This is a genomic window from Pseudomonas atacamensis (genome assembly GCF_017167965.1).
GTDB lineage: Bacteria > Pseudomonadota > Gammaproteobacteria > Pseudomonadales > Pseudomonadaceae > Aquipseudomonas > Aquipseudomonas atacamensis.
The window spans coordinates 2,644,500-2,702,170 of sequence record NZ_CP070503.1 but is presented as its reverse complement, the minus strand read 5'-3'; the positions used below and the strand labels follow the sequence as shown (position 1 = coordinate 2,702,170).

The following is a 57,671-nucleotide window of genomic DNA, read 5'->3' as shown; positions in this document are numbered from 1 at the left end:
TTTCGATTGCCCATCCGATCAAGTCAGTCGCGACAAGCTCGATGCGCTGTACGCCAATGAACAACTACAATCGCCAGCGCCAGCGGTCGCGCCTTTGATTGTGCAGATTCCGCGATGCTGAAGGCCGATTCACGGGACCCCGCGGCGTGGCCGCGACTGTTGCTGACGCTGCTGGCGCTGGCTTTGCTGTGGCCGGGCATTCAGCTCAGTGAGCTGGACCTGGGCGTGCTGTTTCAGGCCGATAGCCAGAACGAAATGGGCCGTTTCGTTTCGGCGTTCTGGCCACCGGCGCATGATCAAGCGTTCCTGCATCTGCTGCTCAAAGCCACCCTGCAAACCCTGGCGATTGCCACAGCGGGCATGGCCCTGGCCTTGCTGCTGGCGGTGCCGGCAAGCCTGATCGCCAGTCGCGCGCTGTCGCTCTCGGCGGCGTCACGGGGCGGCGTGCCGAGCCTGCCCGGGCGTTTGCTGCGCTGGCCGATTCGCGGCTTGCTGATTTTTCTGCGCAGCGTGCCGGAGATCGTCTGGGCGCTGTTGTTCGTGCGCGCGGTCGGCCTCGGCCCGGCGGCGGGCGTGCTAGCCATCGCCATCACCTACAGCGGCATGCTCGGCAAGGTCTACGCAGAAATTTTCGAATCCACCGACCAACGCCCTGCGCACGCATTGTTGCAGGCCGGCAGCGGTCGACTGGCGGCGTTTGCCTACGGCACGCTGCCGAATGTCGCCGCCGAATTGCTCTCCTACACCGTCTACCGCTGGGAGTGCGCGATCCGTGCCTCGGTGGTGATGGGCTTTGTTGGTGCCGGTGGGCTGGGGCAACAGATCGACCTGTCGATCCGCATGTTTGCCGGCGGTGAAGTCGCCAGCATGTTGCTGACGTTCCTGCTGCTGGTGCTGTGCGCCGATCAACTCAGCCGCTTGCTGCGCTGGAGGCTGACATGAGGCGCTTGATCAACCTGCTGCTGCTCGCCGCCATTGCGGTCGCGGTGGTCGCCTCTTTTGCCTATCTGGAACTGGATCTCGCCGAACTCGGCAGCGCCAATAGCCTCAAGCAGATGGGCAGTTATGTGCAGCGTTTTCTCAGTCCCGATTTGAGCGCCGGGTATCTGAAAGCCATCGCTCACGGCTCACTAGAAACACTGGCCATGTCGGCCCTCGGCACTCTGCTCGCGGCGCTGTTCGGCATCGTCCTCGCGCTGCCCGCTGCCGGGCGTTTCGGCTGGCCGCTGCAAAGTGCGGCGCGTCTGCTGCTCAACGGCTTGCGGGCGATTCCGGAGCTGGTCTGGGCCGCGCTGATGGTGCTTGCCGCCGGTCTCGGACCGAACGCCGGCACCCTCGCCCTCGCTCTGCACACCACCGGCGTACTCGGTCGGCTGTTCGCCGAAGCGCTGGAAAACACCCCGGCGCAACCCGCCGAAGCGATTCGCTTGCAGGGCGGCAATCCGCTTCTCGCGTTCTGCTACGGCACCCTGCCGAACCTCGCCCCGCAACTGCTCGCCTACTGCCTGTATCGCTGGGAAAACAACATCCGCATGGCCAGCGTGCTCGGTTTCGTCGGCGCCGGCGGCCTGGGCCAGATGCTGTATGTCAGCCTCAGCCTGTTCCAGGAAGCCCAGGCCAGTACCGTGATTCTGGCGATGCTGTTGCTGGTATTTCTGGTTGACTGGCTGAGCGCCTGGAGCCGGCAGCGTTGGGTCAAAGCGTAGGCCGAGTGGATATCTGGCAAAAGCTGATTATGCTTCAGGAAACCTTGCAGCCCTGCGAGGCGGTCAGACTGTGCAAGCTTCACGCGAGAGCAACGGCGGCAGATGCCAACGGGCCAGAGTGCGACAGGCAGTAACGGGGGACTCCGGCCTACAACAATAAGCACGACGGAGAACACCCATGGCCACAATCGACACAGCATCCACCGGCACGCCACCGCGCAGCGGCGGCATCACCAAGGAGGAGCGCAAGGTCATCTTCGCCTCCTCACTGGGCACGGTTTTCGAGTGGTACGACTTTTACCTCTACGGCTCACTGGCGGCGATCATCGCCAAGCACTTCTTCGCCGGCGTCAACGAAACCACCGCATTCATCTTTGCCCTGCTGGCCTTCGCCGCCGGGTTTGCGGTGCGGCCGTTCGGCGCCATCGTCTTCGGACGCCTGGGTGACATGATCGGGCGCAAGCACACGTTTCTGATCACCATCGTGATCATGGGCGTGTCGACGGCAATCGTCGGTTTGCTGCCGGGCTACGCGACCATCGGCGTCGCTGCCCCGGTGATTCTGATCACCCTGCGTCTGCTCCAAGGTCTGGCGCTGGGTGGTGAATACGGCGGCGCGGCAACCTACGTAGCGGAGCACGCACCACGCAACCGGCGTGGCTTTTTCACTTCGTGGATTCAAACCACCGCCACCCTCGGTCTGTTCATGTCGTTGCTGGTGATTCTCGCCTGTCGCACGGCGCTGGGTAACGAGGCGTTCGAAGCGTGGGGCTGGCGGATTCCGTTTCTGCTGTCGATCATTCTGCTGGCCGTGTCGGTGTACATTCGCCTGCAACTGAGCGAGTCGCCGGTATTTCAGAAAATGAAGGACGAAGGCAAGGCCTCGAAAGCGCCGCTGACTGAATCCTTTGCGCGCTGGGACAATCTCAAAGTGGTGATCATGTCGCTGCTCGGCGGCACCGCCGGGCAAGCAGTGGTCTGGTACACCGGGCAGTTCTATGCGCTGTTCTTCCTCTTGCAAACGTTGAAGATCGACGCGCAGACCGCCAACCTGCTGATCGCCGGATCGCTACTGATCGGCACACCGTTCTTCGTGATTTTCGGCAGCCTGTCCGATCGCATCGGGCGCAAGCCGATCATCATGGCCGGCTGCATCCTCGCCGCGCTGACCTACTTCCCGATCTTTACTGCGCTGACCCAGTACGGCAACCCGGACGTGTTCGTCGCTCAGGAGAAAAACCCAGTCAAGGTGATCGCCAGCCCCGAGCAGTGCTCGTTCCAGTTCGATCCGGTGGGCAAGGCCAGATTCACCAGCTCCTGTGACCTGGCGAAAACGTTGCTGGCGAAACGCGCGATCCCGTACGAGAACGTCGCCGCCGAACCGAACACGGTGGCGCAGGTGCGCATCGGTGATCGCGTCATCGAGAGTTTCGAAGGCAGCGCCCTCCCCGCCGCCGACTTCAAGGCCCGCAACGACGCCTTCACCGCCAACCTCGGCGCAGCGTTGAAAGAGGCCGGTTACCCGGAAAAAGCCGATCCGGCGAAAATCAATTACCCAATGATGCTGCTCCTGCTAACCGTGCTGGTGATCTACGTGACCATGGTTTATGGCCCGATCGCCGCGTGGCTGGTCGAACTGTTCCCGACGCGCATCCGCTACACCTCGATGTCGCTGCCCTACCACATCGGTAACGGTTGGTTCGGCGGCTTCCTGCCGACCGTGGCGTTCGCCATGGTCGCCGCCACCGGCGATATCTACTACGGGCTGTGGTACCCGATCGTCATTGCAGTGGCGACGGCGATACTCGGCACGTTCTTCCTGCCGGAAACCAAGGATCGCGACATTCTCAAGGACTGAAACAACCGCTGTGCCCTCTCCTGCGGGAGAGGGCCTCGCCGCTGAAAAATTTCGAACGTCTGCCGCCGCGCTGTCTCCAATGTGTACACCCACAGGAGGCCAGCGCCATGAACCCCAACGACGACAAAACTCCCAACGCCCCACCCACCGATGCCAGCGGCAAACCGGTGAACGTGGTCGAGCGCGACCTGCAAGACCGCGACAACACCACCGAGGGCGTAGACAAAGTCATCACGCCGTCTTCCACTCGGGTCAAAGAGCAGGAAGCTGAAGAGCTGCAGCGCAAAGTCGATGAGATCGAGCGCAAGGTTGCAGACGGTAACTGAGTGCAGCGTGGCTGTGGCCGCGGCTTTGAGCGGCGGCTGTCAGCCCGATGACCAAAAGCTGATTTCCTACAGAATCGAACTTCAGAGCTGATCGACTTCACGTGTATCACAAGCGAAGCGTCTGACAGATTTGCATCGTCTGTTTGCGGATGATGTCTCCCTCGTCCCGCCAGTGACGACAACGAGCCACATCCCCCTTAGACTGCTTCACATTGATCATGGAGGTCATGATGAGCGCTGAACTTTCACTTATCGTTTCAGACTTCGAAACCGAAGAAGAGGCTGCGGATTACGACCTTTGGTATCGCGCCAAGGTACAAGCCGCACTTGATGATCCACGCCCGCCTATCCCCCATGATGAGGCAATGGTGCTGCTAGGTCAGATGCTGGAAGAGAGACGCAAGAATCGACGCGCTGCCGGTTAGCTGGAGTAAACCGGCTCTTGGAGATCTGGCTGACATCATCGAATACGTAGAACAACGCAACACTGTCGCTTCAGTTGCACTGCACCAAAAGCTCAGCGCCGCAGCGCGAAGGCTTTCCTGGATACCGCATGGTTTCCGCTCCGGCCGAATACCGGGCACTCGCGAAATGGTCATCAACTCGAATTATTTACTGGTCTATCGGGTGACAGACCACATCAAAATTCTGACCTTGTTGCACGCCCGTAAAAAATATCCATAACCACTCATAAAAAAAGGCGGCCAACCGGCCGCCCAAACGTACTGCACGAGAGTCTTTTACAACGTCAGCTGCCCACGCTCCTCCTCGGTCAGCTGCTGCTTCGCCTGTTCATCCAATTCCCCGGCGCCGAGCACCTGCACCGGGCTGTCCGGGTTATAACCCGTCGCCGGCGTGCGACTGGCACCATCGCGCGTTGGTGCCAGTTGCTCGTTGCCGAAGCTAAGTACCTGCACGGTGAACACCGAGGCCTGGTTCTGCCGCGCCGCTGCCTGTTGCTGCCGGGCGACGTCTTCCGCCGCTTGTGTAGCGGAGGATGCCGCCGAACTGGCCGAGGTGATTGCGCCGGTATTCACCGCCGACACCACCGGCACGCCGGTCGCTTTGCCCTGCACCGAAATGTTCGCGGCGTTGACCACCGTCAGCGCGGCGATGTTGACGTTGCCTGACACGCGAATCCCCGCCTCGCCGGCATCGATGGTGCCCAGTGGCGCAATCAGGTCGATGTTGCCCGGTGCCACTTCGGCGATCGGATTGAGCGTGGCGATACCGGCCCCGGTACTCGGCACCGACGGCGACAGCGTGACGTTGCCCCAAATGTCGTAGACACGTTTTGGCGGGGTGTAGACCACGGTGGTTTTCGAGCCGCGACCGGCGTTGATATCGCCCTCGGCGGACCAGCCGAGAATCGAGCCGCCGAAGGTGGTCATGATCCGGCTCTGGCCAAGCAGAATGCTGCCTTGCGAGTACAGCTGGATGTCGCCCGAACCCTGGGTGATGATCCCCGCCGTGGACGGCGGCGCCGCGCCTTCGATGCCGAACACCTGGCCACCGCCCGGTGTGAGCATCTGGATATCGCCGCCAAACAGCGTCTTGACCCCGGCGCCGCCGTACATAGTGATATCGCCGTCGTAGCGAATCGTATTGCCGGCGACATCAGTGGTCGGGAACAGTGCCGCAATGGCGTTGCGACCGCGCAGGTAACTGCCAGTGCGCGGGCCGTCGGCATCGGTGTATTCCAGGCCGCCGGCACGCAGTTCGGCGAAGTACACCTGGCGGGCGAAGATCGCCTGTTCGGTACTCGGCAGTGCGGCGAAGAACGCTTGCGCCTGTTCGTCGCCACCCTTGAAGCCATAACCCAGGCTCAGCCAGCTCTGCAGTTCTTCGACGTAGGTCTTGACCACTTTGCCCGGCTGCGCGCTGAGGGCCACCGCTGAATCCGCGACGTTTTGCGGGTTCAGATAACGCGCAATGAACCGTGAGTAATCCGGCCCCTGCGCGCCCGCACCCGCTTGCATCACGATGCTCGCACCGGGGCGCTGATCGCCTGCCACGACAGGGCCGAGGCTGGTGATGCTGGCGCGATCTTCCATCAGGATATTGCGCCCGGCATTGACGTCCAGAACACCCGGGCCGGCAATGTCGAAGCTGCTGTAGAGAATGTCTCGCCCGGCCGAAACCCGCGAAATGTCGCGCGCATCGTTATGCACCAACAGATTGCCGGTAGACGCGATCTGTTCGTTATTGCGACTCATGCCCCCAACGGGCGCAAACGTGGGTTGCCCCAAATTGGTACCGGACGCCACGATGTCACGCCCCGCCACCATCCACACCGGGCCTGCCGATTCATACCAGGTGCGCTTCGTGGTCGCGAACGCCAGCGTTTCGCCCGTGCGAATTCCTACCAGGTCACCGGTCAGTGCATAGAAGCGCGCCGGCCCCTGAACACTGCTCAACCCCGAGTAGCTATCGGGACCAAAGGCAAACAGTGGATAGCGCGAATTGGTTTGCGCCAGCACACCATCGCTGCCGGCGTTGGTCGTGATCGGCCGAGCGGACTGGTTGTTGCCGTAGCCATTGAACGCGGGTGCAAACGGTGTGGCGAGCGCCGCTGGGCTGGCCCCTGACTGGTTGATGGCGTAGCCGCCGGCATAGATCGAATCCCCAGCGATCAGTTCAAGCTGCCCCGCGCTGGAAGGTGCCAACAGCAATGACCAGGCCAGAGCCGGCGCCGGGTTGCCTATGCCGTAGGCCGCTGATGGTCCCGCATAAATCGAGCCCTGGCCGGCCACGGCACGCAATATCGAAGGAAAGACGAAGCGGTCATCGGTCGGTGACCCGTTAAGCCCGGCGACGGGGTCCTGCCCGGTGGTTTCCATCAACTGGGTGCTGGGCGTCAGGTTGCCGCCGGCCGAGAACAAATCGATGGCCGTGTGATCGGTCCACAGCGAGAAACCACTCAAACCGCCACCGGCATGGTAAATGCCATCGGCCGTGGTAAACGGTGTGGAGTTCTGCAACCTCACGCGGCCCGGATCGGCGGCGCCACCCAACACCAGATCGCCGCGGGTGTTGAGGCGCATGCCGGAGTCACCGGGAATCAGCACCAGCCCACCACTGGCATTACTGGCTGTCGAGTTGAACGGGTCGAAGGCGCGCGTTTCCCGTGGGTCATGAAACAGCGCCGAGGCGCCGTACTGCAGATTGATACCGCCCAACGCGGCGCCCGTCAGTTGCGCCGCACCGCGCAGGTTGATGAGCGCGCCCTGCAAGTCGTGCGTCGGCGTGCCGGTACCCGCCAGGCCGGCACGTGCCTGCAGAGACGGATTAAGGACACCGCCCAGACGAATATCCAGGTCTCCGCCACCGGTCAGTTGCAGGTTCCCGTCACTGTCCACGCGGCCCGTACTGCCGACAGCCACGATCAACCCCTGACTGCGAGGGTACGACGCATACCTGTCGTCGCCCATGGCCTTGAGCATGCCAGCATCCCCGCCGGCGCTCAGACTGATGTTGCCGCCGCCCAGCGTACCGAACCCGGTAAAGCCCACCAGATAAGGTCTGGTTTCCTCGCCCAGCGCTGGCAATGGCTGCGCAGCGTAGCTGCCGAAATTGATCCACCAGGCAGTCGGTACATCGTTGTTGCCGGTACCCTGGCGCCAGAGCCAATTGCCCACCGCCACACTCGGCACCTGCTCCCGCGTACCGTCGCCCGTGGCGACCGAGCGACGGCCAAGCACGTCACCCGACACAGACCCGCCGGCATTGATCGTCAGGTTACCGCCCATCTGCGGATACCAGGCCTGATAGAGGTTGGCACTGCCGCCATCGACCCATTTTTCGTAATCGCTGCCAGCACTGCCCAATACCGAGCCATCAGCCGACAGCCTTCCGCGGGGCTGGTTATAACGCGCGTCGACGTCTGCCGATTGGGTGCCGGCGGTGTAGACGCCGAAAGGTGAGGCCATGCTGAGGTTACCGGCCGCCATCAAATCCAGGTCGCCGGTGCCAGTACGCAAAACGCTGAACATCTGCGTGTGGGCCTGGGCGCTCTTGCTCGGATTGTTTTCAATGCACAGTGCCGGGTCGATGGAGCACCAGAACAATTCGTCATCGTTCATCGGTGTGTAATCCGGCATGCCCATCCAGTTGCCAGGCGCCCACACACTGCGCGCCATGGGCGCGCAAGAACCGGGAGCGATATCACAGAGCACAAGGTATTCCTCGGGAACCGGTTCGTACGGTGTAAAGCCATACTCGTTATCCACCGCCCAGACCAGTTTGCCGGCCACCTCGATCATGCTCACACCATAGTGAGTGTCGGCCATCTGCAAGTTGCCGACGCTGGCCTGAGGTTTCACGCTACGGCTGTCGGCCGCGGTCAGATCGGCCCCTGCCACCATGCGCATCGACCACGACGCACTGCCCGCCGGCAGCATGCTGGCGATCGCCCAGTTTCGACCTTGCTGGTTTCCATTGGCAGGACGCAGATCGAGGAATACCGTGCCATCGGCGAGCTTCACGTTGGTCATGGAGGGGATCAGCGACCCCCGCAACAGCGCCAACGTTCCGTTCAACACCACACCCACCGTCTTATTGTCGGCATCAACCGCACCCGGCAGCGGCACGCCTTTGGGCCAGAGCACGGCCTGCAGTGCGGTGGCGTTGTTCAAGCGAATACCTGCACCCAAACGACTGCCGGTCGGCAGGGTCACAGCGTTGTCGAGCAACGTGCCGGCGGCATACATCAGGTTACCCGCCGCGTCATGCACATCGCCGGCCAGCACCGTTCCACCCTGTAACACGTAAGGTGCGGCCAAAGTGCTCTGAACCGGCAACACCGTGCCCGCAGCCAGTGTGGCGGCTTGAATCGGCAGGTCGTAATTCAAGGTGGCGCCAACCGGAAAGAGCGTCCCTTCGGCAAGGCTGACACCACTGCCCGGTACGATCAGGTCACCGCCGAAAGGCTGTATCCCCGGCAACAGTTTCCAGCCAGCGTCGTCCACGGTTTCCGGCGGCGGTGCGAAACCGTCGTTGATGCTGCCGTAGATATCGAGGTTGCCACCGGCACGGATCAACAGGCTGCCCGCTTCCCCGCTGCCATACACCGAGGTCCGGCGAGTGTGCGGGTTGAGGCTGGCGTAACGGTAGCCGGACAAGTCGAGATCGCCCTGCACCACCAGATCGCCGTCAGCGGTTTTGCTGACGATTTCCACCCCCGGGCGCAGATGAAACGCATCGGCATAGGTCGCATTGTTGAGGCCGGCCAGTTTGCGTTGTAGCAGATCACTGTTACCCAGCGCCGCATCGATAAAGCCGCTGCTGTCTGAGTGAATGCGATCCAGGTAGGCTTGATCGATCACTTGATACGGGCGACCGCTGGCCGCCGGATCGGTGCCATCGGCAGCATCACTGTAACTTCGCACGGCATTCAGCCCGATGGAGCGCGCACCTTGAATACTCAACGTACCGCTGGCATCCACCGCAATGTCACCGCCGCCCAGGCGCGGTGCATTCAGCTCCAGCGTCCCACGCAACACGTCATCGCGTTGTCCCGCCTGGTTTCCAGGCACTGCATCGGTGCCGTGGCGCAGATCAATCCGTGCACCAGCGGCCAGCGTCAGCACGCCGTCACCTGAATTGAGTTCAACCATGGCGCGGTTCGGTGCGTCGATGATTTTGCCGTAGCTGTCGACGCGCAGTACGCGGCCATGGGCATCGAGCAGCGCGTTGCCTGTCAGGTTCAAACCGTTTTTGCCGGCAAGGCGAATGCTGCCGACCCGTTCACCACTGGCATCGATCACCCCGTCCACGGTCAGGTTGCCGTTGTCCACCGAGACATTGACTTCGCCCGCTTTGAGTTCGTTACCGATACGCAGATTGCCCTGCTTGAACTGGAAGCTTCGACTGCCCACTACCCCGCCGGCATTCAAGCGCAGGTTAAGGCTGGCAAAGGCCTGGCTCAAATCACCCGCCAGGCGCTGGGCGCGAATGTCCACGCCACCGGCCTTGTACGGCACCCACGTACCGCCCGCGTCGTAATAGCCCTTGCTGCTGCCGACAATCTGCCCTTGCAGATCAACCTGTCCAGCGTCAGTGGCCAGGGCCACAACGTTCAATTGGCCGGCCTGATTGTTGACGGCGGACAGATCGATTCGCGAGCCCGCCAACTGACGAATATTGCCGTTGTTGCTCTGCAACGACACGTCGCCGCCCCAGCTGTATTTCTGCACATCATTGAACGGCAGAACCCGGCCCGCCATGTCCACCTGCGCGCCGCTGCCAAGCAGCAGATCATCCTCGGCATTGACCAGCAGCTTGCCGCTGGCGAGGACGATGCGACTGTCGAGCACAACACTGCGTGCCGTCAGGCTCAGTTGCGCACCGAGGGCATCCGCGGCAGCCGTTGTGGCGCTACCACTCAGAGTCAGGTTGTTGCCCGCCTTGAGTTCACTGACCGAGGCGGCCTCGCCGGTCAGCAATGGCGTGCGCAGATTGAGATTGCCGCCGCTGTAGCTGAACCCCTTGACCGCGTCATAAGCTCCTTGGGATTCGTACACCGCCAGACTGCCCTTGTGGTTGGCGGTGATGCGCTCGCTGGCGTTGAAGTTGACGTTGGCAAATCCCAGGGCCAGTCGGTTATTGCGATCCAGGCCATTGGGCTGCGGGTTCGGGCCATAACCCAATTCGATCCGCTGCGCCTGAATATCCAGCGTGCCGTGCCCGTTGCCGGCGCCGTCGTTGACCACCGTACCCGGGGCCTGAGTCGCCCCGTTCCAGATCAGATTGCGGGTGCGGATCGTCGCGACATCGGTGGCAGCGCCCGAGCCGTAGATGGCCGGGCTACCCAACACCAGATTCTGCAAACGGCTCTGGCCGGTCTGCGGATCAATGGTGTCGAGGGTCACGCTGCCGAAAAAGTTGAACGCATCGCGGGCCACCAGACTCAGGGTTTCCAGGGCGGGGGCGCTAGATTGCGTGTCGCCCTGCAACAGGCGATCCAGCACGTTCTGGTTAAGCGTCAGGCCCGCGGGTGTGCGGCCGCTGGCTGCGGCCAGTGCTTGCGGACTGCCGGCATTGACCACACCGACCGAAAGCCCGAGTTGGCGAGTGCCAAAGCGCACGCTTTCGCCCAGTTCGAAGTCTTTGTCAGTGGCGGCGATGATGCTGCCGTTGGAGTACAGCAACGCCGCAGCGGTGCAATCGGCCGTCGGACAGTTGCCGATACGAATGCTCCCGCCCCCGCCATCGGTGGGCGCAAGCACCGGCGTCCAGCCGTTGGACACCACCAGCAGGCTGGAGCGCCCCGGTTCGTAGACGAAACCGGCTGCGGCATCATACGGAACGTTACCTCGCCCCAAGGTATTGACGCCCGCTCCCGCATCGATGGTGATGCCGCCATTGGTGCTGTTACTGCTCAGCACAACCTCTGGCGCCGAGAGGATCGCGCCCTCGCGCAGACGAATCGCCGAGGTATTGCCGATCACCTTGATCGAGCCGCCCTCCGAACCGTAATACACGGTTGGGGTGCCACCGATGGTCAAACGTCCGGCATTCAAGCGGTTGAGGGTGTCGGCGTACAGCGATACACCGTCGAACCCTGGCGTTCGCGTATGCCCGGCACCGAGAATTTCAAACTCTGCGCCGGTATAACCGCCCTGAACGACCGCCGTACCAATAACCCCGCCGCTGGCAGGTTTGAACAGCACCTGCCCGTTGAAATCCAGGGCTGAGTCGTGCTCGCCGCCACTGACCATGCGCAGGTGCAGCGTGTTGCCGTCCAGCGGTGTGCGGGCGCGCGGCAGACCGCGGCGGGCAGCATCATTGAGCACAAATTGGCTGAACCCGGTTTCGTTGTACTGTGAATAGCGCCGCAGCACATCGGCAGACGTCACGATGACCTGGCTGGGCAAACTGTCGCGGATACCGGTGTTGGCAATCGACAGCTGTCCGGCCGTGGTCCACGAGCCATTGCGCAACTTCAACGCACTGTCCATCGGCCCCGCAATCGCTTGACCATTGATTTCGACCCGCAAGGCGCCCGGTAACAAGGCAAAGGTCGATGGCAACAAGGTGTAGGTGCCGGGTGCCAGTCCGGCAACGCCGGTCCCGAGGGTGATCTGCTGGCCGATACGCGGGTCGACCGCGCCGGCCTCGGCCAGCATCGGCGCATAGCGGCTCTGGTCACCGGCCACGATTGCATACACGGGGTTGTTGGCCAGCCCCGGCAAACTGAAGGTGCCATCGGTGGCATTGCGTACCAGCGGATTGAAACGCGCATCGGTGGAGCCACCTCGTCCGGAGACAAAACCGGCACCGCGCAAATCGCCGCCGCCCGAAAGGTCGATCACCGCCCCGGCCTGCACATTGGTGTATTGCGCATCAAGGATGACCCCGGAGGTCGCTCCGGCAATGCCATTCAACATCACCGACTTACCGTTGTACCGATAGTCGATACCGTCGGTGGTTCCTCCATAGGGCATGACCAGTCCGGCGGCGCTGACTGAAGTCACGCTGCCCGGCAGAAGGTGAAGTTCACGGGTTTTGACAATGACGTCATCACCCAGGGATATCAGCCCCAAAGGCGCACGAATGACGCCGCCCTGCTCGATCTGTCCCGCACTGAGTGTCAGGCTGCCGAACACCGAGTAAGGCAAAGCGGTCGGCGCCGCCCCGTGATTGCCGATACGCAACGTATGCTCCGGCACCGATCCGGCCATACTTTGATAGCCCACTCGCACCTCAGCCGAGACGCCACTGGCCGGGTAGATCTGCGCAGCCCGCATGTGCATGTCACCCGCAGTCCACAGACGGCTGCGCTGCTGTTCATCGGTTGGCGCGAGGAAGCGCAAGTCGCCCTGGCTGTCGAGCGTGACCAGACCAAAGCCACGGCGGCTGACCGCCAGCGCCGGTGCGGCCGATTGCACGAGAGTCCCTTCGGTGCCGAATGAAAGCGAGTTGCCCACGTCCAGCAGGTTCGCGCTGGCGGTGAATTGCGCGCCGGACAACTGCGCTGTCGGATTGCTCATCACCCGCGGACGCACTTTGACTTCCGAGCTCAAATAGGTGCCCAGCCCTGACAGGCGCAGGTAAGGTGCGCTGAGGTTGACCCGCGCGCTGTCACTCGCCGACTCGGCCAATGAAAGAGAACCGGCGAACAGGCTCAGGCCCTGTCCCATGTGCAGGTCGACATCGCCGTCGAACGTCATCAGACCGTTGCTCAGCAGACTCACGCTGTCGAAGCCACCGCTCATCAGCTGATCGGCACTCAAGCGTGTACGCCCGTAGCGTAAAAGTGGCGAAGCCTCGCCCGCTCGCAGCGGCTGCGGCAGTGCCGGCGCGGGCCCTTGGCCAATGATCATTTCACGTGGCACGCGCACCGCATTGCTCAAGTTCGCGGGACCGTACGCCGGTGTATCCAGCGCGATCTCCAGACGCCCGCCCGCCGCACCTGCACCGCCAGCATTGGCCTGCAGACTGCCCTCGATGAACAGACCATTGTAGGAACTCAGGGTGATCCGTCCGCCATCGGTGGCCACACGAGCAGGGCCTTGCCCACCGCTATCGAGCACGGCTTGCGCACCGGACGCTTCCAGTCGCGCACCTTGGCGGATGATGACGTAAGCATCGGCAGCGGTCGCCGTGATTTTCTTCACATCGATCTCGCCACCGACAATGATCGAGCCACCCTTGCCGACCTGGCCGTAGACGCGGCCCAGCGCATCGACAGCGGTCGCTGCCCGACCGGCGACATCGATCAAGGCATGTTCACCGATCCAGATCGAACGGTTGTGTGGGGTCGGATCGGCCTCTTGCAAGGACGTCGCCACATCAATCGCGCCGAACTGCTGTTGACGGATATCGACAATACCGCCCCAGGCGTTGAGTTCACCCTCAAGCGTGATCTGGCCTGCCCCGCGCAAACCGATGCGCTGGCCGGGATCGACACTGATCCGTGAGCCTTCGCCAATCGACAACGGACTGCTGGCGGGATCAATCAAGCCAGCAAGCGTCGCGCCGGCCTGCAATGCGACAGAAGCGCCGGCCCTTTGCGTCAAGACGCCCTTGAGCGGGTCTTCCTGAAATAGCGCGGGCGTCCATAGCTCCAGCGCAGCGCGCGGCGACATACCGGACACAATGGTCGAGGCGGATTCGCCAAATCGATAGACCGGCATCTGCACATCGATCACGCTTTGCGCGGCGACCTCCAGCCCCTTCAGACCGATGATGTTGTAGGCGCTGAACCCCGTGTGGAACAGCTCCGGCGTCAGGCGCAGGGTCTGTTCTTCGGACACTTCGCCGGAAGCGCCGATCCGCACCTTGCTGGCCTGCACGGTCAAGGTGCCGCCGCCGTTCACGCCATAGCCCTGCACCTCGCCATCGAGCACCATGCGCGACAGGCCCGGCGCACTGTTGGCGCTGGATTCAAGCGTCACGTCGCCACCCTTGCCGCCACGCGTCTTGCCGTTGGCCAATACCGCACCGCCCGACGAAACGTCGACCAGACTGCCACTGGCCAGCAGAATGTCGCCGGAACTGCGGATCGACACCGTCCCGCCATTGAGGTACGCCAGGCCGCCCGCGTCGTCCGGGTTACTCGACAGGTTGCTCCACAGACCGCGCGTCTGCAGCTGCACACCCTGCGCAACCGTCACTCGCGCTTGCTTGCCTGCTGAAACCTGGAGACTGGTGTCATCACGCCGATCGGTGGCGAGCTGGTTCAAAACGTTGCCCAATTGCAGGCTGCCGCCTTGCGCAATCAGATCGGCATTGACCTGCACGTCAGGACTGAACAGGGTGATGTTGCCTCCGTGATCCACCGTCACGCCTTCATTGACTTCAATCGTGTTTTTCGCCGAGATCTTCAGCGCGCCCAGCGCGAAACCATTGAGCAGCCCGGCATCGAGGAACAGTTTGCCTGCGCGTTCTGCCGCGACCGCATCAGTCAGCCCTGCGTTCGCTACGCTGGCATGCGCGCCCCCCACATGCACCTGATCGAGCAACGGGTCGAGTTGATAGAGCAGGCCGGCACTGGCAGCGACATAAGCAGCATCGTAACTGCCAACCACCAACTGCCCTCGCCGCGCCCGAGCGGTCTGGGTCTGGGCATAGCCGTCCAGACCTGCCCGCGGTGACTGGATTTGCCGTTCGCCCTGAAACACCTCACCCAACAGCTGGCCATCCAGCACGGCGTTGCCCGTGGCGATCACCAACTGGCCGGCATCGCGGCCAACGGTGTACCCCGCTTCCTGGCGACGCGTCGGCGCGATCAGCGGGCTATAGAAATAATCCGTCTGGCCCCAGCGCTCGCTGTGACTTTCGTAACCTTTGTAAAGACCGTTGTAGAGAATATCGCCCGGCGCACGCGACACTTCGTATAACCGCCCGTCCGCACCGCGCAGCCAGCTCTGGCGAATCTCGCCGTCCTGCACATCAAGCGTGCCGCCGGACACATTGATCAGCGAACCTTTTTCGCTGATCACGTCCTTTCCGGAAAACCGCACCTCACCGCCCTGCGCCATCCATTCCCCAACGCCATGGCCCTGGGTGCCGAGGTATCCGCCGACCTCCAACAACCCACCGGCGGTGTACCAGCGGTCGGTGGCGTAACCGTTGGTGCCCGCCGGCACGAATACCAGCTCACGGACATCGACCCAGATGTCGTTACTGTTGAGCGCGCCGTTCTCGCGATTGACCGGCGCATCACGCTGCTCGTTGCCCTGGACGTTGATCTTGATGTTGTTGTTTGCCATCGCCACTTTGACGCCGAGGGCGCCGGACACGTCGATCACCGCCCCCTCGCGCAATAGACTGCGCTGTCCGGCGGCAACTGCCACCTGCCCGCCGGTGGCAAGGGTGATCGAGCCGCTTTTGAATTCGACGGTGCCGCCGCTGCCGATGTCGATGCGTGACTGATCGCTGCGGATCCGGTTGTTGGCATTGACGCCGGTCAGCGCCGCCTCGCGCTGGCTGTCCAGGGCCGTGAGATCACTGCTGTCGAGCAGAATCGCACTGACGCCATTTTCGCCCAGGGTCACACGGCCTTGGGCATCGCTGGCCGGATTGAGCAGATGCACGGTGCCGCGCGTCGCCACCGAAGTGCTCGCCAGCAGCACACCGTTTTGCACAACGTCGCGGCCGGTCAGGGTGATGTCGCCGGTGGATGCCTGGATCAGGCCGGTGTTGCTGACTTTGCCCGAGCTGTCAGCCTTGAAACCGGGAATGACCTCACTGCCGAAGGTGGTTGAATAACCATTACCGTCGGTGCCCGAGCCCTTGCGGATATGGAAACGGTCCCCCGCACCCAGCACCGTCTGGCCTTTGGCCGTGCTGATCGAGCCGTCGTTCTGCACGTCCTGGCCGAGCAGCAAGGTATAGCCGCCGGCGTCGGTGGAGAGCGCAGGTTGATGCGTTTGTATGGCTGCGCCACGCTCCACCAGGACTTTGCCAGCAGCGTCGGTAAAGGTTGGCTGACTGCCGGTGCTGTCGAAATACAGACCCCGATCGCGAAATTGTGCATCGGTCATGTTCGCGGCTGCCGCTACCAGATTTCGCACATTGACCTGGCTGCCACCGCTGAAGACGATGCCGTTGCGGTTGATCAGCATCACCGTGCCGTCCGCTTTGATCTGCCCCTGAATCTGGCTGGCCCGTGCGCTCGGATCGTTGACGCGATTGAGCACCGCCCAGTTGGCCTGCTGGGCAAATTCCACTGTGGTATTGCGGCCGACGTTGAACGTTTCCCAATTGAGAATCGCCTTGTCGGCGGTCTGCTCGATCTTCACCGTGGTCTTGCCGTCGGCCTGGGTCTGTTGCGGGCCTTTGGCGTTCATCCAGCCCTGGCTCAGGCTGTTATCGACCTTCAGGCCGCCCTCGCCCAATCCGTCCGGAACCACTTGCACACTGCCCAATGCGGCGGCACGTCCAGCGGCTTGTGCGGCCTGCTGAGCGGCAATCGCTGCCACGGTGTTATTGAGTGTCTGCAAAGAGCGCTGCAACTGCTGGCTGGCCCGTTGCTGCTGTGCCAGCGGTGGGGTCATCCCCGGCAGACCGCTACCACCCGGACGCGACGCCGAAGCCTGCTGCGCTGAGCCCTTCGCGGCAAACCAGGTGGAACTGAACGCTGTCGCCGCCTCGGCACTGCCCGCCACCAGACACAAGGCGACGGCTTGCGCCAATGGCTTGAGCAGCCACTGTGCGGGATCGCCCGCGCCACGTTTGATCGGCCGGATACGGTTACTGTGACGGGAGGTGCGAGCAAGCATCACTACAGGTCCTTTTGGGTGGCAGGTCGGATCAGCCCTGCTGTTACGACATAGGCAGTTGGCGAGCCTCACGACCGAACGGATGTCACACAAACTTCATGTTCGAGGAGTAAATCGGCAAAAAAAAACAGCAGCCCGAAGGCTGCTGCCGTTTCATTGCCGTTGAGACAAGGCTTACAAAGGACGACCAATGCCGTTGCAGGCGTTGGCGTTGTTGATGTCCAGGTTATTGCCCGAGGTGTTGGTGATGAAGTTGGCGGTCACAGCGGTTTTCCAGTTGTTGGGAACCGGCGTGAAGCTGTGGGCGACGGTGGCGACGTTGTTGCCCGGGTTGCTGTAGTGGGTGGTCAGGAAGTTGCGCACGGCGGTGGCCACGGCTGCATCTTTGTAGCACTGGCCGAAGATGAAGTTGGTGTAAGCCACAATCGGGTAACCGCTTGCCGGGTTAGGCACGACCGGGGCCCAGCCAGCCGGGTTGGCAGGTGCGCTTGGCACCGGTGCAGTGCTCAGCGCCAGCGTCACGTTAGCGTTGGTTGGCTGGACGCCATTGACGCGGGCAACCACAGCGTTGCTGGTGGCGTTCACGCCGTCCGGACCCACATAGCCGATCGAACCGTCCACGGCATTCACCGCAGTGGCCACATCAGCGGTGTTGGCTACGCCGACCCAAGTCGATGGCAGCGCGGAACCGGCCGGCAGACGAGCGTTGGTGAAGGTGGAGTTGACGGCGAATTTGGTCGGGCAGATCGAGTTCAGGTGACGGCTGAGGATTTCGGTGGTGCCGCTCGAAGTGCTGCGATAAACCACGCGGATTGCGGTGGTGTCGGCAGTACCCAACAGCGCGCCCCAGGTAGTCTTGGTGCCCGACAACGCGTCGCACAACTGAGCGCTGGTCAGGTTAAGCGCGGTCTGACCGGATTTTTTGTACGGAATGGCAACCGAAGTGGCCACCGATGGCAGCTGGATCAACGGGCCGTACGAAGCACCGAAGTTGGTGGTGTAGGTGCTGAGTTCCGAAGCGCTGAGGATCGAGTCGCTAGCGGCGAAGTGCACGGTGCCGGTGGTGCTGAACTGGGCAGCGTTGTTGGTCAGGAAAGCGCTTTTGCCGATGCCGCTACCGGTTACGGCGTAGCTGAAGTTGGCAGGCAGGATGCTGTTGGCAGAACCTTTGTACAGTGCGGCAGGCAGGGAAGCACCACCACCGGTTACGGCCATGGCCTGGGCAGAAGCCAGAGCGGCGACGGTCAGTGAGGCGGCGATCAGAGTGCGCTTGAACATGAAGAATCTCCTTTTCAACTTGGTTGGGAACACAGGTTTCGGAAGGCTTGCATGACACCGGGAGGGTCCACCGCAGTGGAGCCGCAGGGAGAAATTCGCAGCTTCCGGTGACAGATAAAGGAAAAAACCTCGGGAGCTGCGGGGGGATTTTTGTGGGGATTTCTCGGGTGTTTGCGGTGGGTTGCGGCGCGTCTGGATCGGGGGTTTGGCTGAATCGGGCTGGAGCCGTTGGCGGGTGGTTGCAGATGACAGAATGGAGAACCCGAGGATGATGGGATCGGGACTCGGGTGAGGGTCAGGCCGATGCAAAATATTTGAGTTTTGTGTTGTCGGGACTGGCGCTTTCGCGAGCAGGCTCGCTCCCACAGTTGAAATGCGTTCTTCTGTGGGAGCGAGCCTGCTCGCGAAGAGGCCGGCCCGGCCAACATCAAACCGGGCTACTGCACCAACTGGTTGATCTCAATAATCGGCAACAACACCGCCATCACAATCACCAGCACCACCCCGCCCATCACCACAATCATCAGCGGCTCGAGCAACGCGGTCATGCCCATCGCCCGTCGTTCAATGTCCCGGGAAAGCGTCTGTGCCGCACGCTCAAGCATCGGCGGCAGTGAGCCGGTTTTCTCGCCGCTGGCGATCAGGTGAATCAGCACCGGCGGGAACACATTCTCCACGCGCAGCGCGGCGGCGAGGTTGACGCCTTCGCGCACCTTTGCCGTGGCCTCGCTGACGCTCAGGCTCAAGCGGTCGTTGGACAAGGTCTGCCGCGCTGCTTCCAGCGCACGCAACAACGGCACGCCGGCGCCGCCGAGAATCGCCAGGGTCGAGGCGAATCGCGCGGTGTTCAGGCCGAGAATGAAACGCCCGAACAGCGGCAACTTCAGCACCCGGTGATGCCAGCTCAAGCGCGCCGCCGGATTACGCAAATACAGCCGCCAACTCCAGAACGCCCCGGCCATCAGCGCCGCACACAACCAACCCCAGGCGCGAATGAAATCACTGGCCGTCAGCATCGCCAGCGTCAGCCCCGGCAGATCCTGCCGCGCCTGAGAAAACGCGCTGACCACCTGCGGCACCACGTAGCTGAGCAGGAAAATCACAATGCCGATCGACACCAGCCCGACCACGCCGGGATAGATGAACGCAGTGAGAATCTTGCCGCGCAGGTTGTTGCGTTCCTCGATGTAATCGGCGAGCCGCTCCATCACCTGGGCCAGATCGCCAGACTCTTCGCCAGCGGCAATCAGCGCCCGGTAAATCTCGGGGAAATCCCGTGGCCGCGACGCCAGCGATTCCGCCAGACGCATGCCGCTGCGCACTTCGGCGCGCACGGCGCTAAGGGTCTGGGCGATGTGCTTTTTCTCGGCCTGCTCGACTGTGGCGCTCAGTGCTGCTTCCAATGGCAGACTGGCACCGAGCAGGCTCGCCAGTTGCCGCGTGGCCCAGGCGAGGTCGTTGTCGGAGAGTCTGGCGCTGAACAAACCGCCGCCACCGTGTCGGGCGACGTTGCTTTCCTCGTGCACCGACAACGCTGTCAGGCCACGCACGCGCAAGGCACTGAACGCCGCGCTCTGGCTGTCCGCCTCAAGGTGCCCGGACTCGATTTTCCCGGTGGCATCCGCCGCTTCAAAGCGATAGCGATTCATCAGGCGTCCCGTGTCACACGAAGGATTTCTTCCGGCGCGGTGGCACCGCTGCGAATCCAGCGCTCACCGTCCTCACGCAGGCTGAACATCCCTGCTTTCGCCGCCGCCGCGCGCAGGGCCTGCTCCCCTGCCCCTTGGTGGATCAGCGTGCGGATGTCGTCGTCGATGCAGAACAATTCGTGAATGCCGGTGCGGCCGCTGTAACCGGTGTGATTGCATGCTGCGCAGCCGACCGGACGCCAGGTGCCGGGCGTGGCCGGATCTTCCTGTTTGCACTGATTGCACAGGCGCCGCACCAGACGTTGCGCGAGGACGCCGAGCATGGATGACGCGAGCAAGAACGGCTCTACACCCATGTCGATCAGGCGATTGACCGCCGACACCGCGTCGTTGGTGTGCAGCGTCGCCAGCACCAAGTGCCCGGTGAGCGAGGCCTGCACGGCGATTTGCGCGGTCTCGAGATCGCGGATTTCGCCGATCATGATGATGTCCGGGTCCTGCCGCAGAATCGCCCGCAGCGCGAGGGCAAAGGTCATGTCGATCTTGGCGTTGACCTGAATCTGGCTGATCCCCGGCAGGTCGTATTCCACCGGATCTTCCACGGTAAGGATGTTGCTGGTGCTGGCATCCAGCCGCGCCAGCGCCGCGTAGAGGCTGGTGGTTTTGCCGCTGCCGGTCGGCCCGGTGACCAGGACGATGCCGTGGGGCTGGCGGATCAGGTGGTCGAGCTTTGCCAATACCTGCGCATCCATGCCCAAGGTTTCCAGATGCAAGCGCCCGGCCTGTTTGTCGAGCAGGCGCATCACCACCCGTTCGCCATGGCCGGTGGGCACCGTCGACACCCGAATATCGATCGGCCGCCCCGCTACGCGCAAGGCGATGCGCCCATCCTGCGGCAGGCGTTTTTCGGCGATGTCGAGCTGGGCCATGATCTTGATCCGCGACACCAGCGCACCGTGCAACGCCTTGCGCGGCGAGACCACATCCCGCAAGGTGCCGTCGACGCGGTAGCGCACCACCGAATGGGTTTCGAACGGTTCGATATGAATGTCGCTGGCCTCATCGCGCGCGGCCTGGGTGAGCAAAGCGTTAATCATGCGAATCACCGGCGCGCCGTCCTGGGTGTCGAGCAGGTCGGTGATCTCCGGCATGTCCTGCATCAGCCGATCGAGATCAACCTCGTTTTCCGCAGCACCCACCACCGCCGCCGCACTGCCGGTATCGGCGTAAGCGCTGGCGAGCAAACCGTCGAGCTCGTCATCGCGCACCCGCTCGATCCGCGTCGCACCGAACTGCCGACGCACTTCGCTGATCGACCAGCCGGGCGTTGACGGGCACACCGTCAGCACGCCATCGCGCAAAAGAATGCGCTGCGCCTTGGCCCAGGCGTAAGGCAATGCACTCATCGCTCACCCTCCTCACAATTCGCCATAGCAATGCGATCCCCTGTGGCAATGAGATCCTCTGGGGCAATGCGATCCCTTGTGGCAATGGGATCCCTTGTGGCGAGGGGATTTATCCCCGTTGGGCTGCGCAGCAGACCCAAAACCTGAGAACCGGTTTCTACAGGCAAATCGCGTGCGCCGGTTTTACGACTGCTGCGCAGCCGAGCGGGGATAAATCCCCTCGCCACAGTCATCATTCCAGTCAAAACCGAGTGCTCCCTTTAATCGATGCCGTGGCAATGAGATCTTCTATGGCAATGGGATCTTCTGTAGCAATGCGATCCCCCGTGGCGAGGGGATTTATCCCCGTTGGGCTGCGCAGCAGACCCAAACCTTGAGAACCGGTTTCTCCAGGCAAATCCCGTGTACCGGTTTCACGACTGCTGCGCAGCCGAGCGGGGATAAATCCCCTCGCCACAATCATCATCTCAGTCAAAACCGGGTGCTCCCTTCGATCGATGCCGTGGCAATGGGATCCCCTGTGGCAATGAGATCCCCTTGGGCAATTGGAACCCCGTGGCGAGGGGATTTATCCCCGTTGGGCTGCGAAGCAGACCCAAACCTTGAGAACCGGTTTCTCCAGGCAAATCGCGTATGCCCGGTTTACGACTGCTGCGCAGCCGAGCGGGGATGAATCCCCTCGCCACAATCATCAACTCAGTCAAAACCGGGTGCTCCCTTTAATCGGTGCCGTGGCAATGGGATTCCCTGTAGCAATGCGATCCCCTTTGGCAATGGGAACCTCTGTGGCGAGGGGATTTATCCCCGTTGGGCTGCGCAGCAGACCCAAACCTTGAGAACCGGTTTCTCCAGGCAAATCGCGTGTGCCCGGTTTACGACTGCTGCGCAGCCGAGCGGGGATAAATCCCCTCACCACAGTGATCATCTCAGTCAAAACCGCATGCTCCCTTCGATCGATGCTGTGGCAATGGGATGCCCTGTAGCAATGGGAACCTCTGTGGCAATGCGATCCCCTGTGGCGAGGGGATTTATCCCCGTTGGGCTGCGAAGCAGACCCAAACCTTGAGAACCGGTTTCTACAGGCAAATCCCGTGTACCGGTTTTACGACTGCTGCGCAGCCGAGCGGGGATGAATCCCCTCACCACAATCATCATCTCAGTCAAAACCGGGTGCTCCCTTTAATCGGCACCCTGGCAATGCGATCCCCTGTGGCAATGGAATCCTCAGTGGCAATGGGATCCCCTGTGGCGAGGGGATTTATCCCCGTTGGGCTGCGAAGCAGACCCAAACCTTGAGAACCGGTTTCTACAGGCAAATCGCGTGTACCGGCTTTACGACTGCTGCGCAGCCGAGCGGGGATGAATCCCCTCGCCACAGTCATCATCTCAGTCAAAACCGAGTGCTCCCTTCAATCGGTGCCGTGGCAATGGAATCCTCAGCGGCAATGGGAACCTCTGTGGCGAGGGGATTTATCCCCGTTGGGCTGCGAAGCAGACCCAAACCTTGAGAACCGGTTTCTACAGGTAAATCGCGTGTGCCCGGTTTACGACTGCTGCGCAGCCGAGCGGGGATGAATCCCCTCGCCACAATCATCATCTCAGTCAAAACCGGGTGCTCCCTTCAATCGGTACCTTGGCAATGAGATCCTCTGGGGCAATGCGATCCTCTGAGGCAATGCGATCCCTTGTGGCAATGAGATCCCTTGTGGCGAGGGGATTTATCCCCGTTGGGCTGCGCAGCAGACCCAAACCTTGAGAACCGGTTTCTCCAGGCAAATCGCGTGTGCCCGGTTTACGACTGCTGCGCAGCCGAGCGGGGATAAATCCCCTCACCACAGTCATCATCTCAGTCAAAACCGGGTGCTCCCTTCAATCGATGCTGTGGCAATGGGATGCCCTGTGGCAATGGGAACCCTTGTGACAATGGGAACCTCTGTGGCGAGGGGATTTATCCCCGTTGGGCTGCGCAGCAGACCCAAACCTTGAGAACCGGTTTCTACAGGCAAATCCCGTGTACCGGTTTTACGACTGCTGCGCAGCCGAGCGGGCATAAATCCCTTCACCACAGTCATCATCTCAGTCAAAACCGGGTGCTCCCTTCAATCGATGCCGTGGCAATGGGATCCCCTGTGGCGAGGGGATTTATCCCCGTTGGGCTGCGCAGCAGACCCAAACCTTGAGAACCGGTTTCTCCAGGCAGATCGCGTGTACCGGTTTTACGACTGCTACGCAGCCGAGCGGGGATAAATCCCCTTACCACAGTCATCATCTCAGTCAAAACCGGGTGCTCCCTTCAATCGGTACGGCTTTGATCGTGGCGCGTGGGCCTGATGTCGGCCCCGGCGCTGGCACGCCTTGCGCGGCGCTTGGCAATTGCGGCGCCTGCATGTCGGGCATCGCCCAGCTGCGTTCCGGCTGCAAGCCGCCCTGGGCGCGGCGCATGAAGTCGTAGCGGTTGAGGGTGATGCTGCGCCCCGCTTCGCTGTCGCGGATGATGTACGGGCGCAGGAACACCATCAGGTTGGTCTTGGTGATCGCCCGGCGTTCGTTGCGAAACAGCGCGCCGATGCCCGGCAGGCTGCCCAGCCACGGCACGGCATCATTGCTCTGGCTGTAACCATCCTGAAGCAATCCGCCGAGGACCATGATCTGCCCATCGTCGAGCAGAATGCTGGTGTCGATCGCCCGTTTGTTGGTGACGATGCCCGCCGCAGTCACGCTGTTGGACGCGCGTTCATCGATGCTGCTGACTTCCTGATAGATATCCAGCTTCACCGTGCCGCCCTCGGAAATCTGCGGGCGTACGTTGAGCTTGAGGCCGACCTCTTCTCGGGTCACGGTCTGGAACGGGTTGTTGCTGGTGCCACCGCCGCCGGTGACGTAGCTGCCGCTGACAAACGGGATGGTCTGGCCAACAAAAATGCTCGCCGCTTCGTTGTCCAGGGTCAGCAGGTTCGGCGTCGACAGCACGTTGGTGCCGCCCTTGCTCTTCAGCGCTCGGGCCAGCACTTTCAGGTCGAGAATCTTGCCGATGCCGGGGATGTCGACCGTGCCGTTGACATAGCCAAGATTCAAACCCTGCGGCAGCACGTCGATGCTGTTCTTGGCCCCCGTGTTGAGACCCGCACCACCCAGATTAGCGCCACCGATCACGCCTTTGCCGCCGAGGTTACCGGTCTGCCATTGCACACCGAATTCACTGGCATCGTCCTCGCCGACCTCGACAATCAGGCTCTCGATCACCACTTGCGCACGGCGCTGGTCGAGCAAATCGATGACCTCACGCAGATTGCGATAAAGCGGCTCCGGCGCGGAAATCAGCAGCGTGTTGGTGGTGGCGTCAGCCTGAATCGTCACCCCGCCGGCGCTGAAGGCAACGTTCTGTTCGCTGCTCTGCGTACCGCCACTGCTGCTGCCGCCACCACTACCCTGCGCATAGCTGCCGCCGCTTGCGCCGCTGCCAGTCGTCGTTGAAGTGCCCGTGCTCGGCGTGCTGCTCTGGCCGTTCTGCCCGGCATTGCCGCCGGTGCTGCTGCCCATCGCGCTGAGCACCGACCGCGCCGCGTCGCTGCTGCCGCTGTCACTCTCGCCGGTGAGCAAACCGCGCAACGCCTGCGCCAGTTTCGCCGCTTGGGCGTTGCGCAGATAAACCACATGCAGATTGCTCGGATTGCTCTGAGCGTTGTCGAGTTTGTAGATCAGGTTGCGCGCCAGCTCGGTACGCTCGGGGCTGCCGGCGCGGATGATGATGGTGTTGGAACGTGGGTCGCCGATCACGGCGATTTTCTGCGTCGGATCATTGCCCGGCGCGTCGAGCAAGTCGGCCACCATCGGCGCGATATCGGCGGCGATGCCGTTCTGGATCTGCACCACATCGGTGTCGATCGCGCTCGGCGTGTCGATGCTCTCGATCAACTGCGCGACGCGGGTGAGGTTCTCGGCGTAATCGGTGATCACCACGGTGTTGTTGCCGGGGTAGGCATTGATCGGATTGTTCGGCGAAACGATCGGGCGCAGCACCGGGATCAGGTTCACCGCGTTTTCGTATTGCAGGCGAAACGTGCGCGTGAGCATGCCGTTGCCGGCCGGTTTGTCGGCGCTGTAGATCGGCCCGCCGAGCAGTTTCGCGTCGGCCTCGGGAACCACCTGCGCCACGCCGCCGACATCGACCACGCTGAAGCCTTGCATGCGCAACGCCGCGAGCAGCATGTCGTAAGCCTGACGGGCCGGCACCTGACCTTCCGAGACCAAGGTCAGATTGCCCTTGACCCGAGGATCAACGAGAAACTGCTGCCCGGTAGCACGCGACAGCGCACGCACCACCGCCTGAATATCCGCCTCGACAAAATTCAGCGTCACCGGTTGCTCGCCCAACGGATTGCGCGGGATCGCATTGCTCGGCGCAACACCAGCACTGCGCCCACGCTGACTGATGTTGTGCAATTGCTTGGGCACCGGCCGCGCCTGAGCCTGCGCCCGTTCGCGATCGGCTACCGCATCGCCGCTGCGCTGGGTGTTGGCCAGCGGCCGCCCGAGTTCACTGTCGACCAACAGCGGCGGCTGATTCTGCGGCGCCGTGGTGCTGTTGCACGCGCTCAATGCCATCAGCAACAACGGCAGCGCCAGACGTGCCGGTTTGCAGCGTGACTCCCTCATGAAGCTTCCTTAGCGCCCTGCGCCTGATCCATGCGAACGGTGCCTGACAATGTGCCGGCAGTGACTTCGGTCGAGGCCTCACTTGCGCGCTGCAACTGCGCCTCGACCACCTGCAGAGAAAGTTGTGACGGCTGGCTGAGCAGCCAGTCGAGCAGCGCATCGGCCGGCGCGGCGTCGACATTCAGCTGCCACGCGCCACCCTCCGCCGCTTGTAATTGGTAATGCCCGGCGAGCCCCGCCGCTTGCAGACTTTGCTCCAGCGACTGGCCAACGCTTTGCCCCTGCGGCCGCAGGTTGACGCTGCGCAACAGCACTTCCAGCGCCTCGGTTTGTGCGCGCAACTTGGGCGTTTCGCTCTGCCAGAAAGCGATCCTGGCCAATGGCGGCTTGACCAGCGTTAGCCAGATCAACAGACCGACAAGCACCAGCGCCATGCCGGCGACCATGCGTTTTTCACGCAGCGCCAACGGCTGCCAACGCGCCTGCAACTGACTGCTGAAGCGCTGCCAGCGCGCACGGTAAATCGCCAGCGTCGCCCTACTCATCGTCTGCTCCGCTGTCGTCGTCTTCGTTGGTGTTTGCGCTGGATTGATCGTTCGGGCGCAGCGTCCAGCCTGCGTCATCGGCAGTGACGCTGATGCCGGCCTGGGCCAAGGTGCTTTGCCAGTCCTTGTCGTGGCCGCCACGGTTTGCATCGCTGAGCAAGGCCAGTTGCAAAGCGCCGTCGCGGTAACTCAGGCGCTCGACACTGCCGGCCATGAACGGCATGCCCGTGCCGGCCTGCAACACCAGCCGATTGAAGTTCTGCGCCGGGTCATCGACCGCGCCCTTTTTCCGCTGCTCGAGTTGCTGACGCGCCTGTTGCAGCGGGTTGAGAATCACCGGCAATTCCGGGAACGCCTGCTTCACCCGCTGACTCATCTGCGCCTTGAGCTGCTGGCCCTGCCGAGCTTCGCGAGCGGCGTACATATTCAGCCCGATCACCCAGACTGCCACGGCCAAAGCCACACACCCGACAGCCCGACCCCAGCCACGTTGCTCGCCGCCGGTTTGCTGCAGGCCGCCGTGCAAACCCCAACCGGGCAAGGGACCGATCCAGCGTTGCGTCGAGTCAGCTGCGAACGATGCCTCATCAACTTCGTCACCGAGCAACGGCTCAACCTGCGCACTGTTCAAACTCTCGCGCCGAAGCAAATGCACGTCCGCCACACAAGCGACAACCCCCGGCAGCACTGGCAGGCTGTACGGCGCCGAATACAAACCGCGCAAACTCAAACCCGCCTGCTTGAGCACCGCAGCCAGAACCTGCAAATGCTGCCGCGCCACCCAGGCGATTTGCACCTGCCCACTCGCATCACGAGGGCTGTGGCCGATATGCATCTGGCTGCTATCACCGAGCATCAACGCCTGCGCCGCGCACTGCACAGCGGCCGCGGTTTTGTTAGCGGGCAGCGGCGGTAGATCAATGCTGGCGAGCAGGCTGTCGGCCGGATGCAGAAAACACAGCAGCGGTGGTTGCTTCGGCCGTTGCCCCAACTGACTCAAAGTGAGCCGTTCCTCACGACTGACCTGCCCCTGACGATCCAGCCAGGCGCAGCTCACTTCGCTGTGCAACTCCAGCTCCGCCAGCGGCGGCAACGCGACGCGCAACTGACTCATGCGCCCACCCGCGACCAGATCACCTGCGGCAGCCGATCCTCACTGCGATGCAGCAACGCGTCGAGGCTGACCCGGCGCTGATCACGCCGCGCTTCACCGCGCAAACGAAACCAGTCACTGGTGATACCGACCTTGACGCTGCTCATTTCCAGCTGCGGCATGCGCAAGCGGTTCACGAAATCGCCGCGATTGATAAACCAGCGCCCGGCGTCACGCTCGGCAATCAACGCCGTCGCCCGCTCCAGCGAAAGCCCCGGCACATACGCCGCCAGCACTTGTGCCGTGGCGGTGTTGCCGTTGATCCACGTCGTCGCCGGAATCACCGTCATGTACGGCGCCAGTTGGCCGATCAGCGCATCGGTCACGCCTTCGACGCTGCGCAAATCATCCAGCGTGCGCAGCATCGGCACCTTCGGCGGTGGCGGTTGGTGATCGGCATCGGGCGAAGTGGCGCGGCCACTGTCGAAACCGGCTTTGCCCGTCGCACCAATCTGCGCATTCAGCAGATGCGGATAACCGGCAATCACCCGCTGACGGATGCGCTGGCCGACAACGCCACTCACACCGATCAGTTCACACAAGCGCTCGAACGCCTGCACCTGCGCCTCATCGATGCGCTCATTGGCGACCAGATTGCGCAGGTTGAACTTGCCCTGCTCGTCCTCCAGCCGCCCGGCAAAACCCGCCGCCAGCAACGGCTGCGCCCAAGGCTGATCGCGCCGGGTCAACGGATCACGCAGGCGCGCATCCCAGAGCAACTGCCGGCTGATCTCCAGACCACCCTGCGCGACCCAACGCCCCTGCACCCGCTGCTGATCGGCCTCCAGCGCCCGGGTCGCCACGCTCTGACGCGTCAACATCCCCGCCGCAATCACCGCCACCACGGCGGCAATCAACAACGCGCTGATAATCGCCATGCCCCGTTGCTTCGCCCCGTTGAGCGAACCTGTTTTCACGGCCGGCCTTACAACTGCCAGGAACCGATATCGGCATTCACGCCATCACCGTCAGGCTGGCCATCGGCGCCGAGGGAAAAGATATCGACCTCACCATTCGCGCCCGGGTTGAGGTACTGATAAGGCCGGCCCCACGGGTCATTCGGCAAACGCTCCAGATACGAACGCCAGTTGCTGTTCTTCGCATCCGCCGGCCGCTCGACCAACACCTTCAGCCCCTGATTCATGCTCGGATACGTGCCGTGATCGAGGCGATACAACTTCAACGCCTGCATCAACCCACCAATATCCTGCTTCGCCGCCGTCGCCCGCGCCTGATCCGGCCGGTCGAGCACCTTGGGCACCACCATCGCCGCCAGAATCCCCAGAATCACCACCACCACCATGATCTCGATCAAGGTAAAACCCTGCTGACTACGCGGCATGCGCGGCGACTGACTGAGCATTTTCGAAGGTGCGATATCCATCTCGACATTCCCTGGCTTGATCCGAATTCGACGCGCAGTGTTGCAAGAAGATATGTCAGGGATGTTGAAAATCCTCGGGTGTTTCCGTCGTCAAGCCGTCAAGGACGGGGGTTAGCGTCGAGGGCTGGTTTTTGCTTTTGGGCCATGTATGCGCGCGCAAACGCGAGAGGAAGGTTTCACCCTGATTGAAGTGCTGGTGGCGCTGGCGATCATCGCCGTCGCCATGTCAGCCGCTGTGCGGGTGGCGGGGTTGATGACTCAGAGCAGTGGGGTTTTAAGGGATCGGTCGGTGGCGATGATTGCCGCGCAGAGCCGGATGGCTGAGCTGCGGTTGGAGGGGCGATTGCCGAATGGGATGAAGGCTGTTGAATGTGATCAAGGAAGATTGTTGTTGCGCTGCGAACAGGTGATCGCCAGCGCAGAGAATGGACGGTTGCTCAAGGTTGGAATCCAAGTATTTGATCGCAATCAGGATGCGCCGCCGTTGGCCAGACTGGAGACCCTGTTGTCACGGCCAGGAAGCCCCTCACCCTAGCCCTCTCCCGAGGGAGAGGGAACCGATACGGGGATGTTCCAGAGATACGCCGACCTGAACGTCTCGCTCTGAATCCATAATCAACGCGGTCGCTCAGGTCGATGTAAAACGCAAGACACCTCGGTCGGCCCCCTCTCCCTCCGGGAGAGGGCTGGGGTGAGGGGCTCTTCTGCCGCGGTGCATAAGCATCAAAAATCCATAATCAACACGCTCGTCCAGGTCGATGCACAACGCAAGACACCTCGGTCGGCTCCCTCTCCCTCCGGGAGAGGGCTGGGGTGAGGGGCTCTTCTGCCGCACCTAAAATCCCAAGGCCCCGCGCCGGATCAAGGCCAACGACATCACCCCGCCACCTCCAAATTATCCATAACCCGATTCACCGCCAGCTCCCCCAACATGATCAGTTGAGCAACCCCCAATAACGCCCGCCGCTGCGGCGCTGGCAGCAAACTGGAAATGTCCTGAGCAATCGTCTTCGCCGAAGCCAGCGTTTCACTCGCATCAGCCAGCAGTTCTTCATTCTTGGTATCCGCCGTCACCGCATACATCCCCCGCGCCTTACGCGGCGGAGGCAGGAGATTGTTTGGCGACAGGTAATGATCAAGCGCGCGGTCAGCGGCTTCGTGGAGTTTGTTGGAATCGAGGGATTCGTATGGAGACGTGGGATCGGTTTCGGGTGGGTTGGGTGTTGGTTTGATCATGGTGAAGCTCCATTTTTATACCTAGTGAAACCACCAAAACTTGTCGCTAAACAAGTAAGGGTGGCAGCTGTGCGCGGGTTAGCGAACCGAGAGGTATAAGACCCGGCAGACCCGAAGGTCTCCCACGCACAGCCACCATAGAGTCATCGCAAACGCGACAAACTGGAGCGTCGTTGAACTTATACCTGGTCGGGTCGCTAAACCCGGTCGCCGGATTGCCAGCGACCCATAGACGATATAGACCAGGTACAAAGCCCACAAGCCGGCGGATTCTGGCGTACCTGTAGGCAAAGGCGCAAGGGTGTGTAGCCCGAGAGAATGTTTGGAGATGTCTTTTTAAACAATGGCGTTTATTGTGAGCTTCACTGCGTCTCGGATCCCACGACAGATTTGTACCTTGCCCCAAGAGACGGAAGAAAATGACCGAGATTGCCGGTCGTAACTGACACCTCGGCCTTATAAATCGTGCTATTTCTTCCGGCACATATCGACGGTCTGTCACCATCCTCAACGGCGTTGTAGTAACCAACGTAGTGCATGGTCACGACGACGAGGGTTGCTGCGACTAAAAGCTTTTTGATCGTGGTATCAGAGTTAAAAGAAAACGGAATTTGGCTTTAATGCATCTGACCAGCCTGAGCCTTAGCATGGACGGTGCTAGTTATGCCTGTGTGATGAGCTAAGTGAATGGCCGTGTGCTACTTTTTCAATGCGTATCATCACCGGTCATTAAAGGAGTGCGTATGTTTACTGACATCAAGCCGGGTCCAAAGCCCAAGCGTGACGACGGCAAGGAAGATCGCAGACGGCATGTGAACCCACCCAACGATAAAAAACACCCAACGTTACCTATCCATAAGCATAAGCCTGGCGACTAGCTCCAGGTTGACGACCTCAGTGATTGAATTGCTCTTGGGACGGATTCCTTATTAGAAAATGAATCCGTCCGCTTAGAACCTCGTTGAATTCGCTTGGGCAGTGAAAGACTACGAGCCCAAAGCCTGAAAGGGCGGTGGCAATACGCAAAGCGATGATTGAGTATTGATGTAGCAAGATGCCACCCATCCCTGAGCCTAATGGCGCTCACTGGAGCAAATACAAAAATGACATTTAACAATCGAATGCGAGAACTTGGATTTTGGGCTGCTCCAAAAATCGGGACCAGCGCTTACGAAAATATCATCAAAAATATGGATGAGAGAAAAAGAGATCCCCGCTTCAAGAAAAAAATTCTAGAAGCATTTGAAAGATCTTCAGCAGTTAGACTAATCCAAAATCTCAACGGTGCTGGATTAGCTCAGGATGAAATGATTCGCGAGTACAACGAGGAGTATAACAATCGACTATTTAATCACTCAATACATGACATGCCGTCTTCGTTTAATACAGCCGAGGCATTTACAAGATTTCTTCCTCACCTGAGCGTATTTAAATTACTACACGAAGTTGACCATATCGTATCCTTCGTAGATTACCTTGATTTTGTAACATCGGACGACGACGGCCTACAGGACTTTGCCGGATTAAGCTTCATGACGGACAATGTCATTTATTCATACAATGGCTCTCACGACCCTGAAGAACTTACATTTCAGTGTGCTGAATCATCTATTTTTGCAGTATCAGGCGTTTCGCTGGTGAAGCAAGGAACTGAAGTTAATGTTTTGATGCTTGCTGGTCAAAAATGTAATCTAGCAAAAAAAACGATCGAGCTAGAAGCTGCTTATTTAGATTTGCAGCCCAGTGGACACCGACAACATATACGACCATCCGAAGAACTACGTATTGAAGCGACCCCGCTAATTGAAGGTACATCCCTTTGGAAAACAGTAGTTATGTGCCGCATCGACACCGAAAGATCATCGATAGACGTAAGATATATCGCTCACGATTGCGGCAACAGCTTTCAAGCTATGACCGATGACGTCTCGGTTTTCTTGGATTCGGATGGCTCTTTTTTAGATGATAGATTTGAAGGGATAGCAGAAAAACATGCAAAGGCCTTATCGGAATATCAATCTCTTTTTGAATTCGTGAAGGTTTGCTTAAATCTACCACTTTACCTAAGTCGAAATGAAGACCAGATAAAAATTGAGCGCCACCCAACGAAATACAAAGAAATCCGTGGCAAGCTAAAGTATAAAAAATTGGACAAATATGCTCCTTCGAGTGAAAAAATCGCAATGCGAAACGTGCTATTTGTCGAACCATCTCAGAATGATGGCGCATCAAATAAAACGTTTTACTCGCCCAATATAAAAATAGAAACTTCTGGCTATTGGAAAAAGCTGCCACTGGACGTTTTAGGGCAAGACAAAGTCGGCCAGCCAATTCATGGAAGAAGCTGGGTCGAAAAACGAATTAGCTGGGTGGAAGAGAACGCAAAGAACAAGCCCGTTAAAACTTCCAACCTAGCCAGAAGCAAATTGACAAACCCTGGATTCATTTATGTAATGAGATGTGCTGCTCACGGCAAAGACATTTTCAAGATTGGGCTAACCAGCCGAACAACCGATCTTCGCTCAAGTGAATTAACATCATCTACAGCAGCTCCGGATCAGTTCTTGGTCGTCGAGGAGTGGGAAGTTACAGATTGCGAACTAGCAGAACGGATAATACACCAAAGACTTGAACAGTACCGCATCAACCCTAAGAGAGAGTTTTTTCAAGCGCGATACAGCGTTATCTGTACCGTGATAAGAGATGTAATTTCCGAGTTAGACCCACATCTCTACGATTAAACACATTGACGGCCTGTTATTGGAAAAATTAACATACTCTCGCTTTTTTTCCAAAACCGTCTGGTATGGGTAGTAGACAGCCGCATTTTTCGCGCCCGCAAAAACTTGGGAAATTAGGATGAAAAAGGATTTTAAGCGGACAACATATCCTTGTGTAGTGAGATGCAGTAGTGGGAGCAGATAAATTTTTAACTGCATCCAAAGGGACTATTTTATTCCCCAGAAACAAAGTAGTCCTTTTTCTACTATGCATCGACGCTCACACCCCTGTTTCGGCAGTGTTCTGAACGTCGTAGATTTTTTCAGAAAAGTGAGATTTCAGCCGGTGATCCAGTAGTGCTTTGAAAATATCAGGGCAGCTTTCTACCGTAGGCGCGATTTTTCCATCAGCTTGGAAAGGGATGTTTAGGCCGAAAACAGCATACTCGCGTCGCAAATTACCCATGAATCTTACGTCAAGATAATGGCCCTTCATCTTGATGGCCGAAGCCCTGCGAAGCTGCATGGCATTTGTCCCAACGTAGGTGCTCACCGCGTCGGTATTGGTGAAAAGCGCTTGGAAGTCAGCCTGAGCTAGGAGCTGAGTAAAGTCATCTTGGTGGGCTGCCTTGTGGCTCAATATCGATTCAAAGCTGGGTTTGTGTTTGATGAATATGGTGTCTTCCAGCACTGCCATGTCGAAGTCCTTCGCGATGTGAAAGCTAGGCGCCTCATCAAGTTTCAGCGTTTTGGATCTGAAAAAGGTATGGATGGCGCCAGCTCGCTTCTTGGTCTTCCACGTGGAATCTGTCTTGCGCACACAGTACAGATTGCCCTGAGCACTGGAAAATTTCACCACGTAAAATTCGGCGTTGGCCAACTCTTCCATTTTGGATACTTGCTTAGCTGGAGTCTGGTCATGCGATTCTGCGACGAATTTGCCTGCATGTGTTTCGTCCTGTGGAATTGTGAGCGCGCTCGATTGATTGTTTTCAGCGAGCAATCCGTATTCAAGCGTTTCAGTGAGCGCCGCTTTGAAGGCCGTTGCCGTCGACTTCAATGCTAGTTTGAGCTCGTTATCCAAGCTCACCCATTTGCCCGTGTATTTGGGTTCTGGTGGCGTTCCTTTTGTGTATCGCTTGAATATCCAGAAATTTATCGTTGCTTGTTCGAGGTCAAAATTGTGTAGATCCTGTAGCACTGCCATGGCTAATCCCTTTTTACGATGACTTCTTGGATGAATTCGACGTCGATGGTGGCGTTGGCAGCGGGCCGAAACTCAGTTTTCGCCAAGGCTTTATCTACGCGCTCAGTTGGGCTGTTCTGATACTTGTATTTGATCTCATACAGCTTCCAACCCAAGATAATCAGAATTGGATTGAGGACGACTTGACCGGTTTTGTAGGACATCCAAAAGATCCACATCATGAATAGCGTAAAGCCCAATACTTTGGTCAGTTGTGAGTATTCAAGACTCATAAACGAGACGATATAGGGCACTACATAGTTGATCAGGTCAGTTGGAATTTGCTTTGATTCAATGATAGTAATGCTCTGAGGCTCTTGCTTACACCAGATCACAAGGACGGTGGTTAGAAAGCAAGCTAGGCAGCAGAGCGCAAATCCAATCGAAAGGCCAGAATTGTTGAACGGGAGCTCGCACTCCGACGACATCTGCCAAAGCGTCGAGCAAAAAGGTCTACTGAAGAGATCGACCTTCAAGTCCTGAACCAACAGGATCACGCTGAGCGGAAGATAGGAGCCCAGAAAGATTGCTGCGGCGAATACTAGCCTGAGTTCCATTATGAATCCCTGCTAGAGCCGGGGGAATTCATCCACCCCGTGGCGCGGAAATTATGGAAATAAGGATAGCGGTGATCACTGGCTACTGCTAGTGGCATTATGCTCCAGCCAGCTGGACCCTCTAGGTGGTCGGACGCTGACCGATTTTGGCCCGGGCTACCAATCTAGCTTGGGCAAAATGCTGCATTCGAAACACCCGCAATGAATCTCCCTACGTTTATCAGCCGTATAGAAGTTTTGCTATTTATCGATAGCGGACTCTAATGACGATCCGCTTCTTTTTCGGAATCTTGAATTGGCAGCTGACTAAACGGCAAAGACAACTAACTTCAAAACAATAAATCACGGACTCACCAACCGCGGCAAAACCACCCCCTCCCCCAACCTCTCAACCCCCAACCTCACCCTCTCCCCACCCCGCTCAATCACCACCCCATCCCCCTCAACCCCCACCAACTTCACCCCACCCCCAACCTTCTCCCCCACCAAAAAACTCCTCGGCGCGCCATCATTCAAACTCAATATCGCCACCGTCCCGCTCCCTCCCGCGATCACCCCGCTCACCTTGATATCCACCGGCGCTGTCTCATTGGAGAACCACTGCAACGCCGGGCTATCACTCCTCGCCGCGAGCACTTGCGGGGTGGCTGCGGGTGTGTGGGATTCCGCCGAGGTCAGCAGCAGCGACGACCACGTCGCGACGCCAACCAGGGCGGCGAGCAGGGCCAGGGCCTGGACGGTTTGCGCCGGGGTAATCCGTGCGGTGAATTTCATGGGTTGTCGCTCCTTGTTGTCCCTGTTGCCAGCCTACGCGGCAATTCTCTCCGTTTTATTTCACATGCCTTACATGTTCGCCGGGCACGATGGGGTGGGACGCCAAGGAGCGCGTGGGTGATGAGCAGGCAGCAGGGTTTTACGTTGATCGAGTTGATGGTGGTGCTGGTGATCATCGGGATTGCCAGTGCGGCGATCAGTTTGAGTATCAGGCCTGATCCGTTGCAGTTGTTGCGCAAGGATGCCGAGCGGGTTGCGCAGTTGTTGCAGGTGGCGCAGGCGGAGGCTCGCGCTGATGGGCGACCGATTGTGTGGGTGACGGATGCCAAGGGGTTTCGGTTTGGGCGGCGGGGGGATGATGGCGTGGGGTTTGAGTCGTTCAAGGAGGATGCGCAGTTGCGCCCGCGTGTGTGGCAGAGTCCGAAGGTGGAGGTGCGTGTGGAGCCTCGGCAGACGGTGGTGCTGAATGCCGAGTGGATCAATCCGCCGTTGCGGCTGATTTTGTCTGATGGGGCCAATCGGCTGAGTGTGCTGCGCGATGGCAGTGGGCGGATCAGTATTCAATGAAGACTCAGCAAGGGTTCACTCTGATTGAGGTGATGGTCGCGATTCTGTTGATGGCGGTGGTGAGTCTGATTGCCTGGCGCGGGCTGGACAGCGTGACGCGGGCGGACAGTCATTTGAAGGCCAGCAGTGAGCAGAGCGATGGGTTGTTGCGGGTGTTGAATCAGTTGCAGCGGGATGTGGACATGCGCGCGGGGGTGGAGTTGAGCGAGCCGCGCAAAGTTGGGGCTGAGGATGAGGCGCCGACTGCGCCGCCAGCGGTGACGGTGCGCAGCAGTGATAGTAAGGGGTTTCGGCTGGACATTATTCGTAGCGCGGCGGATCAGCCGGGGGCTTTGCAACGGGTTCGGTGGTGGGTCAAGGGGGATACGTTGTATCGGGCGGTGGCTGAGGCGCGCAGTCGCTATCCGTTGCCGGCGCCTGGGAATGGGGTGGCGGTGTTGAGTGAGGTGAGTGATGTGCAGGTTCGGGTTTGGGAGGTGGACAAGGGGTGGCGGCAGTTGAGCGGGAATCGGCGGGAGGATCCGTTGGGGTTGGAGATTCGTTTGAGTCGGCAGACGGCGCAGGGGGTTGAGCGGTATCGGCAGGTGATTGGGTTGTTGCAATAGCCGGGATCACCGCAGTTTTTTGTAGGAGTGAGCCTGCTCGTGATTGCGGTGGGTCAGTCAGCATTGTTGTTACTGGTAGACCGCTTTCGCGAGCAAGCTCGCTCCCACAATTGAATTAGGGGCAGTCAGCTTTAGCTTGGTTGGCTGTTAGGCCGTTATCGCTGGCAAGCCAGCTCCCACAGGGTTCGAGTGCGACCGGAAGATTTTGGTCAGTTGGGCAACCGCATTCGCGAGCAGGCTCGCTCCCACAGAAAGCAAAAGCAAGATCAGAAGATCGCGGCCTTCGGCAGCTCCTACATTTGGGTTGGGTGTAGGTAGTTGGGGATTGGGTGGCTGACTGGCTGTCATCGCTGGCAAGCCAGCTCCCACAGAAAGCAGGATCAAGATCAGAAGATCGCAGCCTTCAGCAGCTCCTACAGTTGGATTGCGCTGGGCTTTGGTTAGCTGAGGACGACGACGCCGCCGGGCAGTTCGGTGCATTTGACGCCGTAGGCGTCGCGGATCAGCAAGGCTACGCCGGCGAGTTGGTCGAGGTGGAAGCGGGCCTGGACGCGGCGTTGGCCGAGTTCGCGGTTGAGCAGCAGGAGCATGCCGGGGCGGTAGCGGTTGATTTCGTCGATCATCTGGCTGAGGGTCGCGCCGTTGAACACCAGCACTTGTTGGCGCCAGTTCATCACGGCGGCGGTGTCGACGGTTTGTACGTTGCCGATTTGCCGTGCGTCGTAGGTGATTTGCTGGCCCGCTTCGAGGCGTAGGTTACGGCCGTCGATGGCGACGTCGACCGCGCCGTCGAGGCAGGTCACGCAGACTTGCTGGTCGGTGTTGCGCAGGTTGAAGCGCGCCTGGCTGGCGCGCAACCACCCTGCTCCGGCCTGCATCGCCAGTGGCAGGCGTGCGGTCTGCACTTCAACTTCGCCGCTGACCAGTTCGAAGCCCTGCACGCCGTTTTCGACGCTGCGCTGGTTGATGCGGGTTTGGGTGTTGAGTTCGAGGCTGACGCCTTGCGCCGGTTCGACCCGGCGCTGCTGGCCGACTTCGGTGATGTAGTCGGCGCCCAGTCCTTCGAAACCACCGGGAATCGTGCCGCGCACCAGCAGGAATGCGGCGGATGCGGCAATCGCGCCGCCGAGAAATGCCCGTCGACCGAAGCCGCGTCGGCCCTGCAACGCTTCGGCGGCCGGTTGCAGGTGATGCCATAGCCGCTTGGCTTCTTCGAAGGCCCGGGCATGTTCGCCGCTCTGCGCGCACCATTCCCGCAGGGCGCGTGCGTCGGCGACGGTGGCGCGGCCCGAGGTCAGCAGGATCAGCCAGTCTTGGGCTTCGCTGTGCAGGGACTCGGTGGCCGAAGGCTCGGCGGGTTTCAGTCGAAAGATGTTCAAACGCGCAAATTCTCAACGGATTAATCGGGTCACTATTCGCTAGACGGTTTTCCGGCCCCGCGACCGAACCGCTGAAACACTTTTCTTTCCAGTTTCGCTGCGCAGAAGCCCAGCGCGGCTTTGATTTCCTTCTCGACCATGCGCGTGGAAATGCCGAAACGCTGGGAGATTTCCAGGTGCGGCGCCTCTTCCAGCCGCGCGGCGATGAAGATCCGCCGACGCCGTGCCGGCAGTTCGTACAAGGCGCTGAGCAGGGCCTGCATCTCCTTTTGCCCACCGACCACCCGCGCCGGGTCGAGGGCTTCGTCGCCCAGTTGCAGCAGTTCCTCGACTTCGGTGCCGGTGAGCAGGCGCGCATCGGCCTGACGGCGGTCGGCGGCGATGTTGAGGGCCATGCGATACAGGTAGGCGTTGGGCTTGAGCAGGTTCGGCGGGGTCTCCATGCGATCGACCCGCAGCCAGGTCTCGTGCAGCACGTCATTGGCCAGGTCCTCGGAGCCGAGGCGGCGGCGCAGGCGCACGCGAAAATCCTCGTAGGAGCTGAGGAACAGCTGGCCCATCACGCTTTGTCCGGCGTCTTTCATCCCCCGGAAACTCCTTCCCATCTCGTGCATTCCATGCGTTTCCCTGACGACTCCGGTAACAACAGCAACGTGACCGGCTGGCGCAAGGCGCTGGGCGTCGGCCGATCGATTGTGAGGTTGCGAAAACTTTCCACCAGCGCGTTATCGCGCCGTACATCGCCGGTTGAAGTGACCAACCGGTTGTGCTGCACCACGCCGTCGCGCCCGACCCACACCTGCAACAACGCGCGATAACTGCCCGGCCGGGTCAGCGGCGAGCGGCACAATTTGCGCTCGATCGCCGCTTGCACCGCCGTCGCGTAACTGCGGTTGACCGCGACAGCAGCCGGCGTGGGTTTGTCCGTCGGCACTGGCAGGTCTTCCACCTGCGCCGCTTGCAAGGTGAACGCGTCGGCGCGGGCGTAACGCGCCATCAACCCGGTGCCGCCGAGCAGATGGCGCAAGGCGTCGGCGGCGGTAAATTCGCCATCCACGGCGAGGGAGCGACGGCCCCGGCTCAACTGACTGTCGACCAACACCGCGACGCCCGTGGCGCGGCTGTATTGATCCAACGCCCGGGCCAGCTCCTGCGCCGGGATGTGCAAGGTCATGCGCATGTCCGCCGCTGCCGGATCAGCATTGGCCGCGCAGGTCAGCAGACCGAGCAGCCAGCCCAGACCCGCGCGGCGCACAAGCGTCGCCGAGCGCTGAAGACTGATCCGCGAACTGCCTCGCTGCACGACTGGCGCACCCCTGAAAATCGCTATCCTGCGGGGCATTTATGACTCTGGTATGACGGGCGGTGCAAAAAAACCATCACGGGTTTTGCGCCGCGCTTGCACTAGACTCAAACCCAGAGCGGCCCAATCGGGCGGGCCAGGAGGCGGACATGAAAACGCGGTGGATGTGGGTCTTGCTGATGACGGTGGGTGCGGCGCAGGCGGAGGAGCCGCTGGGCTGTGTCGAGGTCACGGTCGGCGGTTACAAGGCGCCGAATTACGATTGCCTGAGCCAGCAGATGGGCAACAATCCCGACGGCGCGGCGGCGGCGCAGAAGAACATGGAAGGGTTGAATGTGCCGGTGCACAAGCGACCGCCGAATCAGGTAGGGCTGGCGACACCGGCGGCGACCAGTACGCGGATGGGCAACACGTTTGGCACCTCGGTGAAACCGCAGCGACCGCCGCAGTGAAGGACTGATCGTTCCCACGCTCCTGCGTGGGAATGCAGCCCGGGACGCTCTGCGTCCCATTGGAACGCGGAGCGTCCCTTGAGGCATTCCCACGCGGAGCGTGGGAACGATCGGCGTGTACCTCTTCTTTCTCTCGTTTTTTTTACGACGCAACTCAATCACTCGGGGTCTGGCGGAAGCTGACGGCCAAACGATTCCAGCTGTTGATCGTGCTCACCGCAACCGTCAAATCCACCAGTTCACCTTCATCAAATTGCTCGCGCGCCTGCTGGTAAACGTCATCCGGCACGTGGCTTTCGGCCAACAGCGTCACCGCCTCGGCCCAGGCCAGCGCCGCGCGTTCGCGGGGGTTGAAGAAGTTGCTGTCGCGCCACACCGCGATCGCGTAAAGACGCCGATCGCTCTCCCCGGCCCGCCGCGCGTCCACCGAGTGCATGTCGGTGCAGAATGCGCAGCCGTTGAGCTGCGAGGCGCGGATCCGGATCAATTGCAGCAGCGGCGCTTCGATGCTCAGGTTGGCGGTCAGCGCCTCCATGGCAAGCATCGCTTTCATCGCCTTGGGCGACGCGTTGTAGTAATCCAGACGCAGGGACATGGCGCGGCTCTCGGCAGGCGGAATGATGAGTTCACGGTACGGGCTGTGCAGGCTGTGTTACAGCCCCAATTCCACGAATTTCGGCTACACCACTGCCCCCCTACCTTTACGCGCTGATCGTTCCCACGCTCCGCGTGGTAACGCCTCCCGTGACGCTCTGCGTCACAGTGGACGCGGAGCGTCCATGGCTGCATTCCCACGCGGAGCGTGGGAACGATCAGGTAACTGACCCACCGCTTTCGCGAGCAAGCTCGCCCCCACAGGGACTTGCGCCAATTTGCGGTTTTTACTCCACGCAACTACTGCCAAAAGCCCAACAACGCTAATCTGACCGACACTTCACTCAACACCCGGGAGCCTCGTCGGTATGGAACTTCATGTCGTGATCAACGGCCGCAAGGATCTTGCCGGTCAGTTGTATCAGCAGTTGCGCGGGGCGATTGAATCCGGGCGGTTGGCGGCGGGTACGCAGTTGCCGCCGAGCCGCTTGCTGGCCGAGCAATTGGGCATCTCGCGTAAGACCATTTCCGACACCTATGCGCAGCTGACTTACGAAAACTTCCTCACCGGCGTGATCGGCAAAGGCACCTACGTCAACGCCCGCCCGGCGCAGGTGCAGCGCAAGCAGAGCCACACCGAGCTGGCCAGTGCCGAGGTGATCGAGAGCTGGCGCAATCTGCCGGTGTTCCTCCGTCACCCGACGCTGGAAGGTTCGCTGCGCTACGACTTCATCGGTGGCGCCACCAGCAAAGGCCAGTTCCCACACGACGACTGGCGCCGCTGCGTCGCCCATGCGATGCGGCAGATGGCGCAGTCGAAAGGCTTCTACAGCGTCGCCGAAGGCTTGCCGGCGCTGCGCAATGCGATCGCCCGGCACATCGCCTTTTCTCGCGGCATCAACTGTCAGGACGAGGACATCGTCGTATGCAACGGCGCGCAACAGGCGCTGGACCTGATTGCCCGGGTACTGACCCGCCCCGGCAGTCTGGTGGCCATGGAAGATCCCGGCTACCCGCCCGCGCGCTTGCTGTTCGGCACCCACGGCGCCGAAGTGGTCGGGGTGCCGGTGGATGCCGAGGGTATTCAGGTCGAGCACATTCCCGATGGCACGCGGCTGATTTATGTGACGCCGTCGCACCAGTTCCCGCTGGGCATGGCGATGAGTCAGGCGCGCCGCGAGGCCCTGCTCGCCCGTGCCCACGAGCTCGGCGCGATCATCATCGAGGATGATTACGACAGCGAATTCCGCTACGAAGGCCGGCCCACCGATTCGCTGTACAACCTCGATCAGCGCGGTATCGTCGCCTACGTCGGCACCTTCTCGAAAACCCTGTTGCCGGAGTTACGCCTGGGCTACGCGATCCTGCCGCCGTCGATCATCGAAGCGGTGATTCGCGCCAAACAGCTGACCGATCTGCACGCCTCGACCCTGCCGCAATGGGCGCTGGCCAAGTTCATCGCCGAAGGTTGCCTGCTCAAGCACATCCGCCGCTGCCACACGATCTACGCGCAACGCCGCGAACGCATTCTCGAGCGGATGGCCACCGACCTTGCGCCATGGCTGCAAGCCGTGCCGGCCAGTGCCGGGTTTCACATGGCGGTGTTCTGCAAGGTGCCGGTCGATTTGCCGCTGGTCATCGAGCTGGCGAAAAAGGTCGAGGTCGGTCTCTACGCGATCAGTGGTTTCTACTACCAGCAGCCGGCGAAAGAAGGCCTGTATTTCGGTTTCGGCGCCATCGAAACCCTCGACATCGACATTGCCCTCGATCGCCTGCGCGACATCCTCGAACAGCTGTCATGAGCCGTTGGTATAAGGCTTTTACCGCCGATTGGTTATTGGTGATTCACGGCGGCAGGCCTATTCTGCACAGGCGTTATCCCTCAATGAGCAGGATTCGTCCGGCCTGATTCAGGAGTGTGAGCAATGTCCAACGAAGTGATCAACACGGTTGAGGTCAAGGCGGTTGCGGGCCGCTCGGAAGAGCTTGGCAAGCAATTGCAGAAGATCGTCGACACCCTGCGCGAAACCCCGGGCTGCGATTCCTACCTGGTCGACCGCTGCCCGGAAGACAGCCACCGCTGGACGGTCAGCGCGCGCTGGCAGTCGGAAGCGGCGATGCAGGCGCATTTCAACCGGCCCGAGGCGCAGGGGTTTATCGACCTGATCGATAGCCGCCTGGCCAATAGTGTGGATTTCAACAGCTTTCCCATCGTCTGAACCGGCCTCTTCGCGAGCAAGCTCGCTCCCACAGGGTTATTTGTTGTTCACAAGACGGATGAGCAACCGCAGAACCTGTGGGAGCGAGCTTGCTCGCGAAGGCGATTTGCGCCGCACCGAAATCCTTCCGAGGCCAATTGGTCACCTGATCTTCGCGAATATTGGCCGTTTGAACCGGCCCCATTGCGGCCTACTGTGAGCACACCCCCACCATCACAGGTAACCCGCCATGAAAGCCCTGCCCCTCTTCGCCGCCGCCCTCGCCTTCACCCTCTCCGCCTCGGCAATGGCTCACGATCCGTCCGAGAAAATCACCGTTCTGCAGGAACAACTGCTGAAAAACGTCCCCGGCAAGAAAGCCATGATGATCGAAGTCGACTACCAGCCCGGGCAATCCTCAATCGCCCATAAGCACGAAGGCACGGCGATGGCTTACGTGCTCGACGGCGAGGTAATTTCACAGGTCAAGGGCGAAAAAGCGATCACTTACAAGAAAGGCCAGTTCTGGTACGAGCCGGCCGGTTCCGAGCATCTGGTGTCGAAAAACGCCAGTTCGACCAAGCCGGCCAAGTTGCTGGTGTTCATGGTGCTGGCCCCGGATGAGCAGGTGCTGATTCCGCTGGAAAACTGATGGCTGCGTGACCAGCCATAAACGAAAGGCGCGAATCGAGCATTTGCGCCTTTTTTATTGCGCGGCGGCATTAACTGCGAACGCTTAAAGCCAATAAAACTAACCGCGCAAAGGTTATTCAGGCAACGGTCAGGCCGGCAGGTTTACCCTGAATATCCGCCGATATCTTCGGCCCGTGCACACTCATCGACAGACCTTGTTTCACGGGAGAAACACCATGAAACCTGCGCTTCCCGCCCTGCTGGCGATCTCCGTTTTGATGCTCTCTGCCTGCTCTGTTCCCACTGCTCCGCAAGCCGTGTCATCCCTCGACACGCTGCTGCCGCACCCGACCGGTCGCAGCAGTGCTACTCAGGTCAACAGAGGTCCCGGCGTCTCGCTGGGGGTGATTTACAGCCCCGGCACCCAGGCCAATCGCCAATACTTGCGCGAGTATCAGGCCAAGGCCGGCACCGGTTTTGGTCAGAGCCTGCTGGTGCAGCCGATCCACGACGCCTACGTCGCCAGCTCCAGCCCGGATCGCGCGGTGCAGTGGGTCAACGCTTCGCTGCAACGCCAGTTCGGCTCGGTGACGGTGTACCCGGACATGCAAAGCCTGCGCGCGGCCAAGCCGGATGTGGTGGCGATCGTCGATACCCACAGCCAGTTGATCACCTCGCGCAGCTCGGATATCCGCGCGGATGTCAGTGCTGATTTTTACGATGCGCAATTGAACTACATCGGCACAGCGAAGGGCTCGCAGGCGCGGGAACTGACGCCGGTATGGGCGGACTTCAAGCGCTCGGAAGAGATCGTCGCGGATATCAATCAGCAGGAGGAATTGCAGTTGGCGGCGTTACGCGAGTTTGACCGTTCGCTGAGTAACCTGGTTGTGCGGCCGGGGGAGAAAGTGTCGATGCTCGAGGGTAAACCAGCGCAAAAGTTGTATTGAATGTAAGTGCTTCTTCGCGAGCAGGCTCGCTCCCACATTTGGAATGCGAATCCCTGTGGGAGCGAGCCTGCTCGCGAAGGCGTCAGACCAGACGCCACAAAAACCCTCAGGCATAAAAAAGCCCCGCCTCTTTCAAGAGCGGGGCTTCTTCATTCAGCCACTACTTACGCCAGTTCAAGCTCGGCATTCGCAGTGATCGCAGGCACGATCGCTTGCCCGCTCAACGCCAGATCCAGCAGTTCGCGGTTGGCCACCGCGTACATGGCGTAGTCCGTACCGCTCGCAGCACGGATTTCCACCAGCATGGCGCGCCAGCGTTCGATCATGCTTTCGTGCTGGGCCATCCACAGCGCCAGGCGTGCTTCCACGTCCTGGGAACCGTCGCCCTGTTGCAGGACGGAGATGGTGATCGCCCGTTGCTGCCAGTCGACGTCATCACGGAACGCTTCACGGGCCAGAGCCTGCCAGTTGTTTTCCACCGGCAGCGCGCTGATCTGTTGCAGGTACCAAGTGATGTCCAGCGCAGAGCCCACAGCGAAGTAAGCCTTGGCCACTTCGGCCGGGTCCTGCCCGGTGACGTCTGCGGCTTCGATGATCGGCAGCAGCGTGTACAGATGCGAAGTGCCCGCAACCATACGCGCCAGCAATTCCGGCACACCGGCTTCGACGTACGCCTGATAGCGCGACTGCCAGTTCTCGCGGATTTCGCCGCTGAGCAGTTCGTCGAGCTTCAGACCCAGCTCTTTCAGGTGCGGACCGAAGTGCGCGACGTCACGGGCAGCGTTCTGCTCGTTGCGGCGGGCACGCAGGAACCAGCGCGTGGCGCGACGGCCCAGACGCATCAGCTCGTCCATCAGCTCCAGCTGCACGTCAGCGGAAACCTGATAGTCCAGCGCTTCGATCTGACGGAACCAGTGTGGGAGGTGGAAGATGTCGCGCACGATCACGTAAGCGCCAGCCACGTTTGCCGGGCTCATGCCGGTCGACTCTTTGAGTCGCTGCACGAAGGTGATGCCCATGTGGTTGACCAGATCGTTGGCGATCTGGGTGCTGACGATCTCGCGCTTCAGACGGTGACGACGCATGGCTTCGGAGAACTTGCTGACCAGGGTCGGCGGGAACGCCGTTTCCATGTCGCGGGTCAGGTAGTCGTCGTCCGGCACCAGCGAACCCAGCAGCTGTTCCTTGAGGTCGATCTTGCTGTAGGAAATCAGCACCGACAGCTCAGGACGGGTCAGGCCGTGGCCCTCAGCGACGCGCTCGGTCAGTTGCTCTTCAGTCGGCAGGAACTCGATGGCACGGTCCAGCTTGCCACGGCCTTCCAGATCGCTCATCAGACGCTTGTACTCAGCGATGCGCGCGTAGGCACGGCGCGCCGCCAGGGACAGGGCCTGAGTCTGCTTGTAGTTGTTGCCCAGCACCAGATTGCCGACTTCGTCGGTCATGCTCGCCAGCAACTGGTTGCGTTGCTTGTCGGTCATGTCACCGGCCTGAACCACTTCGTTCAGCAGGATCTTGATGTTCACTTCGTGGTCGGAGCAGTCCACGCCACCAGCGTTGTCGATGAAGTCGGTGTTGGAGCCGCCGCCATTCAAGCCGAATTCCACACGACCCAGTTGGGTCATGCCGAGGTTACCGCCCTCGCCCACGACTTTGCAGCGCAGCTCGTTGCCGTTGACGCGCAGTGCATCGTTGGCCTTGTCGCCGACATCGGCGTGGCTTTCGGTGCTGGCCTTGACGTAGGTGCCGATACCGCCGTTCCACAACAGATCCACCGGCGCCTTGAGCAAGGCATTGAGCAGTTCGGTCGGGGTCAGCTTGTCAGCCTGGATGTCGAAGCGTTCTTTCATCTGCGGCGAGATCGCGATGCTCTTCGCGCTGCGCGAGAAGATACCGCCACCTTCGGACATGATGCTGGTGTCGTAGTCGGTCCAGGCCGAACGCGGCAGGTCGAACAGACGCTGACGCTCGACGAAACTGGTCGCCGGGTTCGGGTTCGGGTCGATGAAGATATGCATGTGGTTGAACGCAGCGACCAGTTGCAGCTTGTCGGACATCAACAGGCCGTTACCGAACACGTCGCCGGCCATGTCGCCGACGCCAACCACGGTGATGCTGTCTTCCTGAACATTGATGCCGCGCTCGCGGAAGTGGCGTTGCACGCCGACCCACGCGCCCTTGGCGGTGATGCCCATTTTCTTGTGGTCGTAACCGGCCGAACCACCGGAGGCAAACGCGTCACCCAGCCAGAAGCCGTAGTCGATGGCGATGCCGTTGGCGATGTCGGAGAAGGTTGCAGTGCCCTTGTCCGCCGCGACCACCAGGTACGGGTCATCGTCGTCATGACGCACGACATTGACCGGCGGTACCAGGGCGCCGTCCTTCAGGTTGTCGGTGATGTCCAACAGACCGGAAATGAAGATGCGGTAGCAGGCAATGCCCTCGGCCGCGATCTCGTCACGGCTGCCGCCCAGTGGCAGGCGACGCGGCAGGAAGCCGCCCTTCGCACCCACCGGCACGATGACCGAGTTTTTCACTTGCTGGGCTTTTACCAGGCCGAGCACTTCGGTACGGAAGTCTTCTTCACGGTCGGACCAGCGCAGACCACCACGGGCAACGTTGCCGAAGCGCAGGTGCACGCCTTCGACGCGTGGCGAGTAGACGAAGATTTCGAACTTCGGCACTGGCTTCGGTAGCTCAGGGATCGCATGCGGGTTGAACTTGAAGCTGAAGTACGACTTGTTCTGGCCGTTGGCGTCAGTCTGATAGAAGTTGGTACGCAGGGTGGCTTTGATCAGGTCGAGGTAACGACGCAGGATGCGGTCTTCGTTGAGCACCTGAACGTCGTCCAGTGCGGTAAGAATCGCTTGTTCCAGACGCAGTTGCTTGTCTTCCAGATCATCGCTGCCGAGCTTGCGCGCCAGGTAGAAACGGGTCTTGAACAACCGGGTCAGTTCGCGAGCGATGTCGGTGTGGTTGTTCAGGGTGCTGGCGATGTAACCCAGGTCGAAGCCCAGACGAATCTGCTTCAGGTAACGGGCGTAGGCACGCAGCAGCGCGACGTCGCGCCATGGCAGACCGGCGGTCAGCACCAGACGGTTGAACGCGTCGTTTTCGGCATCGCCGCGCACGATGTGGACGAACGCGTCCTGCAGGGTGTCGTTGAGTTGCTGAATGTCGAGATCCAGACCTTCGGCGGCGGTGAAGGCGAAATCGTGAATCCAGAATTCGCGGCCGTTGGTGTGGCGCAGGCGATACGGGAATTCGCCTAGTACGCGCAGGCCGAGGTTTTCCAGAATCGGCAGGACGTCGGACAGCGCCAGCGGCGTGTCGGCGTGATACAGCTTGCAATGCAGCTCGCGCTGGCCGGAGACCTGACCGAGCGGCTGATAGAAGCTCATCACCAGCGGATTTTTTTCGTTGAGGCTCAGCAGGTGCTGCATGTCGACCACGGCCGAATGCGCGGCAAAACGCTCGCGGTAACCGGCCGGGAAGCCTTTCGGGAAGTCGGCCAGCACGTTGGTGCCGTGAGCTTCGCCGAAGCTTTCGACGGTCAGTGCGGCGTAGTCGTCCTGCCAGCTGCGGCAGGCCTGGACCACTTCTTTTTCCAGCAGTACCGGATCGATGTCGAGGCGGTTCTTCGGATCGACGCGCAGAATCAGCTGCACGCGGGCCAGCACGGATTCCGAGAAGAAAGTCCAGAATTCGCAATCGGAAGCCTTCAGGCGCTCCATCAGCACTTGCTGGATCTTCTGGCGGACTTCGGTGGAATAGATGTCGCGCGGCACGTAGGCCAGGCAGTAGCAGAAACGCCCGTACGGGTCTTTGCGCAGGAACACGCGGATCTTGTTGCGTTCCTGGATCTGCACGATCGACATCACGGTGGTGAACAGTTCGTCGACCGGGGTCTGGAACAGGTCGTCACGCGGCAGCACTTCGAGGACCTGCGCCAGTTCCTTGCCCAGGTGGGCCTTGGACTGGAAGCCGGAGCGGCGCTCGATTTCTTCGACCTTGCGGCGGATGAACGGGATGACCCGCACGCTCTCGCCATACACCGACGAGGTGTACAGGCCCATGAAACGGTGTTCCTTGATGACTTTGCCGTCGGCGTCGATTTCACGGATCGACACATAATCCGGGTAAGCCGGACGGTGTACGCGGCTCGGGTGCGCAGCCTTGGCGAACGACAGCAGGGTCGGTTCGCGCAGGTAGGACACGGCGTAGTCTTCGATGCGCAGGTCTTCGTAGGTCAGGCCGGTGCGCAGCAGTTTGGTCAGGCCGAGGAAGGAGCTCTGGTCGTACTCGATGTGGCCGCCATCGGCCTGGTCGGTGACCACGAACTCTTCGTAGCCGAGGAAGGTGAAGTGGTTGCCCACCAGCCATTCCAGGAAGCTCTTGATTTCGTTCTTTTCGTCGGCATCGACCGGATAGGCGCTGTTGTCGAGCTGGGTGAGGATGTCCTGCACCTTGGCTTTCATCGGCTCGAAGTCAGCGACGGCGACGCGCACTTCACCGAGCACCTGCTCAAGCTCTTTGCTCAGCACATTCAGCTCGGCCGCGTTGGCGCAACGGTCGATTTCCAGGTACATCAGCGATTCGTGCAGCACGCCTTCGCCGGTGCTGCCCTTTGGCAGGACTTCCAGCAACTCGCCCTTGCTGCCACGACGCACGCTGAGCACGGTGGTCTGCAGGGTGTGGATGCTGTAGCCGCGACGGTTCAGCTCGGTGCGCACCGAGTCGACCAGAAATGGCAGGTCGTGGTGCAGCACTTCGACCGCGGTGTGGGTCGACTGCCAGCCGTGGCGTTCGTAATCGGGGTTGTAGACACGCACTTGCGGTTGCGCGTGATCGAAGCGCTCAAGCAGGCGCCACGCAGAGAGAGTACAGCCAGCGAGGTCGGAGAGGCGACGTTGAGTCAGCTCGTCCAGGGAAATGATGCCGAAGAATTGTTCAGCGAACAGCGCCACTTGTGGCAGTGCCTGTTCACTGATGTGCTGCGCCAGTGCCGCTTGCAGTTGGTGCTGGAAGTCGGCTTTGCTGGCTGCGGTGAAGAACGCCATCTGTGGTACTCCGCTTAAGCTTGTTATTGATGGAAAGCGTCGCGTGCAACGCCCCTTTCGGGGCTGGTGTCGCCCTGTTCCTGATTCTCGGGCAGAGGAAACAGGGAGACAGGTGGGTGAAGCTGGACGGGACACTCAGGTCACATTCACCTTCCATGAATGAGCATCTGCAAAAGCGACTGCCAGCATTGCCGACAATGCCTTTACGGGTGCTCATCCGTTGCGCAGCTTAATGGGTGCGACAATGTGTCTGCTTGCGGTGCTGCGACATATTCGGTCATTGGCACGTAAATGCAGGGTTTGGCCTGCATCAACACTAGCAGGCGTGCGCCGAAATGCAGGTTCGAAACCCCGGTTTCACGGGACTTTCGTGCCAGGTCGGTCGCCGAGGACGTTACATATCCGGAAACGAAAACGCCCAAGGCCCTGTTATCGACCCTGAGCGTGGCATCCGGTTCAGCGCCAGCGGTTGACGCGGATCAGTCCGGCAGTTCCTCAAAGGCTCTGAATTTGCTCACCGTGGCGCAGTCGTAGCACATCGTCTGCAGGATCTGCTTGTCCATGCTGGCGTCGATGTTGCTCGAATCGCATTCGCGGCAGAACAGGCGCAGATGGCTGAGCAAGTCGCTGTCGAACGCCACGGCGGAAAAGAATTGCGGGACCAGTTCGTCACGCCAGTACATGCCCGGCGATTTGGAAAATCCGGCGCCGCTGTCCTTGAGCACCACGTCGTAGAGCAAGCGCTGCAAGGCCGTTTGCGGTACTCGCGCATCGCGATGGGCGTTCTTGCGCCAGTTGCGCGCGAGCGCGTCCTGCGCCGTGCTCAGCATGTTGCGCGGAATGGTGTTGGAGGCGTGGCTGCGCCCTTTGGAATGGCCGGTGGCATAAAAGTGCGCGGCGTTTCGTACCGCCAAGCGGGCGAAGTAATACAACTGACTCACCGAGAAGTCCTGCAGCAACTGCCCGACCACCTCCTCGGCACGGGCCTCGGCCGTGAAGGCAAAATCCACTTCAGCGGCCAGCACACGGATGTATTGAATGGACGCTTCGCGGGCGAGACTGAAGACCAGCGAATAGATTTCGCTCTTCCAGGCGGCTTTTACGCTGCCCGACAACTCCTGATACAGGACCTGATACAGATTCTCGCGAGTACAGCGCGTTACGCCGTCGAGCGTGACGCTGGGCAGCCAGCGCACCGCGCTGTACTCGCGGATATTGCAGCCCTCGCTGCGATCGAAGGCGTTGATGTCGGAATCGGTGGAAACTGCCAGCACCCCGGCTTCGTGCAGGCCTTTGAGCAGCTCCTCACGTGCCTCGAACGTCAGGGCGAGCAGCTCTTCTCTGGATGGCGCATTCAACGGCGCAATCCATTCAACGGTCGCGCCGTAACCATCATCCAGCAAGGCGAGCAACGTCAGCTTCTGCACAAACCCCAGATTGGCGTAAGGCACTGCGGGGCATCGCGCGCCATATCGAGCTTCCAATTCCAGGCGATCACGCGTGGCCCGGGCGGCAAGCTGCTGCTGGCGCACCTTGAAACATTCTGTGCAGCTGCAAGTCATGTGGCGGGTATTGGTGCCGGGAAGGCTTTGCTGGTGCTCACAGCGTACGCATTTGAAGGTACTGCGCAGCGAAAGCGGAGTGCCTCTGGCGTGTCGGCGCACCCACATCGGCAGTTTGCAGTAAGGACAGCTGAGGTCCGCACTGATAACCGGGGGCAGAACCTTGAGCAGACTGCGCACCGTTGCAGGGATCTGAAATTCCGCCATCAGCGCGGCAGTTTTCTCGCCTTCGAGATAGCGCTTGTAGATTTCCTCGATCTGTTCATCGGACAGGTGGCGGATTTCTTCGGCGCGGTCGAAATATTGGGTCATGGCAAAGTTCCCTTTTTGGGGTTGTCGTAACGCACTCCATTGCGCAAGAGCGGCGAAACTAACGGTAAAAAGGCGGCGATCACAAGCGAAAAATCGCAATTTCGGGTGGATTTTGCACATCCGGTAATTGCCTTACGCTGGCGTCGGATTTTCCCTTCTCGCTACTCGGAAATGGGCGACGGAAATATCCTGCTTTGCCACTTTTTGCCGATGCAGGCAGCGCAAACCGGTTGAGACTGGCAAAATCGCGCCTTCGAACAGATTCATCGCCGCCACTGCCCAGGATTCCCCCATGCAAATGTCCACCGCCCTACTGATCGTCAACCCGTGCGACGACGAAGAAGACAACATGGCCATGCTCTGCTGCCACAGCGACAAGGGCGAGATGTTCCTGATGAGCCGTTACCCGGATGAGGATGAGCTGGAGATCACCCTGGATGGCGAGCCTTCGACGCTTGACGGGGTGAAGGTCACGCTGACTTCGAACCTGCTGAAGATCGAGATTGCCGCGGCGGATGCCGATGCGTTGAATGGCGATGATGTGCTGGAGATCGCGTTCAACCCGGATATGGTGGATATGGATGAAGTTGTCGAGACTTTGAAGAACATTCTCGATGGGACCGGGACCTTTATCAGCGAGGTTTGATGTTGACCGGGCTGGCCCTTTCGCGAGCAGGCTCGCTCCCACATTGGAATGCGTACATCAGACCCTGTGGGAGCGAGCCTGCTCGCGAAGAGGCCGGAACCAGCGCCCAATCTTTTGCTCTTTTGCACAAAATGCCGTTAGTCGCCGCCCCCCGCGATGGATTAAAGTAACGCCCCCAGCCCCGGCGTTATCCGAACGCCCCGGCCACCCCCTTTCCAGGAACAGTCACCGATGGAACATCGTGAAGCGCTGCTGGCGCTGCGAACCTTTCTTTCAACGCAGATTCTCGGCCAGGAAAAACTCATCGAGCGTTTGCTCATCGCCCTGCTCGCAGACGGCCATATGCTGGTCGAGGGCGCACCCGGTCTGGCCAAGACCAAAGCGATCAAAGAACTCGCCGAGGGCATCGAAGCCCAGTTCCATCGTATTCAGTTCACCCCCGACCTGCTGCCGGCCGACATCACCGGCACCGAAATCTACCGTCCGGAAACCGGCAGTTTCGTCTTCCAGCAAGGGCCGATCTTCCACAACCTGGTGCTGGCCGACGAAATCAACCGCGCGCCGGCCAAGGTGCAATCGGCCTTGCTCGAAGCGATGGCCGAGCGTCAGGTCAGCGTCGGGCGCAGCACCTATGAGCTGTCGCCGCTGTTTCTGGTGATGGCCACGCAGAACCCGATCGAACAGGAAGGCACCTATCCGCTGCCGGAAGCCCAGCTCGACCGTTTCCTCATGCACGTCAAGATCGGCTTCCCCGACGCCGCTGTTGAACGGCGCATCCTCCAGCAGGCCCGTGGCGAGGCGTTGAACGGTGAGACCAAGCCCGAGCGCCGGGTCAGCCAGCAGGCGATCTTCGCCGCGCGCAAGGAAATCCTTGGTTTGTACATGGCCGACGCCGTGGAGGAATACCTGGTGCAACTGGTCATGGCCACGCGCAACCCGGCCAAGTTCGACCCGGAAATGGCCGAGTGGATCGCTTACGGCGCCAGTCCGCGCGGTTCGATTGCCCTCGATCGCTGCGCCCGCGCCCACGCCTGGCTGGCCGGTCGCGATTTCGTCAGCCCGGAAGACATTCAGGCCGTGCTGTTCGACGTGTTGCGCCACCGCATCATTCTGTCGTTCGAAGCCGAAGCCGCTGGCATCGATCAGGATCGCGTGGTGCAGCGGATTCTCGACGTCGTCGCCGTCGCTTGACCCCCATGAACGCCGCCCTGCCCTCCGAACCCGGTATCCGCATCAGCCTCGCCGAGCTGATCGAAATGCGTCACCGCGTGCGTGAGGTACAGCTGTTTTCCACGCCGAGTCAGCGCAGCCCGCTGATCGGCCTGCATCACTCGAAATTCCGTGGCCGTGGCGTCGACTTCGACCAAGTGCGGGTGTATCAGGCCGGTGACGACGTGCGCACCATCGACTGGCGCGTCACTGCGCGCACGCAGGAACCGCACACCAAGCTGTTCCACGAAGAGCGCGAGCGACCGATTTTCATCATGGTCGAGCAAAGCGCCCGGCTGTTTTTCGGCTCGGGGCTGATGTTCAAATCGGTACTGGCGGCGCAGGTCGCGGCGCTGATCGGCTGGGCTGCACTGGGGCACAACGACCGCGTCGGCGGGCTGGTGTTCGGTGATAACGAGCACTACGAAATCAAGCCTCGCCGCAGCAAGCAGAGCCTGCTGCAATTGCTCAACCGCCTGGTCAAGGTCAATCAGTCTCTGCACAGCGAGCGCGAGCCGGATCGCGATGCCTTCGGCGTGGCCCTGCGCCGCGCGCGGGAAGTGCTGCGCCCGGGCAGTCTGGCCATCGTCATTTGCGATGAACGCGCGTTGTCCGACAGCGCCGAGCAGCAGTTGAGTTTGCTGGCGCGGCATTGTGATCTGCTGATGTTGCCGCTGTCCGATCCGCTCGATCACGCTTTGCCCGCTGCCGGCCTGCTGCGCTTCGCCGAGCGTGGCGCGCAACTGGAAATCGACACGCTGAATTTCGACCTGCGCCAGACCTACCGCGCCCAGGCCGAAGCGCGGATCGCCCGTTGGGAATTGCTCGCACAAAAGCTGCGGGTGTTGCTGATGCCGTTGAGCACGCAGAGCGAAATGGTCGAGCAGATGCGCGAGTTCCTCAACCCGCAGCGTCCGGGGAAAGGTCGATGAACGGCCTCGACCAACTGCAGCCGCTGATCTCGCCGCCGCCGATCGCCTTCTGGCCGCCGGCGCCGGGCTGGTGGCTGCTGCTTCTGCTGTTGCCGCTGCTGGGCTTTGCCGCGTGGAAGCTGCGCCGCTTCATTCCGATGAAGAAACGCCCGGTGGTACGCGCCGAGCAACCGCTGGACCCGGTGCGCATCGCCGCGCTCGCCGAACTGGCGCAAATGCCCAAGCCTTACGACGGCGCTCCGGCCGGTGCCTGGCTGCAACAACTCAACGGCCTGCTCAAACGCCTGTGCCGCAACCACTATCCGTACAGCCAGAGCCACACCCTCAACGGCCGCAAATGGCTGGCCTTCCTCGATAACCGCTGCCCGGCTGCCGGCCTGACGCGCTGGATGGTGCTGGTCGAAGGCGCGTACAAGCCGGAATGCAAACTCGACGACAAAGCCATCGCCGGCCTGACCCAAGCGGTCGACACGTGGATTCGCAAACATGTTTGAGTTCGCCTGGCCGTGGATCTTCGCGCTGTTGCCGCTGCCGTGGTTGATGCGTCTTGTCCTGCCGGTGGCCGACAGCGGCGAGCCGGCGTTGAAAGTCAGTTTCCTTGCCGACCTCGAAGGCCTCGCCCGCCGCCGCGCCCGCGCCAACTTGCCGGCCTGGCGGCAGCAGGCGCCGTTTATCTTGCTGTGGCTGATTCTGCTGACCGCCGCCGCCCGCCCGCAATGGCTTGGCGAACCACTGCCGATCGCCGCCAGTGGCCGTGATCTGCTGGTGGCAGTGGACGTGTCCGGTTCGATGGATTTTCCCGACATGCAATGGCAGGACGAAGAAGTCAGCCGCCTGTCGCTGGTGCAGCACTTGCTCGGCGATTTCCTCGAAAGCCGCGACGGCGACCGCGTCGGTCTGATCCTGTTTGGCAGCCAGGCCTACCTGCAAGCGCCGCTGACCTTTGACCGGCGCACCGTGCGCGTCTGGCTCGACGAGGCGCGGATCGGCATCGCCGGCAAGAACACCGCGATCGGCGATGCCATCGGCCTGGCCCTGAAACGCCTGCGTCTGCGCCCGGCGCAAAGTCGCGTGCTGATTCTGGTCACCGACGGCGCCAACAATGGCGGCGAAATCAATCCGCTGACCGCCGCAAAACTGGCGGCCAGTGAAGGCGTCAGAATCTACCCGATCGGCATCGGCGCCAATCCCGAGGACAGCGGCTCGACCGGCCTGCTCGGGGTCAATCCGAGCCTCGATCTGGATGAACCGGCACTCAAGGCCATCGCCGAAATCACCGGCGGCCAGTACTTCCGCGCCCATGACGGCCTGGAGCTGCAAGCGATCAAGGACACCCTCGACCAGCTTGAACCGGTGACCCAGCAACCGACTCAGGCACGCCCGGCGCAAGCCTTGTATCACTGGCCGCTGGCGTTGGCGCTGTGGTTGAGCCTGTTGCTGGTCGTTCGCGAACTGTGGCCGGACAATCCGCTGCAACGCCTGTTTACCAAGCAACTGTATTTGCAAAGTCCGCTGCCGGACTGGCGTGAGCGCTTGCAGCGTTTGCGCCTGCGGAGGCGCCGATGATCGCGCTCTGGCCGCACTGGTTCCGACCTTGGTGGCTGCTGCTGTTGCCGCTGCTCGGCTGGCTGCTCTGGCAACTCTGGCACCGACAGAAACGTGCCGGTCGCTGGCAGATGATTCTGCCGCCGGCATTCCACGCTGCGCTGCTCAGTGGCGGCAGCGGTCGGCAGAGCAAACTGCCGTGGATCGCCCTTGGCGTGGCCTGGTTGCTGACGATTCTGGCCTTGCTCGGGCCGAGCTGGGAGCGCGTCGAACAGACCAGCCAGAAACCCGCCGATCCGCTGGTAGTCGTGCTCGAACTGACCCCGGAGATGCTCGCCACCGACTCGCCACCGACGCGTCTCGAACAGGCGCGGCGCAAGCTGTTCGACCTGTTGCAGGCGCGCAGCGATGCGCAGACCGCCATTGTCGTTTATGCCGGCAGCGCGCACACGCTGGTGCCGCTGTCGGATGATCTGGCCACCAGTCGCAATCTGCTCGACGCGCTGAAGCCGTCGCTGATGCCGGAAGCCGGCCACCGCGCCGAGCTGGCCGTGGACAAGGCGCTGGCGTTGCTCAAGCAAGGTGCGCTGGGACAGGGACGGATTCTGCTGATCGGTTCGTCGCTCAACGAAGAAGAACGGCGCGGTATCCGCCGCGCGCTGAATGGCGAGTCGACGCAACTGCTGATGCTCGGCATCGGCACCGCTGAAGGTGCGCCGATTGCCCAGGAGGACGGCAGTTTCCTCAAGGACGAGCAAGGCGCGATCCGCGTACCGCAACTCGACAGCCCCGGTCTGGCGACTTTCCTCAACAGCGTCGGCGGCGAGTATCACCCGGCGCGACTCGACGAGGCTGATCTTGGCGCTCTTGGCCTGCTCAACGGCCCGCGCAGCCTGCGCGACGACGGCCAGACCGTGCGCCTCGATACGTGGGCCGATCAGGGCTATTGGCTGCTGTTGCCGCTGTTGTTGCTGGCTGCGTGTGCCGGGCGCCGTGGCTGGCTGTTCTGCCTGCCGCTGCTGTGGTGCCTGCCGCAACCGAGCTACGCTTTCGATTTCGAAGACTTGTGGCTGCGCCCCGACCAGCAAGGTTTGCATCTGCTCAAGCAGAAGCGCCCGGCCGAAGCCGCGCAGCATTTTGACGATCATCAGTGGCAAGGGGTGGCGTTGTACGAGGCCGGCGACTACAGTGGCGCCGCTCAGCGTTTTGCCGAGGGCAGCGATGCCCGCGCCCACTACAATCGTGGCAACGCTCTGGCGAAAAGTGGCGAGCTGGAAGCGGCGATTGATGCCTACGAACAGGCGCTCGAGCTGCAACCGGATCTGCGTCCGGCGCAGACCAACAAGGCGCTGGTGGAAAACCTGCTGAAGCAGAAAAACGCCCCGCCGCCGCCCGAACCGGACAACCAGCCAAACGAACAAAGTCTGCCCGGCGATGAGCCCTCGCCCACCACCGCGCCCCCTCCGGCGGTGAGCAGTGAAACCCAGAGCGAGGCGCAACCGGCCGAGTCGGCCAGCGAACCGCCGCCGACCGCCCCGCCGCTGCCAGGCCCCAATGAAATCCCCGGCAGCAACGAGGAAGAGGAAACCGACACGGTGCCGACCCTGCGCCCGAGCGAGAACAACCTCGAAGGCGAGCAGCGTCAGGCGCTCGAGCAATGGCTGGGCAAGATCCCGGACGACCCGGGCGAACTGCTCAGGCGCAAATTCTGGTACGAACAGCAACAACATCAGGATCAGGAAAACAATCGATGACCCGCTTCACCGCTCTCTTGCTGCCCCTGCTGATCTGCACGGCCACCGCTCAGGCGGCCGAGCTGACCGCCAGCGTGGATCGCAGTCGCCTGAACTCCGGCGAGACGGTCGAGCTCACCCTCGAAACTGACGACGTCACCCAGTTCGGCAAGCCCGATCTGTCGGCGCTGGAAGCGCTGTTCGAAGTGCGCGGCACGCGCCAGGTCAACCAGCTCAACACCCTCAACGGCGACAATCGCGCGACCACACG

The 57,671-nt window shown here is 60.9% G+C and carries 42 protein-coding genes (2 of these 42 cut by a window edge); 23 read left to right on the top strand and 19 right to left on the bottom strand.

Features of this window, described 5'->3' with window-relative positions; genetic code table 11:
- The 7 genes from JWU58_RS12385 to JWU58_RS12355 all read left to right on the top strand — a co-directional run.
- Nucleotides 1-121: the final stretch of a phosphonate ABC transporter ATP-binding protein gene (locus JWU58_RS12385; RefSeq protein ID WP_056789573.1), read on the top strand. Its footprint begins 677 nt before the window's first position; 121 of the gene's 798 nt are visible here — the last part of the coding sequence; the start codon falls outside the window, past its left edge; its stop codon occupies nucleotides 119-121.
- The gene (locus JWU58_RS12380; RefSeq protein ID WP_206422066.1) at nucleotides 115-942 is read left to right on the top strand and encodes a PhnE/PtxC family ABC transporter permease; all 828 of its coding nucleotides are present in this window, start codon (nucleotides 115-117) and stop codon (nucleotides 940-942) included. Before JWU58_RS12385 ends, JWU58_RS12380 begins: the two co-directional genes overlap by 7 nt.
- The gene (gene phnE / locus JWU58_RS12375) at nucleotides 939-1,706 is read left to right on the top strand and encodes a phosphonate ABC transporter, permease protein PhnE (RefSeq protein WP_206422065.1); all 768 of its coding nucleotides are present in this window, start codon (nucleotides 939-941) and stop codon (nucleotides 1,704-1,706) included. Before JWU58_RS12380 ends, phnE begins: the two co-directional genes overlap by 4 nt.
- 178 nt (nucleotides 1,707-1,884) lie before the next feature.
- Entirely contained in the window at nucleotides 1,885-3,564 is a 1,680-nt protein-coding gene (locus tag JWU58_RS12370; protein ID WP_122881677.1) for an MFS transporter, read from the top strand.
- A gap of 107 nt (nucleotides 3,565-3,671) precedes the next feature.
- Nucleotides 3,672-3,890, top strand: a complete 219-nt coding sequence (locus JWU58_RS12365; protein ID WP_024013150.1) for a hypothetical protein — start codon at nucleotides 3,672-3,674, stop codon at nucleotides 3,888-3,890.
- 230 nt (nucleotides 3,891-4,120) lie between these two features.
- Nucleotides 4,121-4,315 (top strand): type II toxin-antitoxin system RelB family antitoxin, encoded by a 195-nt coding sequence (relB, locus tag JWU58_RS12360; RefSeq protein ID WP_056789559.1) that lies wholly within the window; start codon nucleotides 4,121-4,123, stop codon nucleotides 4,313-4,315.
- Nucleotides 4,296-4,574, top strand: a complete 279-nt coding sequence (locus JWU58_RS12355) for a type II toxin-antitoxin system RelE/ParE family toxin (protein WP_338139263.1) — start codon at nucleotides 4,296-4,298, stop codon at nucleotides 4,572-4,574. Before relB ends, JWU58_RS12355 begins: the two co-directional genes overlap by 20 nt.
- Before the next feature lie 56 nt (nucleotides 4,575-4,630).
- On the opposite strand, the gene JWU58_RS12350 is transcribed toward JWU58_RS12355, so the two are convergent.
- The 9 genes from JWU58_RS12350 to gspG all read right to left on the bottom strand — a co-directional run bounded on the left by JWU58_RS12350 (nucleotide 4,631) and on the right by gspG (nucleotide 29,166).
- A complete protein-coding gene (locus JWU58_RS12350) occupies nucleotides 4,631-17,116 on the bottom strand; it encodes a filamentous haemagglutinin family protein (protein WP_206422064.1) in 12,486 nt (4,161 codons plus the stop codon).
- Between the two features lie 174 nt (nucleotides 17,117-17,290).
- Nucleotides 17,291-18,394: a substrate-binding domain-containing protein gene (locus JWU58_RS12345; RefSeq protein WP_110645440.1), complete on the bottom strand. Its 1,104-nt coding sequence runs from the start codon at nucleotides 18,392-18,394 to the stop codon at nucleotides 17,291-17,293.
- A gap of 437 nt (nucleotides 18,395-18,831) precedes the next feature.
- Nucleotides 18,832-20,043, bottom strand: a complete 1,212-nt coding sequence (gene gspF / locus JWU58_RS12340; protein WP_206422063.1) for a type II secretion system inner membrane protein GspF — start codon at nucleotides 20,041-20,043, stop codon at nucleotides 18,832-18,834.
- Nucleotides 20,043-21,449 (bottom strand): type II secretion system ATPase GspE, encoded by a 1,407-nt coding sequence (gene gspE, locus JWU58_RS12335; RefSeq protein ID WP_122881681.1) that lies wholly within the window; start codon nucleotides 21,447-21,449, stop codon nucleotides 20,043-20,045. The genes gspF and gspE overlap by 1 nt, the downstream gene beginning before the upstream one ends.
- 2,274 nt (nucleotides 21,450-23,723) lie before the next feature.
- Nucleotides 23,724-26,105, bottom strand: a complete 2,382-nt coding sequence (gspD, locus tag JWU58_RS12330) for a type II secretion system secretin GspD (RefSeq protein ID WP_206422062.1) — start codon at nucleotides 26,103-26,105, stop codon at nucleotides 23,724-23,726.
- Nucleotides 26,102-26,650 (bottom strand): type II secretion system protein GspM, encoded by a 549-nt coding sequence (gene gspM, locus JWU58_RS12325; protein WP_206422061.1) that lies wholly within the window; start codon nucleotides 26,648-26,650, stop codon nucleotides 26,102-26,104. Before gspM ends, gspD begins: the two co-directional genes overlap by 4 nt.
- Nucleotides 26,643-27,764 carry a type II secretion system protein GspL gene (gspL, locus tag JWU58_RS12320; RefSeq protein ID WP_206422060.1) on the bottom strand — a complete coding sequence of 374 codons (1,122 nt, stop codon included), beginning with the start codon at nucleotides 27,762-27,764 and terminating at the stop codon, nucleotides 26,643-26,645. Before gspL ends, gspM begins: the two co-directional genes overlap by 8 nt.
- Nucleotides 27,761-28,681 carry a type II secretion system minor pseudopilin GspK gene (gene gspK, locus JWU58_RS12315; protein WP_206422059.1) on the bottom strand — a complete coding sequence of 307 codons (921 nt, stop codon included), beginning with the start codon at nucleotides 28,679-28,681 and terminating at the stop codon, nucleotides 27,761-27,763. The genes gspL and gspK overlap by 4 nt, the downstream gene beginning before the upstream one ends.
- Before the next feature lie 47 nt (nucleotides 28,682-28,728).
- Nucleotides 28,729-29,166 carry a type II secretion system major pseudopilin GspG gene (gspG, locus tag JWU58_RS12310; RefSeq protein ID WP_129999522.1) on the bottom strand — a complete coding sequence of 146 codons (438 nt, stop codon included), beginning with the start codon at nucleotides 29,164-29,166 and terminating at the stop codon, nucleotides 28,729-28,731.
- 169 nt (nucleotides 29,167-29,335) lie between these two features.
- Here gspG and gspI point away from each other — a divergent pair, with 169 nt between their 5' ends.
- Entirely contained in the window at nucleotides 29,336-29,722 is a 387-nt protein-coding gene (gene gspI, locus JWU58_RS12305; protein WP_110645446.1) for a type II secretion system minor pseudopilin GspI, read from the top strand.
- Between the two features lie 341 nt (nucleotides 29,723-30,063).
- Here the strand turns inward: gspI and JWU58_RS12300 are convergent, their stop codons facing one another.
- On the bottom strand, nucleotides 30,064-30,423 hold the full coding sequence (locus JWU58_RS12300) for a DUF6124 family protein (RefSeq protein WP_016774969.1): 360 nt from the start codon (nucleotides 30,421-30,423) through the stop codon (nucleotides 30,064-30,066).
- 1,103 nt (nucleotides 30,424-31,526) lie between these two features.
- Between JWU58_RS12300 and JWU58_RS12295 the strand changes: the two genes are divergently transcribed.
- Nucleotides 31,527-33,164 (top strand): GIY-YIG nuclease family protein, encoded by a 1,638-nt coding sequence (locus tag JWU58_RS12295; RefSeq protein WP_206422058.1) that lies wholly within the window; start codon nucleotides 31,527-31,529, stop codon nucleotides 33,162-33,164.
- 259 nt (nucleotides 33,165-33,423) lie between these two features.
- Here JWU58_RS12295 and JWU58_RS12290 read toward each other — a convergent pair whose 3' ends face one another.
- The 3 genes from JWU58_RS12290 to JWU58_RS12280 all read right to left on the bottom strand — a co-directional run bounded on the left by JWU58_RS12290 (nucleotide 33,424) and on the right by JWU58_RS12280 (nucleotide 35,720).
- A complete protein-coding gene (locus tag JWU58_RS12290) occupies nucleotides 33,424-34,350 on the bottom strand; it encodes a Kiwa anti-phage protein KwaB-like domain-containing protein (RefSeq protein ID WP_206422057.1) in 927 nt (308 codons plus the stop codon).
- Nucleotides 34,351-34,352: 2 nt separating this feature from the next.
- Entirely contained in the window at nucleotides 34,353-34,946 is a 594-nt protein-coding gene (locus tag JWU58_RS12285) for a hypothetical protein (protein ID WP_206422056.1), read from the bottom strand.
- 342 nt (nucleotides 34,947-35,288) lie between these two features.
- Nucleotides 35,289-35,720, bottom strand: coding sequence for a type II secretion system protein N (locus JWU58_RS12280; RefSeq protein ID WP_206422055.1), 432 nt, complete (start codon nucleotides 35,718-35,720; stop codon nucleotides 35,289-35,291).
- 120 nt (nucleotides 35,721-35,840) lie between these two features.
- On the opposite strand from JWU58_RS12280, the gene JWU58_RS12275 reads away from it, so the two are divergent.
- Both JWU58_RS12275 and JWU58_RS12270 read left to right on the top strand, forming a co-directional pair.
- Complete coding sequence (locus JWU58_RS12275) at nucleotides 35,841-36,287, top strand: GspH/FimT family pseudopilin (protein ID WP_206422054.1); 447 nt, start codon at nucleotides 35,841-35,843, stop codon at nucleotides 36,285-36,287.
- Nucleotides 36,284-36,892 carry a prepilin-type N-terminal cleavage/methylation domain-containing protein gene (locus JWU58_RS12270; protein WP_206422053.1) on the top strand — a complete coding sequence of 203 codons (609 nt, stop codon included), beginning with the start codon at nucleotides 36,284-36,286 and terminating at the stop codon, nucleotides 36,890-36,892. Before JWU58_RS12275 ends, JWU58_RS12270 begins: the two co-directional genes overlap by 4 nt.
- A gap of 440 nt (nucleotides 36,893-37,332) precedes the next feature.
- Here JWU58_RS12270 and JWU58_RS12265 read toward each other — a convergent pair whose 3' ends face one another.
- From JWU58_RS12265 to JWU58_RS12255, 3 genes are read right to left on the bottom strand one after another with little or no spacing between them, the layout of a single operon-like run.
- Nucleotides 37,333-38,271, bottom strand: coding sequence for a FecR family protein (locus JWU58_RS12265; RefSeq protein ID WP_206422052.1), 939 nt, complete (start codon nucleotides 38,269-38,271; stop codon nucleotides 37,333-37,335).
- Nucleotides 38,272-38,303: 32 nt separating this feature from the next.
- Complete coding sequence (locus JWU58_RS12260) at nucleotides 38,304-38,855, bottom strand: RNA polymerase sigma factor (RefSeq protein WP_122698125.1); 552 nt, start codon at nucleotides 38,853-38,855, stop codon at nucleotides 38,304-38,306.
- Nucleotides 38,852-39,574 carry an STN domain-containing protein gene (locus JWU58_RS12255; RefSeq protein ID WP_206422051.1) on the bottom strand — a complete coding sequence of 241 codons (723 nt, stop codon included), beginning with the start codon at nucleotides 39,572-39,574 and terminating at the stop codon, nucleotides 38,852-38,854. Before JWU58_RS12255 ends, JWU58_RS12260 begins: the two co-directional genes overlap by 4 nt.
- Before the next feature lie 149 nt (nucleotides 39,575-39,723).
- On the opposite strand from JWU58_RS12255, the gene JWU58_RS12250 reads away from it, so the two are divergent.
- Complete coding sequence (locus JWU58_RS12250) at nucleotides 39,724-40,026, top strand: hypothetical protein (RefSeq protein ID WP_122612077.1); 303 nt, start codon at nucleotides 39,724-39,726, stop codon at nucleotides 40,024-40,026.
- Between the two features lie 154 nt (nucleotides 40,027-40,180).
- Here JWU58_RS12250 and JWU58_RS12245 read toward each other — a convergent pair whose 3' ends face one another.
- Nucleotides 40,181-40,621 carry a carboxymuconolactone decarboxylase family protein gene (locus tag JWU58_RS12245; RefSeq protein WP_076562576.1) on the bottom strand — a complete coding sequence of 147 codons (441 nt, stop codon included), beginning with the start codon at nucleotides 40,619-40,621 and terminating at the stop codon, nucleotides 40,181-40,183.
- Nucleotides 40,622-40,988: 367 nt separating this feature from the next.
- Here JWU58_RS12245 and pdxR point away from each other — a divergent pair, with 367 nt between their 5' ends.
- The 4 genes from pdxR (at nucleotide 40,989) to JWU58_RS12225 (ending at nucleotide 44,401) form a co-directional block, all read left to right on the top strand.
- Entirely contained in the window at nucleotides 40,989-42,422 is a 1,434-nt protein-coding gene (pdxR, locus tag JWU58_RS12240; protein WP_206422050.1) for a MocR-like pyridoxine biosynthesis transcription factor PdxR, read from the top strand.
- 123 nt (nucleotides 42,423-42,545) lie between these two features.
- The gene (locus JWU58_RS12235) at nucleotides 42,546-42,839 is read left to right on the top strand and encodes a putative quinol monooxygenase (protein WP_016774982.1); all 294 of its coding nucleotides are present in this window, start codon (nucleotides 42,546-42,548) and stop codon (nucleotides 42,837-42,839) included.
- 229 nt (nucleotides 42,840-43,068) lie between these two features.
- Nucleotides 43,069-43,470 (top strand): cupin domain-containing protein, encoded by a 402-nt coding sequence (locus tag JWU58_RS12230; RefSeq protein WP_206422049.1) that lies wholly within the window; start codon nucleotides 43,069-43,071, stop codon nucleotides 43,468-43,470.
- Nucleotides 43,471-43,687: 217 nt separating this feature from the next.
- Entirely contained in the window at nucleotides 43,688-44,401 is a 714-nt protein-coding gene (locus JWU58_RS12225) for an ATPase (RefSeq protein ID WP_206422048.1), read from the top strand.
- Nucleotides 44,402-44,565: 164 nt separating this feature from the next.
- Here the strand turns inward: JWU58_RS12225 and JWU58_RS12220 are convergent, their stop codons facing one another.
- Nucleotides 44,566-49,461, bottom strand: a complete 4,896-nt coding sequence (locus JWU58_RS12220; protein WP_130900815.1) for an NAD-glutamate dehydrogenase — start codon at nucleotides 49,459-49,461, stop codon at nucleotides 44,566-44,568.
- 479 nt (nucleotides 49,462-49,940) lie between these two features.
- Nucleotides 49,941-51,335: a hypothetical protein gene (locus JWU58_RS12215; RefSeq protein ID WP_206422047.1), complete on the bottom strand. Its 1,395-nt coding sequence runs from the start codon at nucleotides 51,333-51,335 to the stop codon at nucleotides 49,941-49,943.
- 292 nt (nucleotides 51,336-51,627) lie between these two features.
- On the opposite strand from JWU58_RS12215, the gene JWU58_RS12210 reads away from it, so the two are divergent.
- The 7 genes from JWU58_RS12210 to JWU58_RS12180 all read left to right on the top strand — a co-directional run.
- Nucleotides 51,628-51,981 carry a hypothetical protein gene (locus tag JWU58_RS12210; RefSeq protein WP_206422046.1) on the top strand — a complete coding sequence of 118 codons (354 nt, stop codon included), beginning with the start codon at nucleotides 51,628-51,630 and terminating at the stop codon, nucleotides 51,979-51,981.
- Between the two features lie 231 nt (nucleotides 51,982-52,212).
- On the top strand, nucleotides 52,213-53,172 hold the full coding sequence (locus JWU58_RS12205; protein ID WP_007913915.1) for an AAA family ATPase: 960 nt from the start codon (nucleotides 52,213-52,215) through the stop codon (nucleotides 53,170-53,172).
- 5 nt (nucleotides 53,173-53,177) lie between these two features.
- Nucleotides 53,178-54,122 carry a DUF58 domain-containing protein gene (locus JWU58_RS12200; protein ID WP_206422045.1) on the top strand — a complete coding sequence of 315 codons (945 nt, stop codon included), beginning with the start codon at nucleotides 53,178-53,180 and terminating at the stop codon, nucleotides 54,120-54,122.
- Nucleotides 54,119-54,616 carry a DUF4381 domain-containing protein gene (locus JWU58_RS12195; RefSeq protein WP_024013173.1) on the top strand — a complete coding sequence of 166 codons (498 nt, stop codon included), beginning with the start codon at nucleotides 54,119-54,121 and terminating at the stop codon, nucleotides 54,614-54,616. The genes JWU58_RS12200 and JWU58_RS12195 overlap by 4 nt, the downstream gene beginning before the upstream one ends.
- Entirely contained in the window at nucleotides 54,609-55,688 is a 1,080-nt protein-coding gene (locus JWU58_RS12190; RefSeq protein WP_206422044.1) for a vWA domain-containing protein, read from the top strand. Before JWU58_RS12195 ends, JWU58_RS12190 begins: the two co-directional genes overlap by 8 nt.
- Complete coding sequence (locus JWU58_RS12185) at nucleotides 55,685-57,421, top strand: vWA domain-containing protein (protein ID WP_206422043.1); 1,737 nt, start codon at nucleotides 55,685-55,687, stop codon at nucleotides 57,419-57,421. The genes JWU58_RS12190 and JWU58_RS12185 overlap by 4 nt, the downstream gene beginning before the upstream one ends.
- A protein-coding gene (locus tag JWU58_RS12180) for a BatD family protein (RefSeq protein ID WP_206422042.1) crosses the window boundary here: on the top strand, nucleotides 57,418-57,671 show its start. It continues 1,378 nt past the right edge of the window; 254 of the gene's 1,632 nt are visible here — the first part of the coding sequence; its start codon is at nucleotides 57,418-57,420; its stop codon lies off the right edge, out of view. Before JWU58_RS12185 ends, JWU58_RS12180 begins: the two co-directional genes overlap by 4 nt.

Coding starts and splice junctions, on each gene's coding strand:
- JWU58_RS12350 (WP_206422064.1), bottom strand. CDS start 17,116: ATGCTTGCTCGCACCTCCCGTCACAGTAACCGTATCCGGCCGATCAAA.
- JWU58_RS12235 (WP_016774982.1), top strand. CDS start 42,546: ATGTCCAACGAAGTGATCAACACGGTTGAGGTCAAGGCGGTTGCGGGC.
- gspE (WP_122881681.1), bottom strand. CDS start 21,449: ATGAGTGCATTGCCTTACGCCTGGGCCAAGGCGCAGCGCATTCTTTTG.
- JWU58_RS12280 (WP_206422055.1), bottom strand. CDS start 35,720: ATGAAATTCACCGCACGGATTACCCCGGCGCAAACCGTCCAGGCCCTG.
- JWU58_RS12290 (WP_206422057.1), bottom strand. CDS start 34,350: ATGGCAGTGCTACAGGATCTACACAATTTTGACCTCGAACAAGCAACG.
- phnE (WP_206422065.1), top strand. CDS start 939: ATGAGGCGCTTGATCAACCTGCTGCTGCTCGCCGCCATTGCGGTCGCG.
- JWU58_RS12275 (WP_206422054.1), top strand. CDS start 35,841: ATGAGCAGGCAGCAGGGTTTTACGTTGATCGAGTTGATGGTGGTGCTG.
- JWU58_RS12205 (WP_007913915.1), top strand. CDS start 52,213: ATGGAACATCGTGAAGCGCTGCTGGCGCTGCGAACCTTTCTTTCAACG.
- JWU58_RS12365 (WP_024013150.1), top strand. CDS start 3,672: ATGAACCCCAACGACGACAAAACTCCCAACGCCCCACCCACCGATGCC.
- JWU58_RS12230 (WP_206422049.1), top strand. CDS start 43,069: ATGAAAGCCCTGCCCCTCTTCGCCGCCGCCCTCGCCTTCACCCTCTCC.
- JWU58_RS12370 (WP_122881677.1), top strand. CDS start 1,885: ATGGCCACAATCGACACAGCATCCACCGGCACGCCACCGCGCAGCGGC.
- JWU58_RS12380 (WP_206422066.1), top strand. CDS start 115: ATGCTGAAGGCCGATTCACGGGACCCCGCGGCGTGGCCGCGACTGTTG.
- JWU58_RS12250 (WP_122612077.1), top strand. CDS start 39,724: ATGAAAACGCGGTGGATGTGGGTCTTGCTGATGACGGTGGGTGCGGCG.
- JWU58_RS12195 (WP_024013173.1), top strand. CDS start 54,119: ATGAACGGCCTCGACCAACTGCAGCCGCTGATCTCGCCGCCGCCGATC.
- gspL (WP_206422060.1), bottom strand. CDS start 27,764: ATGAGTCAGTTGCGCGTCGCGTTGCCGCCGCTGGCGGAGCTGGAGTTG.
- JWU58_RS12185 (WP_206422043.1), top strand. CDS start 55,685: ATGATCGCGCTCTGGCCGCACTGGTTCCGACCTTGGTGGCTGCTGCTG.
- JWU58_RS12190 (WP_206422044.1), top strand. CDS start 54,609: ATGTTTGAGTTCGCCTGGCCGTGGATCTTCGCGCTGTTGCCGCTGCCG.
- relB (WP_056789559.1), top strand. CDS start 4,121: ATGAGCGCTGAACTTTCACTTATCGTTTCAGACTTCGAAACCGAAGAA.
- JWU58_RS12215 (WP_206422047.1), bottom strand. CDS start 51,335: ATGACCCAATATTTCGACCGCGCCGAAGAAATCCGCCACCTGTCCGAT.
- JWU58_RS12270 (WP_206422053.1), top strand. CDS start 36,284: ATGAAGACTCAGCAAGGGTTCACTCTGATTGAGGTGATGGTCGCGATT.
- JWU58_RS12210 (WP_206422046.1), top strand. CDS start 51,628: ATGCAAATGTCCACCGCCCTACTGATCGTCAACCCGTGCGACGACGAA.
- JWU58_RS12220 (WP_130900815.1), bottom strand. CDS start 49,461: ATGGCGTTCTTCACCGCAGCCAGCAAAGCCGACTTCCAGCACCAACTG.
- gspG (WP_129999522.1), bottom strand. CDS start 29,166: ATGCTCAGTCAGTCGCCGCGCATGCCGCGTAGTCAGCAGGGTTTTACC.
- JWU58_RS12345 (WP_110645440.1), bottom strand. CDS start 18,394: ATGTTCAAGCGCACTCTGATCGCCGCCTCACTGACCGTCGCCGCTCTG.
- gspI (WP_110645446.1), top strand. CDS start 29,336: ATGCGCGCGCAAACGCGAGAGGAAGGTTTCACCCTGATTGAAGTGCTG.
- JWU58_RS12295 (WP_206422058.1), top strand. CDS start 31,527: ATGACATTTAACAATCGAATGCGAGAACTTGGATTTTGGGCTGCTCCA.
- JWU58_RS12225 (WP_206422048.1), top strand. CDS start 43,688: ATGAAACCTGCGCTTCCCGCCCTGCTGGCGATCTCCGTTTTGATGCTC.
- JWU58_RS12200 (WP_206422045.1), top strand. CDS start 53,178: ATGAACGCCGCCCTGCCCTCCGAACCCGGTATCCGCATCAGCCTCGCC.
- JWU58_RS12260 (WP_122698125.1), bottom strand. CDS start 38,855: ATGAAAGACGCCGGACAAAGCGTGATGGGCCAGCTGTTCCTCAGCTCC.
- JWU58_RS12300 (WP_016774969.1), bottom strand. CDS start 30,423: ATGATCAAACCAACACCCAACCCACCCGAAACCGATCCCACGTCTCCA.
- gspM (WP_206422061.1), bottom strand. CDS start 26,650: ATGAGTAGGGCGACGCTGGCGATTTACCGTGCGCGCTGGCAGCGCTTC.
- gspK (WP_206422059.1), bottom strand. CDS start 28,681: ATGGCGATTATCAGCGCGTTGTTGATTGCCGCCGTGGTGGCGGTGATT.
- gspF (WP_206422063.1), bottom strand. CDS start 20,043: ATGAATCGCTATCGCTTTGAAGCGGCGGATGCCACCGGGAAAATCGAG.
- gspD (WP_206422062.1), bottom strand. CDS start 26,105: ATGAGGGAGTCACGCTGCAAACCGGCACGTCTGGCGCTGCCGTTGTTG.
- pdxR (WP_206422050.1), top strand. CDS start 40,989: ATGGAACTTCATGTCGTGATCAACGGCCGCAAGGATCTTGCCGGTCAG.
- JWU58_RS12245 (WP_076562576.1), bottom strand. CDS start 40,621: ATGTCCCTGCGTCTGGATTACTACAACGCGTCGCCCAAGGCGATGAAA.
- JWU58_RS12285 (WP_206422056.1), bottom strand. CDS start 34,946: ATGGAACTCAGGCTAGTATTCGCCGCAGCAATCTTTCTGGGCTCCTAT.